This window comes from Metasolibacillus sp. FSL K6-0083, from assembly GCF_038630865.1.
Classification (GTDB): Bacteria; Bacillota; Bacilli; order Bacillales_A; family Planococcaceae; genus Metasolibacillus; species Metasolibacillus fluoroglycofenilyticus.
Genome location: NZ_CP152046.1, coordinates 2,600,686 through 2,658,356, shown reverse-complemented (window position 1 = coordinate 2,658,356; position 57,671 = coordinate 2,600,686). Strand labels below are relative to the sequence as shown.

The following is a 57,671-nucleotide window of genomic DNA, read 5'->3' as shown; positions in this document are numbered from 1 at the left end:
TTAAGAAGGACAAAATTAGCACAAAAAAAGCAAAACCTCTACATTCGAAGTTTTGCCATTTTTTATACTTTTAAAACTTATACCCAGCGTCCGACAATTGGATACTCCCATGTTGTTTCGTTGACCGCTTTGATAATACCGATAATCGGCACCACAAATAGCATTATAGAGAAGATAATTAAGAATGGAATACCAATTAATATCCAAGATAAAAATGCAGAAATTGTAATAAGCACCCACATCACACCTTGGAATAATAATGCCTGTATCGATAAACGCTTCACTTCACTATCTGTACTAATTAAGAAAAATAAAATAGGTACTAACACAGGTGCAAAAAATGCACTTGCATGAATAATTACTTTTGACCATTTGTCTTCCATAATGTATCAACCTCTCATTTTAAAAAGTTTGTACTTTATATACGGTAGAACATCATTGAAAGTTTCATTTTTTTAAGTTCCTAATTAATAAGGTCCTGTATCATCTGGATTATCTCCAGCCTGCGGGAAAAGGAAATAGGAAATAACAGCCGCGAAAAAGACAGCTCCTACAATAATCAAAAATTTGTGCAATGAAGGCACATCTTCAAATCTATTAAATAGCATCATTGTGGATGAAACTCCGACAACAGCTGTAAGTGGAACGACATACTTTAAACGTCCCTTATGAAATTTCATTGTTCGTTACTCCTTCATTAGTTGATACATTTAATTTTACCTTGTAGCTTCTAAAAAAACAAATCGAATCACGTATATACTTCCGATAAGAGATTGCAAAACTCGTATTTAAAATAGTACAATAGGAACGTTATGTTTTTTATTTTTTAAGATAGAGGAACTACATAAATTATGGGATGGAGAAAATAATGGCGAATTGGTTTACAAAAAAGACTACGGAACAATCAACTTTTTTCGAAACAGCAAAGTATATACAACAAGTTCAACTAGATGTTAATAATTACCCTGATTTAGCGAAACAACTACAATTGCTTAAATTGACAACAGAGGACTTAGCTATTTTGAAGCAGCTTCAACCATTTGCCAAAGATTTAGTCCCTATAATGGTCGAGCAATTTTATGGAGCAATTAGCTTACAATCCAATTTAGTAGCAATCATTCAAGAAAATTCGCATATCGACCGCCTAAAAGGCACATTAACTAAGCATTTAAACGATATTTTCGATAGTAAAATTAACACAGCCTATATAGAAGAGCGCAAAGTTATTGCACATGTACATGTGCGAATTGGCTTGAAATCGAAATGGTATATAGCATCCTTCCAATCATTAATGTCAACATTTATCGAATTTATTAATGATTTAGGCTTATCAAAAAGGGAGTGTATTAGAGCTATTAATGCCTTCTCTAAAGTAATTAACTTTGAGCAGCAGCTTGTTATTGAAGCTTATGAAAACGAAGAGGAGCGCATCCGTCTAGAGCTCGAGGCATCTAAGCACGCATTGATTAATACACTGCAAGACACTTCGCGTGAACTAAGTTATACGAGTGAGGAAACATCTGCGTCACTCCAAACAATTTCTCATCAAGCAGGTGGCATTAGCTCTGCTACTGAGCAAGGCCTAGCTTTTGTTGCAGAAACAGAAGAGAAATCAAATTTAGGAAGAAGTCACCTAGAAACGCAAACACGTTTAATGGATACTATTTTAACAGGGGTAGAAACTTTAGAAGCCTCCATGGCTGCCCTACGTACATCTTCACAAAAGATTTCAGAAATTGTCGGTCTTGTGACAGGTATAGCAGACCAAACAAACCTGCTGGCATTAAACGCTTCCATTGAGGCTGCACGTGCAGGTGAACACGGGAAAGGCTTTGCGGTTGTGGCAGACGAGGTCAGAAAGCTGGCGGAAGAAACAAAAACAGCTGTCCAAAATGTAGCACACTTAATTAAAGAAACAGAAAACAACATTTTAAGCATGGCTAATTCTGTACAAGATGTAGACTCACAAGTGCAGCAAACTGTCGAAACACAGCAAAACCTTGCCGCATCATTTACTTCAATTACTGAGGCCGTATCTGGTATTAAACAGCAGTATATGAATACTACAGATGATATTCGCACAATTTCAAACTTAATTGCAGAGTTAACACAAGCGTCTACAATCGTTGCTACATCCTCCGATGAATTATTGCAAATCGTGACGCAAATTAATAAGTTAGAAGATTGATTGGGAGCGTCCAAAAATCCGTGCGGTTGCCGGCGTTTTGGACGCTTTCGTTGTTGTTTTAGCAAAACATTTGTTCATCAATATAGAGAGAGAGCTTTCTTTGGAAATAAAAAAACACTAAGTTTAGCGGTACTTCCTCTAAACGAGAAGAAAAAATGGAAATTTCCTTTTCCAACAGCTTGCTTTAATATTGCAGTGCACGTTTTGCTTTGCGGTATTCCCTACGTTTCGGTGCAGTTTCAAACAAGCGTTTTTCCGTTTCTGTCTCCGGATAAACGGCAGGCACCTCCCTCGGTTTCCCTTCAGCATCAATGGCTACCATTGTTACGAAGGATTCCGTCGTTAAACGCTCCTCACGTGTTTTTAAATTACGAGTTACAACGCGCACATAAATTTCCATCGATGTACGTCCTGTCGATGTCACCAAACCTTCTAACTCTAATACATCCCCTACATAGGCAGGCGAAACAAAATCAACCGAATCGATAGAGGCTGTGACAACTTCCCCCTTAGCATGTGTCATCGCTGCAATTGCAGCAATTTCATCAATATAAGCCAATACACGTCCCCCAAAAATTGAGCCATGATGGTTCGTATCTGGTGGAAGCACAAGACGTGCTTGAATTGTACGCGAATAGCTCATTGGTACTGCATTTCCCATGTACAACCTCTCCTTCAAGAGCAATCTTCTTTTTATGTTACATCCCAACACGTGGAAATTCAAATGTTTTGCGATAATAAAGACCGATTCGAAAACTCGAATCGGTCTTTATATTAATGCCCTATATTCAATTGTTGCTGCTCATCCTGTGTAAAAATACGCGACCTTGTCAGGAAGCGCTTACCTTCCACACCTTCCAATGAAAACATGCCGCCCCTCCCATCGACTACATCGATAATGAGCTGTGTATGCTTCCAATAATCATATTGATTTTTATGAATATAAAACGGCGCGCTACCAATCTCGCCAAGTAATATATCTTGGTCCCCCAGTAACAAATCCCCTTGCGGATAGCACATCGGGGAAGAGCCATCACAGCAGCCTCCAGATTGGTGGAACATGACAGGTCCATGGCGGTCGACTAATAAATTGATTAAATCGAGTGCTGCATCTGTCGCGATTACACGCTCAACCATTTTTTAGCACCTCCCCTAAATTAGAAGAAACCTGCACGATTTGGATCATAGCTTACTAATAAATTTTTCGTTTGCTGATAGTGACTCAACATCATTTTATGTGTTTCTCGTCCGATACCAGACATCTTATAACCACCGAATGCCGCATGTGCAGGGTATTGGTGGTAGCAGTTTGTCCAAACACGACCAGCCTGTATACCACGTCCGAAGCGATAAGCTGTATTCATATCACGCGTCCAAATACCTGAGCCTAAACCATATAATGTATCATTCGCAATTTCAAGCGCTTCTTCTTTTGTTTTGAATGTCGTTACGGCGACAACAGGTCCAAAAATCTCTTCTTGGAAAATGCGCATTTTATTATCGCCTTTGAAAACAGTCGGCTTAATATAGTATCCATCTGCAAAATCAGCATCCAATTGGTTACGTTCACCACCAATTAGACACTCTGCACCCTCCTGCTTACCGATATCTAAGTAAGAAAGGATTTTTTCCATTTGCTCTGTAGAAGCTTGTGCTCCCATCATCGTATTTGGATCAAGCGGATTACCAGTTTTAATCGCCTCTACTCTCTTCAGCACCCGCTCCATAAACTGGTCATAAATTGATTCTTGAATAAGTGCGCGCGAAGGACATGTACATACTTCCCCCTGATTTAAGGCAAACATTACAAAGCCTTCTACCGCTTTATCTAAAAACTCATCATCATGCGCCATAACATCCTCAAAGAAAATATTCGGTGATTTACCACCTAGCTCAAGCGTTACAGGAATAATATTTTGTGATGCATACTGCATAATTAAGCGTCCTGTTGTCGTTTCACCTGTAAAGGCGATTTTCCCTATGCGCGGGCTCGATGCTAGTGGTTTACCAGCTTCTAAGCCGAAACCATTTACAATATTAACAACACCTGGTGGTAATAAATCTGCGATTAGCTCCATTAGCACTAAAATCGAGACAGGTGTTTGCTCTGCTGGTTTTAGCACAACGCAGTTTCCTGCCGCTAACGCAGGTGCAAGCTTCCATGTCGCCATTAAAATCGGGAAGTTCCATGGAATAATTTGTCCTACTACCCCAATCGGCTCGTGGAAATGATAAGCTACCGTATTATCATCAATTTGGCTGAGTGAGCCTTCTTGTGAACGGAGGACACCAGCAAAATAACGGAAATGGTCAATTGCCAACGGAATATCCGCATTTAAAGTTTCCCGTACTGCCTTCCCATTCTCCCAAGTTTCAGTTACAGCCAGCATTTCAAGATTGGCTTCCATACGGTCCGCAATTTTCAATAAAATATTGCTACGTTCTGTTGGTGAAGTACTGCCCCACGCATCTTTGGCATCATGTGCTGCATCGAGTGCAAGCTCAATATCCTCCTCTGTAGAGCGCGCCACTTGTGTGAACACTTTCCCTGTCACAGGTGTAGGATTATCAAAATATTGCCCTTTCGTAGGTGGCGTCCATTTCCCTCCAATATAATTGTCATAACGTTCCTTAAAATGAATCAATGCCCCTTCAGTGTTTGGAAATGCATATACCATTCAATTCTCTCCCCTTCGTTATGAATATTAGATCATACCCTATATGCTATGCTGTAACTTGTGCTAGTAGAAAGGTAGTCTTATATATTATATTGTCAGAAAAAGTGGAATATTTCAAATTTTATTACTCTCACTTTTCATCTTTCATTTTCGGTCCATTACATTAAAAGCAAGAAATACAGTCTCTCCTAATATTTTTTGCTATACTTTTAATAAAGGTGACCTATTAGTTAGGCAAAGGAACGTTAACCTTTCTACTTGCAAGCTACCAAAGCAAGTTATCTACTTTTCGACATAGTAATGATAGATTACCTCTACCTTCAAATAAAATGAAAATCTGCTTTTCATTTTAAGCACGGAGGATATAGTGTTTATCCCATTTTCAAAGAAAAGCGTTACTATCGGAACGTCCGAAAAGCAGTGTTGCAACACCGCTTTTCAGACACCCCTACATTATCTAAATTAAAGGATTGAGAATCGATGCGTATTAACAAATTTTTAGCTGAAACAGGTGCGGTATCACGACGTGGTGCAGATAAATGGATTGAAGAAGGACGAATTACGATTAACGGAGAGCTCGCTACAATTGGTAGTAAGGTGCAGGTGGGGGATATTGTCTGTGTAGATGGTCAGCCCGTTACAAGAGAAGAACAGCTCGTTTACATTGCACTAAATAAGCCCGTTGGCATTACGAGCACAACCGAAAAACATATTAAGGGTAATGTAGTGGACTTCATTAATCACCCACTGCGTATTTTTCATATTGGACGTTTAGATAAGGATTCAGAAGGACTACTATTATTAACGAATGATGGAGATATCGTCAATGAAATTTTACGTGCTGAGCACCATCATGAAAAGGAATATATCGTCCAAGTGGATAAGCCAATTACGGAGAACTTTCTACAAAAAATGGCATCTGGTGTCGATATTTTAGATACGACAACATTACCTTGTCGCGTCGAAAAAATATCGAACAATGTTTTCAAAATTATTTTAGAGCAAGGCTTAAATCGCCAAATTCGCCGCATGTGCACGGCGCTTGGCTACTCAGTTAAAAGACTACAGCGCATTCGCATTATGAACATTCATTTAGGCAACTTAAAAGTCGGGCAATGGCGAGACTTAACAGAGCAAGAGCGAAAAGTATTATTCAAGCAACTAAACTATAAACAATCGTAGCACAAGTCTGGGGGAAAGATGATGCTTACAATTCAACCAACACCACTATTAACAGGGGCGCGCATTAGCGGCGATTATTGGGATATCGACCAGCTAGTTAATGCGATTTACTATATTGCAGGTGATGCCAAGCGCTACTATGATTACCAAGGAGCACGCAACCGCATTTTGAATATGTGCTATAAGCTTCGGCAAGCGACAAAGGGCGAAGAACAAATCGAATATGTAGCAAACGGTGTTAATCGTGGTATGCAAATAAAGCAAAAAATGATGATGCCCGAAAAAAACATTTACTTTGCAGCTAATATTTTATGGCCAGAGTTATTATTTACAGCCATTGCATGTAACGATTTTATCCGTTTACATCAAGAGCTAATCGATGATTCTCCTTGGAATCAGCATATCGCAACCGTACGTAACTTCCAAGCGCTCGTTGCAGACAGTTTACTAGAATTGATTGACGAGGAGCATTATGCCGTTTTCCTACATGTACTAAATGAAAAAACACCTGCCTATTTCCGCTATGCAACGCAATATGTCGATGTGCTTAATATCGAGTACCTTGCTTTGTCACAGGAAGAGCGGGCAGCACATCTTTCGGCATTTGCCATTCGTTTAGTTGTAGAGGGCGAGGATTACCAGTTATTATTAGACCAACTTATGCAGGCTGCAAAAGAAACAAAGCATACATTGCATGAACTACAAATCTCTTTGAAATATCCTGATTTTATTGATTGGTAGTAATAGAAGGTGAAGACTCAATGATATAAAGGTTTTCTGGTTTTGATACTAAAGAATTTCAGAATCATAAAAGGAGGAGCTTTTTAAAATTCTTTTGTTTGGATAGTCTAAATAACTGTTAGATGAATTTCTTGTTATAAATCTGAACGTTCTTGTACATTAGTTTGGTACAGAATGGTGTTGATTTTAAGTTGAAATATATTTAAAACTTCTTAAAGAAACGAACATAGCAATTTATACCCACTTGCTATGTTCGCTTTGGAATAAACAGAAATATGCAAGTAGGTTGAAAGAAATGACATCTAAATTATTTGAGAAGTATAACAAACGAGCATTGAAAATTGAAGAATCTTACAATACAGAGTGACTCAAAAGGTTTTTACTGGTAATATTGAGATAAGGAGGTTATTTTATCAAAGATATTTTGTTTTTAGCAGTGTTATCTATTATTATATTTTTTATTATTTATTATGTCATTGGTAGAGATATAGGTATGTCGTTGATGCTTAGCATAGGATTTTTTCTGTTATTTTGTTTATATCCTTTTCTGAAAAGAAAGATAGATGAGATGAGTAAATGAAGTATCTTATTGTCTTGTTCTAACTTAGGAGTTGTCCGAAAAGTCCATTTTGTTTTGACACCTAATTGAAATAAATGTTTTCATCGCTTCCCTTTTACTGAAGGATAACGCTGCTAAAGCCAATGTTCACCCCATTTTTAAAAGAGGCGTTCTCTGCTTATATGATGCGAAACATCATCGCTACTGTCCAAAATGTCGGCTATGCACGGCTTTTTGGACAGCCCCTTTCTTCTACTTCTCGTTTTTTTTATTTGCGCATTTGTAGTGTCGATTCCCATCATACTAAATGGTAAACAAAAATTAATGTTAATACGACTTTTTAAAAATGATGTAGCTTTCATAATACCTCTTTCCACGAACAAGGTTATCATAAGGAATGATGACAATGCTTTTTTCAGACAAAAATAATGTTCATTCGACAAAAGAGATAGGGTTTAAAATAACATGACTTTTCAAAATCATATTGAAGAGTTGGTATTGCCTTTGCTCACATACGCCATCTTGCGAATAACCGCCTCATGCTGTGGATAGTTGGCTAATAGCTCATCCTGTGTGAACAGCTCAAAATCAGCAAAATCAAAACCGGGTGCAACCATGCAACCGACTAAGCTGAATGTAGCTGCCTCATCAACGGACGAGCCAAAAATCGTATGCTTCGGCACTAAAATTTGCGGTGTTTCTCCTTCAGCAATATTTAAACCAAGCTTCTTTGCCTCATACGTCCCATCTGGATAAATCATATGTACCGTTAATGGGCTTCCCGCATGGTAATACCATAATTCATCCGACTGTAAACGATGTAGATGAGAAATATCCTGTGAACGCAATAGAAAATATATGCTCGTATAAATTGGGCGCAAAACATCGCGCGTTGCTATTTCCTCATTAGCACGGAAGCTGGACTTATAATAGCCGCCCTCTGGATGTGCTTCAAGCTGCAACTGCTCAATGTAAAACTGTGCTGACTGTGTCATTTATTATCTCCCCTTTCATTTATCACATTAACGAAAAAAGAGCTGCCTTGCAAATTGTGCAAGACAACTCCCCCCTATTACAGCCCACCAAGATAAGCCGCTTTTACCTCATCGCTCTCCTGTAGCTCTTTTGCTGAACCCGATAAAACTATTTTACCTGTTTCTAAAACATAAGCTCGGTGTGCAACAGATAGTGCCATATTCGCATTTTGTTCAACTAATAGCACCGTCACACCTTCTTTATTGACCATTTCAATAATGTTAAAAATATTTTTTACCATTAAAGGTGCAAGACCCATTGATGGCTCATCCATTAAAATTAGCTTTGGCTTAGCCATTAGAGCACGTCCCATTGCAAGCATTTGCTGCTCGCCACCCGATAGTGTTCCTGCTAGCTGTTTATTACGCTCTAAAAGACGTGGAAACAGCTCATAAACATGGTCCATATCTTTTTTTATGCCTTCTCTATCTTTACGCAAATAGGCACCTAGCTCCAAATTTTCCTCTACCGTCATATTAGCAAAAACGCGACGCCCCTCCGGTACATGGGAAATTCCTGCCTTTACGATGGATTGTGCTGCCTTACCATCAATAGCTGAGCCTAAATATTCAATAGAGCCCTTTTTTGGCTTAAGCAAGCCAGATAACGTCTGAAGGAGCGTGCTTTTCCCAGCGCCATTCGCACCAATTAACGTAACAATCTCACCTTCATTTACTTCCAAGGAGATACCTTTTAATGCTTGGATATTACCATAATACACACTGATATCATTCACTTTCAGCATCTTCTGTTACCTCCTCTCCTAAATACGCCTCAATCACTTTTGGATTTGAACGAATTTCTGCTGGCGACCCTTCGGCAATTAGCTGACCATGGTCGAGCACATAAATCCGCTCACAAATCCCCATAACTAAACTCATATCATGCTCAATCAATAAAATAGTTAAATTAAATTCTTTTCGAATAAATGCAATAAGATCCATTAATTCTTTCGTTTCCTGCGGATTCATCCCCGCTGCTGGCTCATCTAATAACAAAAGTTGTGGTCCTGCCGCAAGTGCACGTGCAATTTCTAAGCGGCGTTGCATCCCGTATGGTAAATTTTTCGATAACTCGTCTCGATACACATCTAAGCCAAAAATCTTTAAAAATGCGAGAGATTCCTCCTCCATTTTTTCCTCACCAGAAAAATGCTTTGGCAGTCGGAAAATAGAAGTCAAAATATTATGATTCGCCAAAGAGTGATTTGCTACCTTTACATTATCTAGCACAGACAGCTCTTTAAATAAACGAATATTTTGGAACGTACGGCTAATGCCCCCACGTGTTACTTTATATGGGTCTAATCCTTGAATTTGCTTACCATCAAAATTGATTGTTCCTTCCGTTGGTGCATACACACCTGTCAACATATTAAATGTCGTTGTTTTACCAGCACCATTTGGTCCAATTAATCCAATAAGCTCTCCTTTATTCATATACATATTCACATTTTGTACAGCCTTTAAACCGCCAAATTGAATACCTAAGCCATCGACTTTAAGAAGTGTACTCATATTTTCGTACCTCCCTTTTTACCGAACTTAAATATATCTGTAATTTCCTTTGTCCCCATTAAGCCTTTCGGACGGTATAGCATCACTAAAATTAATACAAGTGAATAAATAATCATACGTGTCTCAGGGAATCCTTGTAAATATGTCGAAACGAATGTTAAGAAAATTGCCGCAAGAACTGAACCAGATAAACTACCTAATCCTCCAAGTACAACTAAAATTAAAATATCAAAGGATTTTAAGAAGCCAAAAGCAGTTGGCTGAATAATGTAGAAATTATGCGCATAAATGGCGCCTGCTACCCCAGCGAAAAACGAGCCGAGTGCAAATGCTGCTACCTTATAATAAGTCGTGTTAATCCCCATCGCATCCGCCGCTATCTCATCTTCGCGGATTGAAATACATGCTCGACCGTGACGTGAATTTGTAAAGTTAGAAATAATTAAAATCGTAACAACTACACCGATAAAGGCATAAGTCCAGTTTGATTGATGTGTTACTTGCATCCCTGCTGCCCCACCAACATAATCAATATTTAAAAAGACAATACGAATAATCTCTGCAAAGCCGAGTGTAGCAATGGCTAAATAGTCCCCTCTTAAACGTAAAGTTGGAATACCTACTAATAGACCTGCTAACATTGCAACAACTGCACCAGCTAGAATGGCAACTACAAATGGCATGCCAAGCTTCATCGTAAAGATTGCTGATATGTAAGCACCTACTGCTAAAAATCCTGCGTGTCCAATCGAAAACTGCCCTGTTACACCAATAACAAGATGTAAGCTAACTGCTAACATTATGTTAATACACATTGTAATAAGCATATTTTGATAATGCATATTGACCATACCGAAAGAAATAAGAGTTTGTACAATTGCATAAAGCGCAATTGCCCCTACTGCATAGCCCCAAAAAACTTTAGACGTTTTCATCCCAGCTCACCTACACTTTCTCACGAGCATTTTTACCGAAAATACCCGCTGGTCGTAAAATTAAAATTAAGATTAAAATAACGAATGCTGCTGCATCTCGCCATAAAGAAAACCCGAGTGCACTAACAACTGTTTCTACTACCCCTAGCACAAGACCACCAGCCATTGCACCCGGAATAATGCCAATACCACCTAAAACGGCTGCAACGAATGCCTTTAAGCCCGGTAATACGCCCATTAATGGGTCTATTCTCGTATAATATATACCGAAAATAACCCCTGCTGCTCCAGCTAACGCCGAGCCAATTGCAAATGTCGCTGAAATTGTATTGTCTACATTAATACCCATTAAACGTGCTGCATCAGCATCATGCGAAACGGCACGCATCGCCTTACCGATTTTCGTACGGTGTACAATAAACTGTAATAATAGCATTAAAACAATTGATACCGTCAAAATAAAAATAGATTTTGTATCAATTTGTACACCCAAAATTTCTATAGATGTACTTGCAAAAACTGCTGGATATGCCTCCGGTGATGCACCACGGAAGAAAATAACTGTGTATTCAATTAACAGAGATACCCCGATAGCTGTAATTAATGCGGCAATGCGCGTTGCATTGCGTAGACGCTTATAAGCTACCCTTTCAATAATAACCCCTATTACTGCACATAAAATCATCGCCATTAATAAAGCTGGAATAAAATGCATATCCCATCTAGCAATTGCAAAGAAGCCGATAAAGGCACCAAGCATGAAAACGTCACCATGTGCAAAGTTAATTAATTTGATAATTCCATAAACCATCGTATATCCAAGGGCAATTAACGCATATATACTTCCGAGTGAAATCCCATTTACGAGTTGCTGTATCCATTCCATTATTCTCACTCCTTTAATTTAACGGTAAAAAAGGGAGGCCAACGCTCGCCCCCCTTTCATGTCACTTAACGATTAAGGATTCACTTTAGAGTTGAACACTTGATTGCCGTCTTTGAATTCAAGAACTGTTGCCGATTTAACTGGGTTGTGTTTTTCATCTACTGTAAATGTACCTGTCACTAAGCCTAAATCTTTTGTTTCAGCTAACATATTTTTAATCGTTTCGCCTGTCACATCATCACCCGCACGCTCAATTGCATCCTTCAAGTAGTATACAGTGTCATATCCTAAAGCGTGGAAAGCATTTGGAGCTTGGTTGTATTTCCCTTTGAATGCTTCTACAAACTTCTGAATTGTCGCATCAGGATCTTCGGATGAATAGTGATTTGTAATGAATGTATTGTTTAATGCATCTTTTCCAGCTAAGTCAACTAAAGTCGGTGAATCCCAACCATCAGCCCCCATTAATGGCGCTGTGATGCCTAGCTCACGTGCTTGCTTAACAATTAAACCTACTTCCTCATAGTAACCTGGAATGAAAATGAAATCTGGGTTTGCCCCTTTAATATTCGTTAATGTCGATTTGAAATCTACATCTTTTGCTACATAAGCTTGTTCAATGACAACTTTTCCACCGTTCGCTTCAATTGTTTCCTTAAACGATGCAGCTAAGCCTTTTGCGTAGTCAGAAGCATTATCAGCAAAAATTGCTACATTTTTTGCACCTAGTTCATTCGTTGCAAAGTTTGCCGCTACAGTTCCTTGGAATGGGTCGATAAAGCATGTACGGAATGCAAATTCATTAATTGAACCGTCCGCATTTTCTGTTACGTTTGGTGCAGTTCCAGATGCTGTTACAACAGGAACTTTATATTGATTGGCAATTTGTACAGTTGCTACTGTATTCCCAGATGTTGCTGGACCAATCATTGCAACAACCTTCTCCTGCTCTGCTAAACGAATCGCAGCAGATGTTGCCTCAGAGTTTTCAGATTTATTATCCACTTTGATTAACTCAATTTTTTTACCGTTAATGCCGCCATTTGCATTAATTTCCTCTACCGCTAATGTTGCGCCATCACCAATTGATGAGCCGTATGATGCTACTGCACCAGATAATTCAAGGTTAGCCCCAATTTTGATTGTATCGCCAGAAGCAGAGTTACCACTGCCTGATGATCCACCGTTTGATGACGAACTTCCGCCAGAATCAGCGCCACAACCTGCTAATGCACCAGCCAAAACTGAAGTTGCTAAGAATATAGAAGCAAATTTCTTTAGTTTATAATTTTTCATAATTATAAAACACCCTCTCATCAATTTTCTAATGTTTAGTATTTTCAGATAATTATACATAAAACATTCGTCCTGTACAATATAATTTTAAATATTCCGAAATATCTAGTTAAATTAAGTATTCAGATATTTCAGGCTCCTGTATTGTACTTGATTTTTATTATTACGTCCATACCTTTTTAATATTTTTTGCTCTTGATTTTCTCCAAATTTACCCCATATTAACAGGCTGTAAAACCCCCCTTGCAAAATTTAAAATGAAGTCAAAGTAGTTTAAGTAGAGGTTGTTTCACCCTATAGGTACGAACTCCTACGATAGCTTCAACTAACATAGAAGTTCAACATTTAAAATAATAGCGTATAAACACATATACGTTCATTAGCATTTGACTCCCCTTTTAAACGCACTTCTTTCCGTAGTGTAAAAGGCGTTTCTTGTTCAAGGTAAAACAAGTAATCAATTGCAGGATAGTATAGAATAATATGAATATTTCTTGGGTTATATTCAAATGAGTATAGTATGTTCGCTACTACTTTACGGAAAATATCAATAGAAAATGGATTGAAAAAGAAAAATACATTATCCTCTTTTTTCACAATATATCGCTCTGCTATCATACGAAAAAATGTAATAGGTACATGCTTTTTCTGCGCCTTTTCTAAATATGCTTCTCTATTTTGTTGTGCTTCAATAAAAAATTTCTCATCCATCTCAATACCAACAACAGGAATATGGAAGCGGTAATGAATATAAATGGGAACACGTCCCTTGCCACAGCCAATATCAACAAAAGTAGCATTGTCGGGCAATGTATAATTCTCAAAAAGCTGCTCAAGTCCTGTATATGGCGTAGGCTCATATCGATGGTAATGCGCCAGCTTTGGAAAACCATATTGAAAGCCAGCAGTATTTATTCGTAATAACTTTTCAAAATCATGCTCTTTCATCGCATTTGCCTCCTTTCATCAAACATGCATCATAATTGCTAATGAAAAATTTATAAATTTTTTTCAAATTTTGATGAAAGTCTCACTGCACAGCTTTCCAACTAGCCCTCACTGTGTACATAGCAAATTAATTACTTACCTTACTCACTTCTCGTGTCATTGATTGTACGAGTGTTTCCACCGTCTTTGGTACAAAGCCTTCTAATACAGGATTAATCATCGCGGCCAAAAAGCCACCAGCAGTCATCGTTAGGCTCCCAGTTAATGAATAATTACCGTCAGCAGCTGGAGCTATTTCAAAATAGCCACTACCATTAATATTGTCAGATAAGCCGACTAAGTTAAAAGCTAATTTCTCCCCAGCTACGCTTGCTGTTTCGTCTAATTGTAATTTTACAGCCTTCTGTATAATGCCAAAATCCCCTTGAAATACCCAAATCATTTGCTGTGCAGTAGGAAATTCATGATGTAGATAACCCGGAATTAATACTGCCCAGCTCTCTTTATCTTGAATAAATTTCCATAATGCCTCTTTCGTAATTTGAATTGTTTCTTGATGAACACTTGTTGCCATTTCTAAATCCCCCCTAAACAATTAATTACACCCCTGCTACTTGTTTTTCCATATTGAAGACATTAGCTATACACTTCATTCAGAATTGACACAAGTAACCAAATATTTGCTGAAGTCAATTACGCCTTCGCATAATTGCGTCCAAATTTTTTCAAGCTCGTTTAAAAACTCCCCTTCAAAATCTGTGACATCCACCAGAGGCTTAACTTGAATCAGCAGGGAACTTGAGTCTCCCTCTGATTTAAAATATTTTTTTGCATTCATCCCTCCACTTATAGAAGTGGGGGATTTCTACTGAATCAAGTTAAAACAAATATACTTCATATAGTAGCAAATAGCGTGTTTTTTAACAATAAAAGGTGAAATTAGCCCCATAATTTTATCTTTTCATTACGTTTCCTTTGACATTTGTTCTAAAATCGGGTAAATTACCAAATGGCGAACATTTTCGCTCATAATAAAAAAAATATTCGTTTTTAGAGGTGTTTATATGATGGATAACGTATTTGATTATGAAGACATTCAATTAATTCCTAATAAATGTATTGTAGACAGCCGTTCACAATGTGATACGTCTGTTACACTTGGCGGACATAAATTTCGATTACCAGTAGTACCTGCTAATATGCAAACAATCATTGATGAAAAAATTGCTTTAATGTTAGCTGAACAGGGCTATTTTTACATTATGCATCGCTTCAATCCTGAAACACGCGTTAATTTTATTAAAGATATGCACGCTCGTGGCTTGATTGCTTCAATTAGTGTTGGTGTAAAAGAAGAAGAATACGCTTTTGTTGAGCAATTAGCGGCTGACAGCTTAGTGCCTGAATTTATTACAATTGATATCGCACACGGTCATTCTAATGCTGTTATTCGCATGATTCAGCATCTGAAAAAGCACTTACCAAACAGCTTCGTTATCGCAGGAAACGTAGGAACTCCTGAAGCTGTACGAGAGCTTGAAAATGCTGGTGCTGATGCGACAAAAGTAGGGATTGGACCGGGTAAAGTTTGTATTACAAAAATTAAAACAGGCTTCGGTACAGGCGGCTGGCAATTAGCAGCTTTACGCTGGTGTGCAAAGGCTGCAACAAAACCAATTATTGCAGATGGCGGCATTCGCACACACGGCGATATCGCAAAATCTGTACGTTTTGGTGCTACGATGGTTATGATTGGTTCATTATTCGCAGGTCATGAGGAATCACCAGGTGAAACAATTGAAATCGATGGCAAACTAGTCAAAGAATATTTTGGTTCAGCCTCTGAATTCCAAAAAGGTGAAAAGAAAAATGTCGAAGGGAAAAAAATGTACGTCGACCACAAGGGACCATTAAAGGAGACATTAATTGAAATGGAGCAAGATTTACAATCATCCATTTCATATGCTGGCGGCACAAAGCTTGATGCCATTCGAACTGTTGACTATGTCATCGTGAAAAACTCTATCTTTAATGGGGATAAAGTATATTAAAATAAACAAAATGGACGTCCCCAAAGCAGCGCTGTGGCACTACTTTGGGGACGTTTCCTTACTCCTATACATCCTTAGGTCTAAATGTATTACAGCACGTTTCAAAGGAATAGCGAGCCTTTTCTGGGTTAGCATGCAAATCAAAATCGCGCGCAAACTCCATATTGCTTTTTTTGCTTATACGCTCATCCATATCCACTTGAATCCGCTCTGCGCCGCAAAGATCACCTTTGGCATGAAAAATACAATTCACCACTGTACAGTTCACTTCTACTTGTGGCATTGTTCTCCTCCTCCGTCATATTTAGCAGAAAATAGAGCAAACTATCTCTATTTCTTATAAAGTATTATGCCCATTGGGAGGAGCTTTCATAATCTAAAAAAGAAAGTACATACTATATCCAAAGTTGTTTGGAAAGACTAAAACAAGTTTTTCAAACCGCTCTAGTTACACTAAAATTTCAATGGAATCTCCACATACGCAACTGTTTCTGAATCATTTTTAGAATAAAGTGAAATTTGTCCATCATATTTTTCAACAATACTTTTAACGATAAATAACCCTTGTCCATGCACTTTATCTTTTTCTTCTCGTTTTGTAGAGTATCCTTGCTCAAAAATTGGCGTATTTGGCGAAATTTTAGGCCCTGTATTTGTTATTTGGAAAATGTACTTTTTAAAATCGACTGTGCAATCTACAACAATTTTTCGCTGTTCTTCTGGTAATACAATCGTTGCATCAATCGCATTATCAATAAGATTTGATAAAATCTTAATTAAATCTATCGTTTTTATATAATCAAAGGAGCTTTGCGCAACTGTAAAACTCATATCAATTTGATTATTTTGTGCAGCTAGCTTCTTCGTTTGTAACAAGATAGCAAGACCTGGGTGATTAATATCTAATTTAATCGATTCCAGTGTTTGCACTTCCTTGCTTAAAGCCTCAACATACTGCCTTGCTTGCTCTGCTTCTCTTAATTGTAAAAAGCCATATAACACTTGAATATGGTTCGTAAAATCATGTCTTAAAGAAGAAACAGATGTAATTAATGATTTAATCTCTGTTTGATATGTATCTTCTGTTTCATCAACTTCCTTCGCTAGCTCCTTTTGATACCAGCGTTGAATTAAAAAGAATGAAGTGATAGTAATAATAATTAAAGCACCATTAAAAATAAACAGTAAAATGTTATTTTCTAAAATATCCTTTTTAATGTTATCTAAGGAACTTGCACTTAAATCAATTCCTAAATAACCGATTACTTGCTCAGCCTCATCTTTAATTGGGACACCTACAGTTAAATACGTGCCGTATTTTGAGTCTTCCACAAAATCCGTTACAAACGGTGTTCCTTGGAAAAATGCCTCCCTTACGAATTTTTTAGGTATTAAGCAAATTTCCCCTATTGGATAATCATCAGATTGCTCTTCGTTAACAGGCTGACCAACAACCATTGCTCTTGCGACACTTGGATTATTAATTTCCATTGTATACATATATAACGCACCCGTTTTATCTTTAGCATCGCTTAAATAACTTCTAATGGCCCAATAGTAATTATTTTTTTCTGGATTTCCTAAAAATCTTTTATATGTTTTCATATCAATCGACCGAGCAATTGATTCACCAATTGAAAGGCTTTGACTAATAATGGACTCTTCTACAGTATTCTTCATCTTCATATAGGAAATCACCACATTTGCTGTAGTGAAAAGAAGGAGTAGCATTATCGAAAGAGCCATTATAACTTTTATATTTTTATTTTTCATACAACATTATAAGTCCTCTATAATTATTTTCTTTATGATTCTATTTATTCAATATTAACTGGCTGTAAGGATATAACTTTCGATTCATACAGTTTTGGTTATGTAAATATTTCCCCAGAATATAAAATCAACAATCTGTAAGGATGAAGGCTTACTTTATACATACTACTACAATTGTACCATAAATTCCTTGCACAAATTCCCATTAGACAACTGTTTTTTCTCTGATTTATTCTATGTTTAGACCTCACAGATTTTTACCTTAATCTTATCTGTCAATTAGTAGGTTGATTTTACCCATGAAAAACGGAGCCATCCAAAAAACTAACTCATCATTGATACAACGAATATGGAATTTTTACTTATTTATTTTAATAGAACACAAAAGAAACGCCTGAAAAGAAGTGCTTTGCACGCTTTTCAGACGTCCCCGTTTTTGATTATTTATTGAATTGCAATACTTCCGCTGTTGAAGCGTGAATTTCTTCTAAAAGTGCTGGGTTGTCCATTAATTTTTGACCGAATGATGGAATCATTTCTTTAATTTTTGGCTCCCATTTTTTCAGCTCTTGTGGGAAGCAGCGCTTGATTACTTCAAGCATAACTGGAACGGCTGTTGAAGCACCTGGTGAAGCACCTAATAATGCTGCAATTGAACCGTCAGCCGCGCTAACAACTTCCGTACCAAATTGTAGCGTGCCTTTTCCGCCTGCCTCTGTATCTTTAATTACTTGTACACGTTGACCTGCGACAATTACTTCCCAATCCTCTGATTTTGCATTAGGAACAAAATCACGTAGCTCGTCCATGCGTTGTTCTTTTGATAATAATAGCTGTTGAATTAAATATTTTGTTAAAGACATTTCTTTCGCGCCACAAGCAAGCAATGTTAAAATATTATGCGGCTTAATCGATGCTACTAAATCCATATTTGAGCCTGTTTTTAAGAACTTCGGTGAGAAGCCTGCGAACGGTCCAAATAATAGGGATTTTTTTCCATCAATATAGCGTGTATCTAAATGTGGAACTGACATTGGTGGTGCGCCAACCGCTGCCTTCCCATATACTTTTGCATGATGTTGGTTAATAATTTCTTCATTTTTACATTGTAAAAATAATCCACTGATTGGGAAACCACCGATATGCTTCCCTTCAGGAATACCTGTTTTTTGCAATAGCTCTAAGCTTCCACCACCTGCGCCGAGGAAGACGAATTTCGCCTTATGGTATTCCATTCTGCAGCCGTCTTTATCATGGACTTTTACTTCCCATAATCCATTTTTCATACGGTTTATGCTGTGTACACTATGTTTAAAGTTTACTTCTACACCTTGGTTTTCTAAGTTTTTAACGAGCATACGTGTTAAAGCACCAAAGTTCACATCCGTACCTGTATCAATTTTAGTAGCGGCAATTGGCTCATTAGACTTGCGGTCGTTCATAATAAGTGGAATCCACTGTTTTAGCGTTTCTGGATTATCTGAAAACTCCATACCTTTAAATAGTGGATTTTGAATCATTGTTTCAAAACGTTTTTTCAAAAACACTACATTATCTGCACCTTGCACCATACTCATATGAGGTAGCGGCATAATAAAATCTTGCGGGTTGTCGATTAGTTTATTTTGCACTAAGTATGACCAAAACTGCATTGAAACTTGGAATTGCTCGTTTACATTAATTGCTTTGCTGATGTCAATTGAGCCGTCAGATTTTTCAGAAGTATAGTTCAGCTCACATAATGCAGCATGTCCTGTCCCTGCATTATTTAATTCGTGAGAGCTTTCCTCACCCGCTTTATCAAGCTGCTCAAACACTGTAATTTTCCAATCTGGCGCTAATTCTTTAAGGATTGCCCCCAAAGTAGCACTCATTATTCCGGCACCAATTAAGATAACATCTGATTGTGTATGTCTGTTACTCATTTTTACCTTCCTCATTATATATTAAGATTTGTAGAAAAATAGACGCCCTATTTTCCTATATCATTTATTACCTTATAGCAGTGTATCACAATTCCGCCATTATTAAAATATATACTAGCAATACGAGAGTTATCATTACTTTTCGAGCCTAGTCCTTCATTATTAAAGCAAATAATGAAACCGCTTATTTCCTGTCAGGCCCCCCATATATACAGTTTCGTCCATTGTGCTTGGCTCTATATAATGCTTTATCTGCCGCATTCAATAATTGATATAAAGTTTCTTCTATTTCCTTTGCTGCTTCAGCTAAACCGCCGCTAATTGTTGTAGCTACTACGATGTCATCTTTAACTAATGGTGTATTCTCTATAGCTTGGCGTATTTGATTTCCTAATTGCTCCGCCTCTACTACTGAATAATTTGGCAATGCAAGGACAAATTCTTCCCCGCCATAACGTGCAAACAATTCCTTGTCCTTTAACTGCGATTTACAAACTTGTGCAACATGTGCCAACACTTGGTCACCAATTGCATGACCATATGTATCATTTACCTTTTTAAAGTAATCCACATCCATTAACATCACTGTGAAAGGGGCATTTTGCTCCTTTGCCACCGTATATAGTTGCATACACTTCTCAAAAAAAGCTCGACGATTATAGATTTGCGTCAATTCATCATAATAAGCTAATTGCTCTAGCTTGAGCTGTAAATCCTTTAACTCTGTAATATCATTGAAAATGATAACTAAGCCATTTTGATAATTCGGCTGCTGTAAGGCAGATAAACGCACTTGATAGGTACGTCCTGTTTCTGGCAGCGAAACTTCCTGCATTGTTGCTAACGAGTCAAGTGTATAAGGCATAGGTTTTTCTAATAATGAGTCCCATACATCCTGAAAGCTCATTCCGAGCATGGATCTTTTTAACTGCGGAAACATTTGACTACATGCTTGATTAAACTCAATCAAACGATGATGGTCGTCTAATACAACAACACCGTCATTAATGCTGTTAAAAATCCTATCTTTAGCTACCGGCATATTACGAAACAGACTTGATGAACGGATTGCCCACAAAAATAATAAAGATGAGATTACTAGTACTGCTGGCACAGGATCGAAACCGTCAGGCGTTAAACCTAGGGAGTAGATAAAAGCCATTGTCATAGGGAGAAACTGACTTCCCATTAATGCGATTAATTGTGGACGATAAACTTTATCTGTTTCTTTCCAATGGAAAAGCAATAGAAAAAAAGCAACTAGCATGCTAGCAAAAATAAATGCCCCATGAATTGAATACCATAGCCCGATTTCTTGATAAATATAAGGCTTGCCTAAAGCAGCATCAAATTCAAATATTTTGTAATGCAGATGATGATAGTCATTTGTCGCTACCATGAGCAATGTAATGATGGGGATAATGAGCAAGCCAATAAAAACCTTTTTCGTTACGCGAAACCCCAAATATTGCATGATAAGAAGCAATCCTAATGGTGGTGTTACTGCTATACCTAAATATTGAAAAACAGTCCAAACCTTCACTTCTTCTATAGATGTAGCTAATAAACCAAATCCTGCCGCAAAGCAATAAACAGCTATTAATGCGGTATAAGCCATAAATAGATAAATAATTTTAGTATAATGATGGCGCTTAATTAATACATGCAAGCTCAAATAAAGATTTAGCACACCTGCTGTAATGAATATTGTGACAATTGTTGTTATTTGTGAATGCACTATGACCTACCTCGTTTTATGTTTTGATTTTCTTATATGTACTAATATTTATAGCTGCTTCACAAGCGCAGTTAAATAGCTTGAGGCTTCTACCATTTTTGCGCCATACCAAAACATTTCGCCATCCACAAGTACAATTTTCGTATGAGGTAAAAATTCCTGAAATTCAGCAATATGCTTCTCACTATAAGGAAATGGCTCTGATGCAAGAAATAATACATCTAACTGTGTTGCTTTAAATTGCTCTTGCGACACAATTGGATAACGTCCGTCTAGCTGCGCAAACGGATTTTCAAAACCAAGGCGCGCTAAAACATCATGAATATACGTCGTATCGCCAACTACCATGTACGGTTTGCGCCAAATAACATAGCCCGCTAGCCCTCGATTTTGCTGAGGTAAAGAGGCAAAGCCCGCTTTGCTTGCCTGTACAAGCTTCGTCGCCTTATTATTTTTATTTGTTAACATACCGAGCGTTTCTATAAGACGATAACCATCCTCAATCGCTTGCACCTCCGCTACAAACACTGGGGCAATTTGCTCAAGCTGTGTCACAATTTCCGCTGTATTTTCCTCTTTCTCTGCAAGTATTAAATCCGGCTTTAGCTGCTTTATCAAGTTGATATCAACCTGCTTCGTACCACCGACAGGCGTTAATTTCTCTACCTGTCCTTTCGGAAAAATGCAATACTTCGTACGCCCGATTAGTAGCTCTTCTGCGCCTATAGCAAATAATGTTTCGGTAATGGCAGGGCAAATGGAAATAATGCGCTGTGGTTGAGTAGAACATGTCACCTGTCGCCCAATATGGTCTATTATTGTTCGCATATTTTATCTCCTCTCATTATTAAATAGCCAAACTTCCTTTTCTTTATGAATGGTCATCTTCTTTTGCATTTCGCCATAATGCGTATAACCAATAATATCCGACAGTACAAAAATAAATGCTTTCTCTAGCTTCGTGCCGTACACCGCCTGTGCTAATTGTTGACCTGTTCGTTCCCCTTGCTGCATTGCCTGCTCGATACGTTGCCATTTCAGCTCCATTCGCCGCAAGCTCTGCTCGATTACTTGTTTTGCATTTGTAAAGCTCGGCTGATGACCTGCAAACACATGCGCTAGCTCAAAGCTTTGCAAAGCATAAAAGGATTCTCGCTGTTGCTGCACAGTTGGGAGCATTGCCCCTTCTTCATCAAAATCTACTAGCGCATTCGGTATACTGTTAGCAAACATAATATCCCCAGCAAATAGCCATTTTGTACTCTCATCATAAAAAGCAATTGAATCAGGCGAATGTCCCGGGAAATAATGAATGCGAAAATCACCTAGCATTTGCGATTGATGCAACGGGAGTATCTCTGCCTGCACTTTCAATTGCTCGCGCTGCTCATAAGTTGCCTTTAACTTCGCCATACGTTGCATGGCCGCTGGCATATGTAACACATCGTACGCTCTATATAACCGCTCGAAAAAAACAATTTTATAATGCAAAAAATCGGGCTCGAAACGCAATCGCGGAACCGCTTTATCGCTTGCATAAACAGGAATTTCTTTACATGCGACAATATCATTAACCATCCCGGTATGGTCATTATGATGGTGTGTTAATAAAATTTGTGAAATATCCTGTAGTTGAAAGCCATATGCCGCAAGCTGCTCCTTGAAAAACTGCTTATAAACAGGATGTTCTATCCCCGCATCAATTAACGTCAAACTATAGGCATCCTCTACTAAAAAGCAGTTGATACTATCACGCGAATTTTGGGATGGCTTATAAATAATCGGATACACTTTTTTATTGCCAGCTTGAATAATTGGTTCCATATGAATACCCCTTACCTATTGAAAAGACATGTTAGAATGATTCTAACATGTCTAAGCCATTTTATCCTATATTAACAGGCTATCTAATGAGCGATGCGTTCGCACATTTTTCTAATATATAGGTTGTAAAATAAATTCATAGTCTGCAAGTGTAATCGCTCTCGGATATCCCTCAGATGGGGCATTTAGTGTGATAAAAATTTGATTCCCATCTATCCCACTGATTGCACCACCAATTGTTGTAGTATCAAACGTAACTTCTACCATTTTGTCTACTAGCTCTACTGGAACACTTTCTGCACAAGTAAGGACTAGCTCCAAATCATCTTTCCCAGCCCCTATTGCATTAATTATGATAGATGTTGGTGAGTTTACCTCTTGTTTAATTGTTAACTGCGCAATTATTGCTGGTACAAGCTCTGTTGTTTGCTGTGTTACAGGGTCGGTATAAGAAATCGCTTCATTTAATATAAATGTTACTGTATCACCAGTTATTTGAATAGCATTTCGCATTTCCTCTAGTAACCCGAATATAGTTGCCAATTGCTCTTCCTCAAACTTATCATATAGAATGGACCAAATAGCTTCGTACACTATGCCAACACTTGGTTCTTCTCCATCCAAATAAATCATTAACTCTTCCCCGTCTAATGCTTGCTGGATTGCCACAAGCTCCTGCAAACCACTAGCAATGTGCTGAATATTTCCTAGTTTTTCAAGCTTTTCTACCATATTATTAATGTCTGTTTGAGTCACAGCTACTAAAAGATTCATATTAGTTAAGGATGCAACCCGTTGATTAGCAATTGGTGAGCGCTTGGCATCTGTCACCATAGTTTGTGCCTCTGTAATCGCCATTTCTAGTGTATTTACTGCCCTTTGAGGTATCCATGCCTGGTCGTAAGAAATATCATAACCATTTTCCGATATAGGTATCGTGCCATTTTTCACCTCAGCTAGCTGTTCAAGCGCATTGCCAATCATTGCTTCAAGGCTCGTTATTACAAGTGGCGGATTTGTATTTCCGCTGCCAGAGCTGCCTCCACCAGTATTGCTACCGCTCGAGCTATTATCTACGACTGCTGGAGTGAACGGTAATTGTTGGCCATTGGCCTGTGTAATTGTGCGGATTTGCCCTCGGTTTTCGATTCGTTGGCGCAATTGATCTAATGGAAGGTCTGTTGTAATATTTCCTACCTCTACTCCCTCTCCAAGTACAAGTCCAGCATTTGCTGCCTCAGGTAGAAGAACATTGTCTATTTTTAATTTACCTTGTAATCTAGCACGCAATTCTTCTGCCCTCCTGCGGTTCTCCTCTTCTAGTTGTTTCTTTTTATTTTCTAGCTCCTGCAGTCTCGCCTCTTGCTGCTTTTTCAATTCTTCTAGCCTTAACTTTTGCAACTCATCTCTAACATAGGAATCAGCTACTCCTTGCATTTTTTCTTTATCTTGTTGTGATAAGTTAGGGGCAAGCTGTTCGACAATTTCTCTTATTCGTTCTTCAGGTAATTGTTGCTGTGCAGTTCTCATAATCGAAGCTATTAGCGCATCTAGCTGGTTGGACATGTCAATATTCGCTCCTAGCTCGTTGAGCATGTCGCTATTCTCCATTGAAGACCTTAGGTTTTCTAAAAATTGCTCATTCTCTGCTCGAATTTTATTCAAATTATCCAGAATCGCCCCCATTAAATCTGGATTCATTGACAATAAATCAATTACAGCTGAACCATCCAAAACCTGATTTGGATACATGTTAGGATTCATATCAACCATACCAACATGAGGGACATTTATTTCTAATGATGGGCTAATGAAATTGATATATGGTAGTGAATCATTAGAATTAATCACCGCCCCTGATCCCACAAAAATAGCGTTGATGAAGCTGCCGTTAATTTCCGTTACCGTTACAAAAAAATTAGTGGCTACCTTAGTTAGCGATGCTACTTTAGGTGTCTCATTCTCCTGTAAAAACATTTCTCCATAGACATTTACTCCGTCTAACGCGATATAGGAAGTTTGCCCCGCAACACGAAGGTCTGCCTCGATTGTTATGTTTTTTAATTCAATAAAATCAGCATTGACTACAATATAACCAACAGAGGCATTGCCACCATCCAATACTACATGGGCGTTGGACTCTCCCGATGCATTTAGGTCGATTGCCAACACTTCAGTAATTTCTCCGTTTACAATAATGACATCTAGCTTTGCCCCAGCTAAAGCAGCCGCATTTTTAACGTTTAAAATGGGCTGTGCATTTGTGCCAATGGACCATTTCTGCGCATCTGTTACCAGCTCTCCATTTTCAATATTTTGTACGGTAATAGTAGCCCCCGTAACCTGATTAACAGAGCGTGCATGCTCGCTTGCACGCTCTGCTCTAACGATAAATGTTGCTAATTGACCACGTGTCACAAATTGATTACCGCTAAAAGTAGTAGTAGATGTCCCCTTTGTAATATGATTGGCAAATAACGCAGCTACTGCTTGTTGATGAGCTACCTCCACATCTATAAATGGCATGGCTACACTCTCTGAAGTAGGTAACTGCAATGTTTGTGCAATAATCGCAGCCATCTTATAACGTGTGATAGGTTGATTAATATGGGCTGGATTGTCCAAAATACCCGATAATTGTAGAAGCTCCTCGCCTGTTCCTTCCATGCCAATAACGCCTGCAATCATTTTCGCAGCCTGTGCATATGTCACCGCTTCATTCGGTTTAAATGTGCCATCGGGATAGCCATGAATAATGCCGCGCTCGGCCAAATTTATAATCGCTTCGTAATGACTGTTTTTCTCCTGCACATCTGAAAATGGGACTTCAGCGGCTTGTGCTGCTAGCCCACCCCCTGCAACAGCGCTCGCTGTGACAACCCCCGCTGTCGCTAAAATAAATAATTGATTTTTCTCCATCTCTGCCCCTCCTGTTCGCTTCATTAGCGCATATTGTTAATAATCGACGAGCGACTATCCTGCATTTTCTTCACAAAATCTGTCATCACATCAAATGCCTCATTACGCTTATTATTTAAACTTTGCAGACGTAGCATATCCATTTGCTGTGAATTGCCTAGTGTAGAAATTTGAGCTTTTAATTCATTAATTTGTTGCGCTAATTCTGCTTGTCTAGTTGAATTCGCCGTAGCCGCCTCTTGATTTAATAGCGCTATTTGTTCATTCAATACAGCAATATCCTCATTCCTTTGCTGCACATTCTCGATTTGACTTTTTAATTGTTCATCTAATAAGCTCGTTCGCTGAGATTGAACCATCATTAAAGCCGTTTCAATATCCATCCCTTGAATATTTAATGGCGGAATTGTTCCATTAGCTGAGACCCCTCCGCTACCTATCAATAAACCAAAAGCCAACGCACTACCAATTAACGTTTTCTTCACTTTTCTTACCTCCTCATTTAATTTGTCTAACTCCTTTGCTTCAAACCATAACATGTAAAGGTTAAATCTAGGTTAAAAAATTAAAATTTTTTCTGTATATTAATATAAAAAATCAAGTTACTTAATTAATAACTCAATAAAAACCTCTGTTGCTTTTGTGTGGAATTCTGCAATTGTCGTTGCAAGTGAAAAATTCCTCGTAATTGGAAACCCTTTTATATTCATTAGCTGCAATTTATTTAATTCTAATTCTTTTTTTATAGTTGAATGAGAAAGTAAAGAAATGCCTAAACCTGCTTCAATCGATTCCTTTATAACCTGTGTACTACTAAAAGTCATCAGTCTTTCAGGATAAAAGCCTAGCTGCTTAAACCCCTTTTCTTGCATATCCCGTGTTCCTGACCCCTCCTCGCGAACAAGCCAAGTCTCATGGCTCAAATCGAAAGGAGTTATGTTATATAAATCCAATAAAGGATGGTCAGATGCTGCAATTATTGATAAATAATCAGATGCAAAGGGGGTTATTTTAATTTTTTCATTATTTATTTCCCCTTCTATAATTCCCACATCAATTTGGTTTTGTAGGAGTAATTCAATAATTTCATGGGAATTTTTTATCATAATATTTGGATTTATTTGTGGATACATCTCCAATAAAGTAGCAATCTTATAAGGTAGAATATATTCCCCATAAGTATAGCTAGAGCCAATAGATAAAGTGCCTCTTGCAGTATGCTTCAAATCATCTAATAAATTTTCCATCCGCATGTAAAGACCTAAAATATCCTTCGCATGATGGTAAACAATTTCTCCAGCTTTATTAAGCCTAACAAACTTATTAGTTCTTTCTAATAATTTTGTTCCCATTATGCGCTCTAAGTTTTGGATATAACTGCTAACTGCTGGCTGTGTCATATGAAGTATTTCAGCAGCACGAGTAAAATTTCGTTGCTCTACAACTGTAATAAAAACACGTAATGCTTGGTCCAACTTTCTCACTCCTATCAAATACGCCTCGGCTAACTTTCTTCTAGATTTTTTTGAGCGAACTAGTTGAAAGCTAACCTAAGAGCGTCACATTCTGTGACATTCGCCGCAAGTCTGACATAGTCACTCAGTCACTATCTTAGCATGCGATGTTCTTAGACTGAGTTCCTCTTTCTCAATCATTTATAGTAAGCCTTAAGCGGTTTAACAATCCACTAATGATAACCTATTACTTATCATTATCATTATTATAATTGATTTTACTTATTATTTTTAGAGGCATATGATTAAAACAAAATGTTAACTAAAGGAGATTTTTATATGACAGATTCACATAAATCATTTGCATCGAGAAATTGGCTTGCGGGAATTGGTTTTACTTTTATTATTGCATTGGTTAGCTTCGGACTTTCAAAATTACCTGTTCTGAATCATGTAGGACAGCTTGCATGTGCCATTATCATTGCTATTATTTTTCGTCAAATATGGGGATATCCTGAAAAACTACGTGAAGGAATTCAATTTTCCTCTAAAAAGCTATTAAGGCTTGCAATTATTCTTTTTGGATTAAAGCTTAATATGGATATTGTTTTTCATCAGGGATTAGGTCTGCTTGTTAAAGATGTCGGTACTATAGTTTTTTCAATAGTTCTTACCATGTTTTTGGCTAAATTATTAAAAGCAGATACCTCATTATCTTTACTCCTTGGAATAGGAACTGGGGTATGTGGTGCAGCCGCTATTGCTGCTGTTTCACCTATTTTGAAAGCGAAGGATGAAGATACCGCAATTGGTGCTGGTATCATTGCACTTGTAGGAACGATTTTTGCCGTTACTTATACTATTATAAGACCTTTAATACCTTTAACGGATATACAATATGGTATTTGGTCGGGGATTAGCTTACATGAAATTGCACATGTTGCCCTAGCTGGTACACCTGCGGGCTCGGATGCTCTTGCAATAGCTTTACTAGCCAAACTAGGCCGTGTCTTCCTACTTGTTCCATTAAGCTTTATACTTATCTATTGGATGAAGCACAAAAGAAAAACAGAAGCTGATTCTGATACAAAAATTGAATTTCCATGGTTTCTTATAGGATTTATTATAATGAGCTTATTCGGAAGCTATATACTTAATCGTGTCATTATAGTCCCTGCAAGTGTCATGGATGGAATATCATTTTTCACTTCTTTTATTTTGACCATGGCTATGATTGGACTAGGCTTAAATATTAATTTGAAAGACCTTCGAACAAAGGCTTTGCGACCGCTTTTAGCTATGCTGATTACCTCACTTTTTCTATCTATCATTACGTATTTCATTGTGTAATTAGCTATAAATTAGGGGAACCAGATTAGTTAAGGGGACTTTTGACACTTATGCTGAGAGTAACCGCAGGAGCAAATATTATACTGCGACGAGTAACCGCAGGAGCAAATGTTTTGTGTGCTGAAAGCGAAGCGATAGGTACAAGCAGTTTTAGCAAATATTTAATGTAGAAGCAAGGGAGTTGTCCGAAAAGTCCATTTTGTTTTGACATCGCATTGAAATAAATGTTTTCATCGCCTCCCTTTTACTTGAGGGATAACACTGATAAAACCAATGTTCATCCCATTTTTAAAAGAAGCGTTTTCTGTTTAAATGAATCAACATTTTGCGAAACATCATCGCTACTGTCCAAAATGCCGGCTATGCACGGCTTTTTGGACAGCCCCTCGTTGTAAATATTTAATTTGTAACAACTGCTTGAATACGCTTTTCAATTAATGCAGTTAAAGCCAATATTGTATCGAAGCTATCACCTAAAAACTCTGAAGTAGCAAAGCTGACATCTAGCTCCTTAGCTAACTCTCTACATTCAGAATTGATTTCACTAAATGATTCTACATCGGCACTAACGCTTAATAACTCACATGTAACAAAGCCTTGTGCCCCGGCAGCGTGTAAATTTTTCATCGCATCCTTCACATTTGGGGACAGCCAGCCTTCAGATTTACCAGAACGATAAACAGACTGGAATCGCTCAATATTAGCCTTTTTAGCAATCGCGGCTGAAAGCTCCTCGAATTGTTTAGCGTAAGGCTCACTGCGCTCAGGAACTAATGGTTGACTATGCGCAGTAAAAAGTACATAAGCTGATTTCTGTGCTTCAATAGGTAGCCAATCAAAGGCACGTCGAACACGCTCTGCATAAACGTTAACAATCCCTTCATCTAAGTGCCAATTATCAATCGCTATATGACGAATATCGCTTCCTTTTACAAGCTCTGCCACTTCCGTATGCACTGCCCCTCCACCACTAACAGATAAAATTGGATTAACTGACAGTGTAACGATTGTCTCTGCACCAGCTTGTACCGCCTCATTATATACATCTTCCACAAACGGAGCCGTATGCTTATAAGCATTGTATAAACGTACCTCTTCCTCTGACCTATTATTTAAAGTCGTTTGCAGCGCTTTTGCGATACGTTCTGTTGAGGAACGAATAAAATCTGGCAACCCTGATTTTTTAAAAGCCTCTTCAATACCACCAAGCATCTGTGCTGGTATGGGCTTCCCCTTTAAAATATTACTGAAATATGTTTGAACATCATCAATTGATTTCGGTGCACCATACGCATAATAAATTACAGCAATCATGAAAACAGCTCCTTATAGCAGTAGTTTTAGCTTGTCTAGAAAATAGGCTAGCACACCAATTTCCAGACTAAAATAAAGTTTTTTAGAATTCATATAGACTTTATAGCTTTACGACTATCATTCTATATTTATTGATAATCATTGTCAATTAGAATTTCGAACCCAATATTTTATAGAAGTATTCCTCTAAATACTTAGAAGCTGAGGACATAAGAGAAAAATCGAGATTGTATTATTACTATAAATATGCTTTACTATTAATTGATTATCATTCTCAAATAAGTTGGGAGGCTATATGATGTATACTGTATCAAATCGCTTTTTAGTTAAAAAAGGAATGGGGCATAAAATTGCTCCTGCATTTACCTCCGAGAAGGAGTTATTAGATTTTGAAGGCTTTCATAAAGTTGAAGTAAGCGTTTGTACACAAAACCGCGAGCATGATGAAATGAACGTCATGATGTATTGGCAAGCCTTAGAAAATTTCCAAACTTGGAGAGCCTCCGATTCCTTTAAAAAACTGCATGCGAGGGATGCTCAAAGCAATGGGGAATCACCAATAATTTCAAACCAAATCGTAATTGCTGAAATCGTCGCTACATTATCTATTTAATTTCATCGCATATAAAGCATAAGAGCTGAAGCTGTCGGGAAAATCTACTTCCCCGCAGCCTCAGCTCTTCATGCTTGTCTATTGAATTACTTGTGGTGCTGGATACTGAAAACCTTTTGTATCAACTTCTACCTTTTTCATTTGTTGATCCTCTAGCGGCTTATCTGCGCTATTACGCTCTACATTAACAATAGCATCCGCTACTTCAATGCCTTCAATTACTTTTCCAAAAGCAGCATATTGTCCATCAAGATGCGGCGAATCCTCTACCATAATGAAAAATTGTGAACCCGCTGAATTAGGGTCGCCTGCACGCGCCATTGAAATAACGCCACGCTCATGCTTCAAATCATTTTCAAATCCGTTTGCTAAAAACTCACCTTCGATTCCATAGTCAGGACCACCCGTTCCATTGCCTAGCGGATCACCCCCCTGAACCATAAAGCCCGGAATCACTCGATGGAAAATCAGCCCATCATAAAAGCCCTGTTCTACTAAAGAAATAAAATTTGCCACTGTATTTGGTGCTACAGAAGGCTCTAATTCGATAACGATTTTTTCATCATTGCTCATCGTAATCGTTACAATCGGATTTTCCTTAACCTCCGCTGCATAATCGCCTGTTTCCTCTGTCACTGTATCATCCTCCACTTTCTTTGCACCACAGCCTACTAACACTAAAGTTAGAGCAAAAAGTGCAGCGACAATATACAACCCTTTATAACGTGTCAATTTGTTTCAACTCCTATGAATTACTCTTTTACTATTATATTAAAATATTTTTAATAAGTCTGCTGGTTCTTCAATAATATAGTCATATCTCTCTGGCTCTCCAAAGCCATATGATGCAAAAGCAAACGGTATTTCTGCAAGCTTTGCAGCGAGCATATCTCCCTGTGTGTCCCCTACATACACTGCATTTTTTATATTATTTCTCTCCATAATTAATTGAATGTTTTCTCCCTTTGATAAACCTGTTCGCCCAGGGTTTTCGAAATCTATAAAATACTTCTCCATTTTATGATATTCATAAAATGCTTCAATATAGCCTTCTTGACAATTGCTCACAATAAACAGACGGTATTTTTGCGCAAGACTCTTCAAAGTTTCCTCAAGTCGTGGATATAAATTCCCCCCATAGTGCAATAAATCTGCTTCCTCCTGCCGACCACACGCAGACATAAGCGCCGATTGCTGTTCTTCATTCAAATAATCAAATAAAACTTTAGCTATTTCCTCCATTTGCAGCCCCATCACCCGCGACAAATCCTCTTCGGTCACTTCTCCTTTTCCGAAAGGAGATGCCTGAATGACCTTTGTCCATGATTGCGCCACTGTCCTTCTTGAATCCCATAACGTCCCATCTAAATCGAAAATAATGCTTTCTATATACATGTGTAACCTCCTCTATCCATCATACTTTATTATACCTTCACTAGCCCTTTCTCGCTCTTACAATTAAAAATGACGGACGGCGTAGCTCCTTTTGTATACTAGGTAATTTGTCGATGGCATCATCAGTCGGCTTTGGCTCCACTATTTTTTCAATTTGTAAACCATAATCAATTAGCGTATTCAAAACCGTTGACATTGTACGATGGTAGGTCATGACATTATCAACGAACCAATGCTGTGTACGCAAACTCTCATCTTGATAGTTATCTAAAGCAAAATGGAATATATCCCCCGCTTGATTGGTAATCCAACTATCATTCCCCTTATTCGCTGTAACAATCGGGTGCTCGATAGAAAATAGCAATATTCCACCACTTTTTAATGCTAGACTAATCTCTTTTATAAGTTGCTGGAAATCCGCCATATAGTGGAATACTAATGAGCTACTAATAAAATCAATTGATGCAGCAGGCACTGTTAAATCCTCAAATGCTGTTTGCTTAAAAATTAAGTTTTCATAAGTATAATTACTTTTAGCAGTAGCAATCATATTAGCCGAAATATCAATACCTGTGACATGCTTTGCACCTTGTTGAACACAAGTTGCTGCAAAGTCCCCCATCCCACAACCAATATCTAGTACAACCTTACCTCTTACCTCCGGTACAAGTGAGATAAAATAGGGCTGCTCCAACAAATTATTATAGTTATTTTCCCTAGCTCTTAATGCTTTATACTGCTGAAAAAATTTATTGTTATCATATATATTTTGCTTCATCCTTGCCTCTCAATTCATCATAACGTTATAAGGTATTTGCGCAAAATTATTATCACATGCCACCGAAATTATTAATAGACTTATAATTTCATTTTTGGTAGGATGTAGATAGAGGCATGTCTTCTTTAAGTAAATATTTTGTTCATCTTACAGCAATTGGTGTGCTTTAAATTTGGCAATCAGTTCATCAAAAAACATGTCTTGTTGTTCTTGCGACGGGATATGTTGAAATATATCTTGATTCTCCAGCGGTATCCCCCCTTTTATAACTAGATGAATATCCATTGTATTTTGAATATCCATAAGTGGATTGGCATTCAAAATAACTATATCTGCAATTGTCTTTTCTTGAATGCTCCCTAAATCATTGCGTCCCAAAGCTCTAGCCGCATTTACCGTTGCCGCTCGAATAGCCTCTACTTCAGTGAAACCACTTTCTACAAATAGCATCAACTCCCTATGTAATGCTAGTCCTGGGAATGTGAAAATTCCTGCTGGCGTATCTGTTCCTGCTACAACTAACCCACCTAATTTATGGTAAATATAAGCAATTTGCTTTATGTACTGATTCTGGATGCCAATTGATTTTAATGAAGATGGATAATCCAATAGACGATTCCACTGATTCATTAGCTCCTCATTTTCTTCAGTTCTATCAATAATAGGATGATTTATTGTCCAATAATGATCTAACAAATTTGCTTGGTCAAAAATAATCATCGTTGGACACAAAATAATATTTTTACTTACTAATTTTCTACAGATCTCCGTAACCCGTTCCTCTTCAGGATATTCCCAGTCAATTGTATCCCAAATATTTTGGGGAGCCTTCATTGTCCACTCTGGAAATAGCGCCTGTAAAATACCTGAACAATGCTCATTCCACTTGATACCAATATTTGCTGCATCAGTAGCCGTTACAGAATTAGAATGAATTAAATCACAACTAACTTCTTTATTATACTTTTTCGCCTCGTCAACAACGGCTTCCATGGTTTGTTTATTTAGCCATCCATACACTTTAATAAAATCTGCCCCAAGTTCAACCTGTCTCCTTACCTCTTGACGAGCCTCCTCTTCAATATCTGTATTTAAATTGTAAGGGCTTGTTTCACCCCAGAGACCTGGAGGACCATCAATCATTCGATCTGCCGAAATAACGCGCGGATTAATACGTTGCGGATTTTCAATCATTAAATCCTCTAGTTCGATAACACTTCCCGCTGTATTACGAACAGTTGTTATACCTGCTGCCGTGAATAAAGGGGCGAAGGGATACTTAATATGTACATGCATATCAATCAGACCAGGAATTATCCATTTACCCTTACAATTAATTTCTTTATATGAATCCTTCGATTCTATATCGTCTTCTATTTGGATAATACGTGAATCCTCTATTAGAATATCTTGCTTTGTGAAGATTCCTGTTTCTACATTTAATACATTTCCGTTCCTTAATACCAAATACATTTTAATCACCTTTTATTTTTATTTAATATTTTAATACAATTAAAATATTTTGTCTATTTTAAATATGATGCTATAATTTGAGAGAGGTGAAATAGATGATCTCATTAGGAGAAAAAGTTAAAAAAAGAAGGAAGCAGCTTAAACTCACCTTGAAGGAATTAGCGGGGGAGGATTTTTCATACAGCTTGCTCAGTCAAATTGAAAACGATAAAGCAAAGCCGTCAATGGCTACTTTACAGAAAATTGCAGAAAAACTATCCTTACCAGTAAATGAATTAATCAATCCTATTGAAATAGATCGATATCGCAATTTACTAGTTGAATTTGAAAAGTTAATAGTTATGCCTTTCGAGCGAAATCCAGCAATAGATAAAAAAATAACCGATGCAATTGAGCCACTATTAGAAAACATACAATTTAATAGCTTTGAAGAGGCAAGAGTTGTGGAGCTATATGTTATTTCTTATTTTTATCTTCATGACGAATTAAAGATAGAATTACTCAATCAAAGTATTGCCTATTATGAACATACCGGGCTCAACAATAAAATAATACAGGCTCAATTATTCATTTGTAAAAGTCTTATTAATCACAAAAAATATAATGAATGTGAAGCAATCATTCAAGTAATTTTGCAACAAACTGAGGTTGATGAATATTTATTTGAGCCGACAGTGTTAATTGATAGCTTTTATTACAAATCCATCATTGAAGCTGCATCAGGAAACTATATGTTAGCTTCTACATATACAACCAAATGTCTCGAAACAATGAATCGAACAAATTTATACTACAAAATTGATGCTATCTATCGATTACAGCTGTTACTTTATATTCAATTAGATAAGAAATCCGAAGGGGAAATAAACTTACAAAAACTTCATGAATATGCTCAATTCACAGGTAATCTTTATCACTCAGTTTATTATGCATATAGCAAGTTCCACTTTGAAAACCGTTTAGAGTTAAATGATCATTTATCAAATGAAATACAGCAGTTTATTACTCAATTTTCAAAGCAGGAGGATTTGTCGCTTAGCATCTTATATAATCAAGAACTAGCATATTCATTATGGAAACAGCAGCTTTATACAGAAGCATTACAACAAGTGGAAGCATACGAGATTCCTTCATATGTTATTCATCCTCTTGAACAAGCTGCCTGCTATGAAATCTTAGCTATACGGGCAGATTGTTATTATCATTTAGGTAATAAAGAACAGGCTTTTGAGGATATCGTCCATAGTAAAAAGCAAATTAAACATATGCCAAATTCAACTTATAAAAGTTTAATTAACCATATTTATTATTCTATATTTAAGAAAGCATAGAAATAGCCTATTCAAGACTTGATAATCTTGAATAGGCTTTAATGAGTAGAATAAACCCTAACTTTTAACTATTTTATCCGCTTAATAGTTTATCTATCCCTGCCCTTCCCCCGAAACAACCTTAACTTCCCCAAGAGACATCGTGTGTAAAAATGCTAATCTTTCTGCCATTTCTTTAGGGGTACTTTTGAAGCCCTGCTTAATCCAATAAATGAATAAACCTAAAAATGCATATGTTTCATACGAATTGATTGCCTCTATATCAAACCACACTTTTTCTGGCAAGCTCAAATCTTTGCGGCTAATGCTTCCAATTGTTTCGCAAAAGATGTTTTGAGAGCCTGGAATAACTTCCCCCATCAGCATAAGTGAAAAGATAAATTGATTGTTATAGACAAATTCAAAAATGGGAATGGTTGGTGTAGGGTCAGCTAATGTAAACGATTTTTTCCCTTTGTAGCTATCACGATAATATTGTGCCAGCTCGTCTAAATAGTCCTTAAAAATATCTGCTAGTAGCTGCATGCTATCTTCATAATGTGAATAAAATGTGACGCGATTACATCCTGCTACTTTTGCAATTTCCGTAATAGAAATATCTTTAAAATCTTTTTCCTTTAATAAAAATAACATAGCATCCTTTAATTTTTTACGTGTCCTTACTATTCGTCGGTCTTCTATTGTCATTGCTAAAATCACCTAATTTCATACAAGCTTTGTACAAATTATAACATGATTCAATTGCATTTCGATTGACAACAAAGATAGCGAATATTAAGAAATGATTGTCTTTTTAAAACGAGGGACTTTAAATTGACATTCCCCACTCAATTCTGTTAATTTACAATTGTAGTTTATTTATACTTACCATTTGCAAGAATGATTTTAATTTTATTATTACACTTAGGAGGAGTTTTACTATGGCTCGTTTAGAAGGTAAAGTTGCAATTATTACTGGTGCTGCACAAGGTATGGGCGCTTCACATGCAAAATTATTTGTTGAAGAAGGTGCAAAGGTTGTTATCACTGACTTAAACGAAGAAAAGGGACAAGCATTAGCTGCTGAATTAGGTGAAAATGCAGTTTTTGTTAAACAAAACGTAGCAAGTGAAGAGGACTGGGCAGCAGTTGTTGCGAAAGCAGAGGACGCTTTTGGTCCGGTAAATGTTTTAGTAAACAATGCGGGTATTACAATGGCAAAGTCAATACTGGAAACTACTGCTGAAGAATACCGTCGCATCGTAGAAATTAACCAAGTATCTGTATTTTTAGGTACAAAGGCAGTCATCCCTTCAATGCAAAAATCTGGTAGCGGCTCAATTGTTAATATTTCTTCCTTAAATGGCTTAGTTGCTGGTGCAATTGGCTACACAGATACAAAATTTGCTGTGCGTGGCATGACAAAAGCAGCAGCAATCGAAGGCGCTCATTACAATATACGTGTAAATTCTGTACACCCAGGTGTAATTGCTACACCAATGGTTGTGCAAGAGGATACGAAGGCAGCCGTAGAAGAATTTGCAAAGCATATCCCACTACAACGTGTTGCACAGCCTGAGGAGGTTTCAAAAATGGTACTATTTTTAGCCTCTGATGAATCAAGCTACTCTACAGGCTCTGAGTTCATCATTGATGGTGGTATTTCTGCACGCTAGTAGCTAACTATCAATTACATCTCGGCGAAATTGCATCGGGATTTTGATTCAGTGTATTTGGGACACCGACTGAATTAAGATAAATGGAATATAGGGCTATCATGTCGATTCGAAAAAGCATATGTTTTTTCGAATCGACTTTTTAGATTTGCTACATAAAAAAATAAGCCCTCTGTAATAGCTTTTGTCAATTACTTCTTAGCTAACTTTAGTCCAGATTTTTTGGGGCTTGCTCGAAATTTCATCTTCAAAAACTGTAACACCCACTGAAAGAAGTTAAAAGTTATTACTTCCTAAATTAAGAAAAAGGAGTTCATAAAAGTAATATTCAAAAAACATGGAGAGTATAAAATATTTTGTGTAAATGAAAAATTCCATGTAAAAAGGAAGACCTTTTCTTGGTAGAATTAAGTCACCACAACCAATCCTAGAAAAGAGGTCTTCCCTATGAATCAGTTTACAACAGAAATTATCGATGCACTAGTAAAAAAACAAGATATTACCGAGGTTTTTCGTTCGCACTTGGAAATGGCGATCAACTCGCTACTTGTGACAGAGTTAACGGAATTTCTAGATTATGAAAAATATGACCGTATGGGCTTTAATTCAGGCAACTCACGCAATGGGTCTTATTCGCGTACGCTTCACACAGAGTACGGCGATTTAGCCATTCAAATTCCACGTGATCGCAATGGTGAGTTCAAACAACAGACCGTGGCTCCGTATAAGCGTTCGAATGATACGCTTGAAGATACGGTGATTCACCTGTTTAAAAAAGGCATTACGATGGCTGAAATTGCCCAGTTAATCGAAAAAATGTATGGCCATCACTATACGCCTCAAACGATTTCGAATATGACAAAAGCGGTTTCAGAAACAGTCGATGCATTTAACAACCGTTCGTTGCATAATCGTTACGTATGCGTGTATTTAGATGCGACGTATATTGCCGTACGTCGTGATACGGTGTCTAAAGAAGCCGTCTATATCGCTGTTGGTATTCGCGAAGACGGCTCTAAAGAGGTACTCGCTTACACGATTGCCCCAACCGAGTCTGCTTACAACTGGCAAGAGCTACTAGAAGAGCTGAAAGACCGTGGTGTAGAAGACGTCTTATTATTCGTATCAGACGGCTTAAAAGGCATGGCTGACGCTGTTTTCAATGTGTTTCCAAAGGCAAAATATCAAGTCTGTTTAGTTCATGTCGGTCGCAATATCATGCATAAAGTACGCGTAGAGGATCGCAAGGAAGTCTGCGAAGATTTTAAAACGATTCACCAGGCCAAGGACGCCGAAGCAGCTGCGCTAGCACTTGGGCAGTTCTGCGAGAAATGGAGCAAATCGTATAAAAAAGTTACACAGAGCTTACTTGATAATCCGTATTTACTCACGTTTTATCAGTTTCCAAAAGCAATTTGGCGAAGCATCTACTCGACCAATTTAATTGAGTCGTTCAATAAGCAAATCAAAAAATATACAAAGCGCAAGGAACAGTTCCCGAATGAAGAATCACTGGAACGCTTTTTAGTGACGCAGTTCGAGGACTACAATCAACGTTTCGCCACACGCTGCCACATCGGCTTTAATCAGGCCCGTGCCAAGCTAGAAGAAATGTTTGAACAGCTGCATGAACCGACAAACTAACCGGGACGTGCCAGCGCGAAATTTGGGTGTCTAGGAAAGGGCTAGCCCTTTCCTAGACACCCAAATCCAAACTTCGAACAAATCTATTTGAATACGAAGGTGATCATCTACCTTGAGAAGTTGAAAAGTCATTTACACAATAATATTGACAGTACCAAAACATGGTCAACCATACAAAAAAAGCCTATGAGCAATTTGCGAAGGAAGGCTATTTAGAAAGTAATTTATTATTTGAATTACAGCCAGAAGGAACACACGATGTTTGTTTCTTTAGCACATACTTTATTAATGCACTTCGTTGGTTATATAGCACGGTCAATTAAAGGTAATTGAAAGATTCAAGTCAATTAACTGTGCAGAAAGAAAATAAGTATGGTATCTTTTTGCAAGATAGAGTTTTAAAAGAGAGGATTTTATCAATGAAGCAAAGTAATTTTTGGCTTGATTTACCGCGACCATTTTTTATATTAGCACCAATGGAGGAAGTAACGGACGTTGTATTTCGACATGTTATTGCGGAGGCAGGTCGCCCAGATGTATTTTTTACGGAATTCACTAATACAGCGAGCTACTGTCATCCAAATGGCGTCGACAGTTTACAAAGTCGTTTAGCTTTTACAGATGATGAGCAGCCGATTGTAGCTCATATTTGGGGTGACACTCCAGAACATTTCAGGCAGATGAGCATTGGTATGAAGGAGCTCGGCTTTAAAGGCGTCGACATTAATATGGGCTGTCCCGTTGATAATGTAGCAGAAAAAGGAAAAGGAGCAGGCTTAATTCTTCGCCCTGAGCTTGCTGCCGAAATTATTCAAGCTGCCAAAGCGGGTGGATTGCCTGTTAGCGTCAAAACAAGACTAGGCTTTACGGAAATAGAAGAATGGCGCGAATGGCTTACGCACCTTTTCAAACAAAATATCGCCAACCTTTCTATTCATCTTCGTACGCGAAAAGAGATGAGCAAAGTGGCCGCGCATTGGGAGCTAATTGCAGACATTAAAAAATTGCGTGATGAAATAGCACCTGACACATTGCTAACGATTAATGGTGACATTCCTAATCGCGCTAAAGGACTTGAACTAGCTCAGCAATACGGTATTGATGGCGTTATGATTGGACGTGGTGTCTTTACAAACCCTTTTGCCTTTGAAAAGGAACTAAAGGAGCATAACACGTCAGAATATCTTCGTTTACTGCACTTACATCTCGACTTATACGAGCATTACTCAAAGCAATTTGAGACACGCTCATTTAAAGCATTGCAACGCTTCTTTAAAATATATGTACGCGACTTCAAAGGAGCAAGCCAACTAAGAAATCAACTAATGAACGCTAATTCCCTTGAGGAAGTACGTGAGTTACTAAAAGCATTTGCAAGTGAAGAGAAATAGAAAATTTATCGTAAATGGAAAGGGGTATTCAGAAAATTGCATTGCTGATTTCTGAATACCCTTATCTCTGTCTTTTAGTCACTTCATTTGATATGTCTTTAATCTAAATGTAATGCACAAAGGCTAAATTTTTAAAAATACATTTATATAAATTACGCCCCGATTTTTCTAGCTAATCAGTAGAAGTTAACCGCTGTGACATCCACCATAAGCTTTATCCCAACACGATGTTGGTCACTCAGTCGTTACCTCAGTATGCGATGTTTTTAGACTAAGTTCCTCCTTATCAGTGAGTGTTAGGACACTAGTTAAAATAATGCTTGTATTCATCTCGCCATCTATAGAGGTAGGAGAGCTCCGTACCTGTCGACTTGCTATCGGTACAGAAAACATTCCTGAAAGAAATTAAAACAAAAAGGAACAAGCCTTTTAAGACTCGTCCCTTTTCATAGATTGTTCATGCTGAAGCAGCCATTCCTTCCTCCACAAACCGCCCGCATAGCCTGTTAGCTTTCCATTAGAGCCGATAATCCGGTGACAGGGCACAACAATGCTAAGCTTATTTTTGCCATTTGCACTCCCTACAGCTCTAATAGCTTTTTCATTTTCAATAGCAACCGCAATATCCTTATAAGATGCCGTTTCAGCATACGGTATTGCTGTTAAAGCACACCACACTCTTTTTTGAAACTCAGTTCCTTCAAATTGATATGGGAATGTAAAGTCTTGGCGTAGCCCCTTAAAATACTCATCAAGCTGATTGTAGCATGCTGTTAAAATCGGCGATGCCTCAGTTTGTTCTGCATCATCCTTTTCGGAAAAGAGTATAGAAATAATCGCTGCATCTGTTCCCATTATTTCAATTGTGCCAAGAGGTGATTCATAGTATAATTTATATTTTTTCTCCATATAATGACCTCCACAAATAAAAGGTTGCATATCCCTGCCAGCCTTGCCAATTAGCCGCATACGCCTCTATTTGATTTATTGTTGGTTTTTCTTCAAGATGTAAAAGAGCTTTTAATGCATTATGAAGACCCACATCTGTAATTTGAAAAGCAGCGCTTTGATGTAGGCATCGCATCATCACATAATTTGCCGACCATGCGCCAATACCTCTTATTGATGTTAAAGATTTTTCTATATCCTTCATTTCTAATAATTTTTCTTTCGAAAGATTGCCATTCACTATTTCCCGCGCAACGTTAATAATATATTCAGCCTTTCTTGTAGTGAATTGAAGTTGCTTCAAGTCCTCTACAGTCAAGTCTGCTATTTTTCCAGCTGTAGGAAATTTCCAAAACTGTTTCCCCTCAAAAATCACATACTCTCCAAATTTTTCAATCAATCGTTTCTTTAATGTGTAAGCAAATGTTAAATTAATTTGTTGACCTGTAATTGCCCAAACAAATGCCTCAAATAAATCTGGAATACACACAATCCTTAAACCGTAATATTTTTCAACAAGTGGCTTGAGTATTTTATCTTGGCTAGCCAATTGATAAAAACCCTCTAAATTTTGTTCCAAATCAAACCACTCCCAAATATACTGTGCTACTTTTTTACGTTCGGCTGCGGGTGGAACCCCCATCGGAAATTCAATCTTTATGCGATGATTTACTGATGTCACTTTACATAAAGTTTCACTTATTACTTTATATATGGAACTATCTGTTATTTGATGGAGCACCTCTAAATTTGATCTATCTAAATAAACTAAACACGCATCAAAATTAAATTGTTTAGGAGGCAAGACTTCGAAATAAGATTCGGAATCAATCCATTGCATTTTGGAATTCCTTTCTATATTCGCTCGGCGAACAGCTTTTTAAGCTTCGGAACACTTTATAAAAATTAGAAGGGCTTTGAAAGCCAACCTCATAGCAAATCTCCAAATTCGTTAATTTGCTACTTTTAAGAAGATAGGCAGCTTTATCAATGCGTATTTTCTCCAAATATGTGCGTGGTGTCTCAGAAGTTTCTTGTTTAAATAAACGCTCTAAATAATAAGGGCTTAAGCCAATCTGCCTTGCTATATCCTTCAAGCTTAAATTTTGCTTATAATGATTAACTAGAAATGTGATAATATTTTTTACAACCTCAATATGCGGTGAATGCTCGATTTCAGGCTGACATCGTTTACATGGACGATAGCCCGCTTCTTCAACAGCCCTTTTATCATCATAAAACTCCACATTTATCTTTTTAGGCTTCCTTGACCTGCAGGAAGGGCGACAGTATATTTTCGTCGTTTTTACTGCAGTGAAAAATAAACCATCATATTTTCGGTCACAAGCCATAATTTTTTCCCACATTTCTTCAAATGTTAGGTCAATATTGGTCACCATATAATCTACCGCTCCTTCCGCATCAAGTTAATTGCATTCATTTTATCAGGAAATCGCTCTTCATTTCATCCTTATTCTTGCTATTATGGTCGCCAAAAAGGAATTCCTTTTCAAACGATGAGGTTGTCTGAAAAGCCTATTTTATTTTGATACCGCAGGTTTTCATTGCTCCATTTTTATCGAGGATAGGCACTGCTAAAGCGAATGTTCATCACGTTTTTAAAGATGTCTTCTCTATATAGTTGAGTCAATATTTTGTCAAATATCATCGCCACTGTCCAAAATGCTGGCTATGCACGGCTTTTTGGACAGCCCCGGTGAAATGTCTCTCGTAAACTAGTTAAAACTGCTTGTGGCACTTCTTTTATCGTTATATCTTTCCCCAAAAAAAGGAGCCAATTTGTTAGCTCTTCTAATTCATCTGTATTGTTTATATCGATGTAGGTTTCCAGCATCGCTGTCGTTTGGAAGGGATTCGTATAGGTAAGGGAAAATTTTAGAGGATGGTATTTTTTAAATTGAGCAATTGCCCTTGGACCTAGCTCTAAAATAAGATTAATTTCTTCCTCCTGCTTACTTAACTTTTCTAAAATTTTTTTCTTATTTAACTGTTTTTTCATAGAGGCTGGCTCTACATCTATCAGCTTATCCACCGAAAAAATTCTTCTCTTTTCCTCCTTTAAATCAAAGCCTTCGATAAACCATAACCCCTTTTCATGATAAAGATGCAAAAGATAAATGGTATATTGCCCCTCTTTGACAGTGAGCTGTAAACAGCTATCTAAAAGAATGATTTGAATCAGCTTTTCTAATATTGGATGTGGCAAATCAGATAGCTCTAGTAAATCGGGATTGTTTGGATTCGTTCCTTCAAAAAGCAAAATTTGATTTAATAGTACAAGGTCATCTTGCTGTGTTTCCGATAGAAGCCCTAGTAATTTTTCAGCTAAGGATTGTCGGCTTTTTAAATAAGGGAGCTGTTGATTTCTCGTTGCCATAAAAGCAATAAAAAGTGCTTTAATTTCGTTATCAGTAAAGCGAACATTGGGTAAAATAGAATTATTCATTACAAAATAGCCGCCCGCTCTTCCCACCTCAGCATCAAGTGGCATACCCATTGCCTCAATTTCTCGAATATCGCGAATAGCTGTCGCACGAGAAATATTAAATTCCCGCATAATTTCAGAAATTGTAAAATGGGAGCGATTGTTGATATACCGCATAATGACATTAATCCGTTCTACTTTTTTCATTATGCCCTCCTAAACAGTATCATTTTTTGATATGATTAAACGCTATTATAAGTATATCAAATGAAAGCTCAAGTCATTTGATAAAATTCAAAAAAGGCAGGTTATAAACATGGGAAACTATACGCTTGAAGAAAAAGATGGCTTCACTGTTTTAGGCATAGGAGTTGAGCTGAAAAGCGATTACACAGATTATATTGGCATTAACAAGGAAAAGTCAGATTTTTGGCAGGCAATCCAAGAAGATGGCAGGCTTAATACTTTAAAAAACCTAGCAACAAATGATTATATCTTTGCTGTAAATGAGGCTGTAAATAACAAGATGATGCACTACGCTGGCGTTTTGACAAAGGAAACATTACCAGAAGCAACAAGAATTATCCAATTCCCAAAAGGCGAATATTTGGTCGTGAAGGGAGAAGCAAACACATCAGAGGAATTAAGCAATCAGCTTACCGGCATTGCCTTCGGTCAAGCTTTACCAGCAGCAGAGGATGTTGCCTATGTTGGTGGACCAAATACAACGGTTGAAATGGGAGAAAAAGACGGCTTAGTATACGGTGAAATGTGGATTCCTGTTGTGAGAAAGTGAAATACTGTACAAAATGCCTGAAAGCAGGACAGCACGCCGCTTTCAGGTAATTTTTTATTGAAATATTGAGCATTTTGAAAATACCAATATTTCAAGTTAATAATCATGCTTTATTTACTGGGGGTATCTATTAAGCTTTCGCCTTTTGTTCTTCAGAGAATGACGCTCATTCATTTATCTACAAATTCCACTAATTTTACTAATTAACTCTTTCCTACTATTTATACCTACTTTCATGAAAATTGATTTTAGGTGGTCCTGCACAGTGTATGTCGATATTGAAAGTTCTTCCGCTATACATTTTGTTGATTTCCCCTCTAATAATAGCTCTACCAACTCACATTCTCGAATCGTTAAATGATAAAGAAATGAAAGTATTTTTTTAGCTTCATTAGGCGAAATTCTCTCAACTAATACAGCCTTTTGAGAGGATGAAGTAAAGAGCGAACTAACGGTTAATGTCATAAAAGAATGATTAAAAGCATGCAACATTATTTTAGGAGCTTTAGATGAAGAGCCCTCCTTAGCTTGTAAACAAATTGCTCGAATGGGTCTTGGTAAACAATTCTCTTCTATTTGTTCTTCCTGTCTTATCCACTTTAAAAAGTAGGAGCCTGCTTGATTAGTGGAAATAATATTTAATGTTTGGTCTAGAATTATAATACCTGTTTCAATAACAGCTTCATCTCGTAATTTAACTTTTGGGTAGCAATAGAAAATGGATTCCTTTAACATTTTGGCAATGAATGTCAATGATTGCTTTAAGTAATTTATTTCGGCTTGGGAAAATACCCCCTGTTCTTCCGTCCGATAAAGCGTCAAAAAACCATAACAATGATTTTTATAAACTAACACCGCGCGTAACTCATCAATAAATCCATGAGGAGATAAAATTTCCCGGAATCTTTTACTATTTGATACATCACCCTTTGCGGCTTTAAAAATTGTATTACAGTAAATTTTTTTCTCAAATAATTCCGTATAACGGTTTAAATCCTCCTCCTTATATTCGTTTTCAAATAATTGCGGATGCAATAATTCAATACGTTCGTCTGTAATGGCACCTGTAGATAACAATGTCTCCGAATCAACTGTTGTAAAGCAATAGGCTTCATAAGGAATTTTCCGCTTTAATTGTTGTAAAATCTTTTTTCGAAAGGAATAGGAATCTTTAGATGGATGGATTTGCTGTAAAAACATATGCCATTCTCCTCTCTATATCCCATGTTTATGGGATAGGTTTATATGCTTAATTTTATTATTATAAATGAAAACAATTCTCATTTAATTATAAGGGGGATTGCTAGAAAGGAAAATAAATAAATCTCTTCAAACTTGGTTTTACTCAATTTCGACCGTAAGCGTAAAGTTGATTAGATATTATTTTAAAAGAGGAGCTGTCTATTACAAAATGAAATTAAATTGGCATGACAATCAAGTAAAAATGTACGACCAACAAATTGCTAAAAAAATTGCAGGATATGAGTTGCTATATAATTTAACAAGCCACTTACTATCCACACACACCTATCCTATCCAGCAAATGCTTATTATTGGCGCTGGTGGTGGACAAGAGTTAGTGTCTTTCTCCCCTGTCCTATCTAATTGCCACTTCCTAGCATTAGATTCCTCAAAGCCTATGCTGGAACGTGCGAAAGAACGTGCAAAGTCTTTAAATAACTCTGTCGATTTTATTTTGGCGAATTGGACTGACTATGAGCCTACCACTTCATTTGATGCATCAAGCTGTTTATTAGTATTAAATTTTATTGATGGAATGGAGCAAAAAATAAATTTTATAAATCAAATCTATCACTCCTTAAAGCCCGGTGCAGTACTGTTTATTGCAACTATGATGAAGGATTCTAAGCGGTGTATGGAAACGCAACTTACAGCATGGAAAAATTACATGCTACAACAAGGGTTATCCATCGAACACGCAACAATATTTGCGGAAGCATATGAGGTCAAATATCAATTGTTACAGGAAGATGAGCTAATGGCGCTCCTAACCTCCTGCGGCTTTACATCTATTAGCCGCTATTTCCAATCATTTTTACTAGCAGGTTATATGTGTATAAAGGGAGAATAGAAGGAGGTTTTTCATGGAACGTAATCAAATACTCGTCGTTGGTGGATACGGTCAAGTCGGTAGTAGCATTTGTCGGCAGCTAGAACGCATCTACCCCGGGAAAGTATGGATTGCCAGCCGAGATATTCAAAAGGCTCAGCACCTAATCAAAGAAAGCCAAGGTTCTATTAAAGCTATCTCGCTCGATATTAATAAACCATTCGATGTTTCTGTTTTACAGCATGTTAAGCAAGTGATTGTTTGTGAGGTAAAAAGCTTTATTAATGGTATAAAAGTTTATTTTGGTAAGAAAATAGGTTGGCATATTGCTTATGATTTTAACTTTGCTAATCAACATGTGCTTCGACTCGAATTTTATTACGAGAAGCATACATCTATTAAAAAAATCAAAGCTGATTCATTGCATCCCTGTTCAATTATTAAACAGCCTATTTTCTCGGTTTCACATAGGTAAACCGAAGTTTATCGTAAAAGTTATTGGCCAGAATAAAGATGGAGATATAGATGAAATACAGGTACAGGGCAGGAAGGAGGCAGATGCAACAGCAATGATGGCCTGCTTTATTTCTCAAAAAATGTATGATTCAAAATATCCTACGGGTGTCCATCATATTGAACAATTTTTTTCTTGGGAAGAAATTTATCCATTTTTAGCATCAGAAATCACTATTAGCTAACAACAGTAGATTTGTTTACCCCAAAGATAAAAAAGAGGGTATGAAGGCAGTCAAAATTTGCTCTCACTCAACCAATTACGCCTCGGCGTAATTGCGGTGGGCGTTTTCTACTGAATAGTAGCTATACCGAATCAAGTGTTATAAAACAGCTAGTCTTGCCCGAAAAATGGTATATTAGACCACTTTTCGGACAATCCCAACAGCCTTTACTCATTATTGATTTTCGGTTTCTCGCTCGCTTAACATATCAACAATATCATACACCTGTCCTTGGAGAGAAATAGGGTCAGAGAACCAGAAGCGGTAGCCGTCAATTTCAAATAATTTATTCTCTTTAACAGCTTGGAGTGTACCCCAAATTGAATCACTAGCATAATCATAGGATTCTGATTTAAGGTCCACAGCTACGAAAATATACTCTCCTGCATAATCCCGCAACACCTCATTAGATATGTCCATCCATGGTTGCTCAGGGTTAATTTCTTTTAATACATTTTCTTGCATAGGTAATTTAAGTTCATTATATATAGACTTACCTGTGTAACCTTCTCCATAGACTGTTATTGTTTTTTGGATTCCTCCCGCAAATACCGTGACAGTATCCCCTTCTGGTATTAGCGCCTGTGCTTGTGTTCTTGCACTAGCAATCTGCTCATTAAATTCTTTTTCCCAAGCAGCTGCTACATCTTCTTTCCCAAGTGCATAGCCTATTTGACGAACCTCTTCCCTCACATCGGAATCAAGTGTAATTAGCACTGTAGGCGCAATTTTAGCGTAACTTTCTACGTTTTTATTATTGAACGTAAAAATTAAATCTGGTTTTAGCGAAACAATTGTTTCTAGATTATCCCCTATATCCTCAATTCCATCTGTTTTTCCCTCAAGATAAGGACTTTGCAAATATAGCCCCTGAGCACCAATAGGCTTTACCCCAAGAGCTAGTAAATGGCCTACATAGTAATCTGTAACAATTCGTTCGGGGTTTGATGGAACTTCTACATCCCCATTGGCAGTAGATATAATACGTGTTTTCGTACTAGCGCTTGCTGTATTAACTTGCTGCTTTTCTGTCGATTCTTTAGAGCTATCTGTATTTCCACTTGTAGAGAAAGTATTATTCGTGCTGCTACAAGCCCCTAACAATAGCCCAAACGCTAGCAGTAAACTTGCTGGAATAGCGAAATGCTTGTTAAACATAATTGTCGATTCTCCTTCTTCAACACCATATTGATAACGATTATCATTTTCAATATAGCATCTCGGTTCCGTATCAACAATGTCATATATTTTTTGATTAGATGTAATATCTTCATTTATACGCTTACGAAATACGGATGGAGAAATGCCTGTGTGCTTTTTGAATGCTTTGCTGAAATAATATACATCTTGATAGCCAGTAGCAGTAGCAATTGACCGTAAGGACATAGGTGTCTCAGCCATAAGTCTAGAAGCCTTTTTCATACGTAAATGAATGAGGCAATCAATAGGTCCCCTATCCAAAACTTGCTTAAACCTATTAGAAAGATGACCGGAGCTACAATTCATAGCTGTAGCTAATGAATCGAGGCTGATTGGCTCAGCATAGTGCTCTAGCATGTACTCCATAGCTCTCGTTACAAGTGGAATAGGGCTTGAAACATTTATTTGCTCAGTAGATATTTGTTTTTGCTCGAGCACCTGTGAAACCCACTGATAAAATAAAGACTTTATTTGAAATTTCGCTATCGATTTCTTTTCCTTTATAAGCTCAAGCATTTTTCCCAAAATATCATGCAAAATTGCTGGGTTAGAAGGGAAAATACGATATATTACATCAAAAGGAGAACCTATTTCAGAAGGAAGATTACTATTTATATGTGCCTCATAGGTCAAAATAATATATTCTACAGGCTCCTTTCCAGTATGCCATTCAATCCAACTATTAGGTCCAGCATGGAATAATTGTACAGCATGTACCGAAAAAACCTGTTCATCTAACAATAGCTGGGCGTTGCCTCGTCTTATAAAAATGAAGCTGCTAGTAGGTAGTAAGGTAGCTGGAATTTTCCTATGAGGCGACAAATAGCAATTATTAATATCGATAACCTGAATTTCGGCATATTGCCAAATGCTTATAAAATCCAAAAGAATTTACCCCCTAATACAGTATAAACCGTCTCTTCACTACCGATATTTTCAATTAACCTTACTATTATTATAATTGATAATAATTCTCATTGCTAATTGATTTTTTTAAAATATTATATAGTTTTAAATCAAAATTACAGACTCATTATCCTCCAACAGAAAAGAGGGGCTGTTCAAAAAGCCGTGCATTGCCGGCATTTTGGACAGCCCCGTTTAGTTCATTAATAATCTCGTGCTTATCCTTGTTAATTGGATTGGCTATTTACCTTGTTCCGTTGATATGTAGACAATACTACTCCTCCAACTATAAACAACGACCCTAAAACTTCAGCTCCTGTTATTGGTTTATATAACAAAATCAATCCCATTATCATTGCTACAAAAGGTTCTAAATTAGATAATATGGAAGCTTTTGAAGCATCGACATGTCTAATATTATTATTCCAAATCAATGTTGCTAAACCATGCACAACTACAGCCGTTCCAATCAGAAATAACCAATCCGCCAACTCCGTACTTACGTGTAAAGACTTATCTAGTGTAAAAGCAAAAGGTACCGATACAATTAAGCCAACAATATTTGAATATAACGTAATAGTAAGGGGGTCTATCCTGTGAGAAAGAAGCCTCGTTATGATAATCATAATGGCAAATGTTATCATCGTTATAACAATCCAAAATAGACCTTTATCGACATGCAAAGAAGATACATCCCCTTTTGCTACAACAAAATAAATACCTACTATTGCTACAATTGATCCCATCAACATACGAATTGTTAATTTTTCTTTTAAAAATATGGCAGCTAAAACAGCCGTTAAAATAGGAGTCGTAGCTAAAATTAATGCAGACGTTGTCGGATCAGCCGTTTGTAATCCAATAAAAAAAGACCATTGATTAATAAAAACGCCAATAACCCCTAAAAGAAAAATGATGAGTAAATCCGATTTACTCACTCGTTTAAAATGTTTTTTATATAATGATATGCCCATTAAAAAAAGCACAATAAACAGAAGTCTAAGCATCGTTAACAGCGTTGGAGAAAAATCTTGAACTAACATCTTTCCAAATACAAAATTACTTCCCCACACCATTACGCAAGCAGTTAGCCAAGCATATGCTTTGAACATATTAATCACCCTTCCTATAGCAAATGCTAACTGTCCTATTTTATACTTACTTATATTTTTAGTATACTTTTTTGTTTGGATTTCTAACTTGGTTGAACCATATTTAAGGGAGAATGTTTCATTTACTTATCGTAAGGTTCTTCGTCATAGTACTAACCGAGGTTTATAACTACTTTTATTGGTTCTCATCAAAACCACTTACAAGAACCATATTTTTCGAAATTCATATTATACAAGAAAGCATATTTGTACTCGTTTAACTACTCTCGAGCAACGGCTTTTATACTTCTTATCTTTCGAAAACAAAAAAAGAAGGTGTTTATAATTCAGAATTCCAAGTATCTAGATATTTTATCTAAACTAGGTATTGAGGGTGCACACCCCGGTGGTATTAATCTGACAAAGGAAATATTCAAAAGGGAGAATATTAACAAAAACTCTTACATTTTAGATGTAGGGTGTGGCACCGGTCAAACTGCAGCCTATTTAGCTTACAAATATGGAGCAAAAGTAACTGGTATAGATATTAATCCAACAATGGTTGCAAAGGCCAGGAGGAGAATGAAAAAAAATCATTTACCTATAAAAATAATTCAAGGCTCCGCTGAGAAAATTCCATTACCAGATAATCTTTTTGATTTTATTATTTCTGAATCTGTCCTTTCTTTTGTAAATAAACCAAAAGCTCTTAAAGAAATCTTTCGGTTATTAAAAATTGGCGGTCGTTTCATTGCAATTGAACATACGATTAACGAGCGACTAAAGAAAGAAGAGGAAAACGAAATCAAACAATTTTATGGATTTGATGCCCTTACTATGAAAAAAGATTGGGTGGCATTGATGAAATTGGCAGGTTTCGAACATATTCGTATACAAAAAAACACATCCATCGATTCAATGCTTAATATCCATTATTTCAATGATATTGAACCTGAATTTTATGACATTATGCGAAAACATTTTAATATCCTTTCCAAATATGAAGGAAAATTGAGCTATAGAATTTATTCATGTACAAAATAAGTCGGAATTTTCCTGAAAGCAATTTAACCATTTCACTTTGTTCTTAGCCTTATGAAAGGCTTATCCGAAAAGAAATCAAAATAGCTTTTTTACAAACCTTGATTGTGGTGAGGTTCACCGTATTATGAATGGCATTTTTTAATGGAATTATAAAACCACCACTGAGATTTGCTCTAGTGGTGGTTTTCATAAACCTCACTTACTTATGATAAGGCTCTCCGTGATGTGGGTAAGTGCGGTATTACAACATCAATTTTTATATGTGGTATTACAATATAAATGAGTTAATTGCCCATTTTGGATGTCTCCTGTTCCACCATCTCTCTTTCTTTGAATATGATCAACAGAGGATGACACTGTAGATAGATATCCATCACAGATTGGGCATCTAGGTATATTTTGAACTAACGTATTAACTTTAATTATTTGCTTCTTACCTCTAGAAAAATTTTCTTTCATTCCTTGTTCTTCATTATCAACTATATCAATTTGAAGATATTTAAATTCAGGTTTCTTCTTTATTTCTGATACAATTAAATTAGGCTTTAAAATATTATTTTCTACAATTAAATCTATAATAAGCTTATAAAAATTAGCAACTTCTTTAAAGCCTCGTTTACTTTGACGATTTTTTCTTATTATCTGTTGAACTAAAAAACTGTATTCTTTGATAGTATCCTCAAAAATCCCTCTAACTGAAATAAAGCGATCATAGTTATTTTTTAACTCGAATTCTTTAAATAACTCTAAAATTCCATAATATGAACCAATCTTATGCTTACCTATATCAGAATAAAAATAAATAAATGGGTGTAAGCCTAAAGAGCTTGGCTTTTTCGAAAAAATCCTCTCTAAAATTTTTAATGTGTTTTTCAAGATTTTAACTACTTCTTTGCCATCATTTTTTTCCGATCCATTTTTGTTCACATCATTACAGATTTTCACCGTTTGTGTAACAACATCCAATGTAAAGTTTGAAGAAAATGACCCTCCTATAGGTAAATCATTCAAATTATCTAAATTCATTGTCCTATTACCAAACAAAATCGTATGTATGGCTTTTGAAAGCTCTTGTATTTTATTTTGTTCTTCTTCAGAAAAATTAGACCAATATTTATGTCCTTTCCCTGCTCTCACAATTGCCCTTGCAGCTATAGCATGTGCTTGGTTCCTAGATTTGATTAATTCCAATTCTGCATTACTGATTTTAGTGGCAGATTGATTAATTTTTAAAAAAGATTCTTCAGCAGAACTTGAATCTCCTTCAACCCATTGGACTTGCAATGCCAATGAACCTAGGCTATTTGCTATTCTAATCTTCTCTGCACTTACCTCATTAGACTGTCTTCTAATATTAAATATTTCTTTAAAACTACCGATTTTTCCGTTAATTAAATTTCGAGTTCGTTCTGCAATTTTTTTTTGATCATCTGGAATAAATGTATCATAATATTTTCGAGAAATTTCCCCATCTCCATAATCATCGTTTATCCAAGCACTCAAACTACTTAATCTATGTGCTCCATCAATTACAAATATAAATCCACTTTGGTTTCTCCATAAAATTATTGCAGGTACAAGTTCACTATTTAAAAAACTTTCTATTAAAGAACAGACTTTCTCTGGGTCCCATTCATTGGTTTCACGCTGAAAATCTGGTTTTCTTAAGGCACTAAAAAAGAAAGAATCATATCTCAAATCTTCTATTGATAATGTCATTTTATTTCTACTAGTACCTAAAAATTGCTCTTCATTCACTTCAAAATCTTCCCTTGGTATCAGCGCATCTAGTGTAACACTTTGCATCTAGAATCCTCCCCTTCAAAAAGCTATTTCCTTTAACATACATTAAAGAAAAGAGTTTTTATATAGTAATATTATAATTTTTGATAAACCATCTTTACTTATGATACGATGCTCCTCAGCATAGCTAAGTAAAGTTATATAAAATACACATCTACCCTTTTTGTAAGCTATCGTGCCTTTTTAAATATCCATCCATCATTTATTATCCTTAATCTATTCTTGTTTATTGGTTGCCTTTACTTTCTTCATCATATTATCTTTTATCTGTCTGTACGTAGGTTGAAATTTAATCATATCACTTAACTTTAATTTTTTCTTCCTTACACTCCTCCATTTCCTATGAAAAAACCTTGAATAACAAACATTATCCAAGGCTCTCCTTTATTTAATATCATTTTAATACTTTTCCTTGCCGATACCATCTTGAATGGCTCTTTACATACTTCATAGCACCAAAACTCAAACTTACCTTTTCAAAGAAAATATATTACTTCTCCCTATCAATACATAGATGATTATTGATTAATCCATACCTTCCATTTCTTTTCAATTTCTTTAATATCGCCATAGGTTGCTAAAAATGCCTCTTTCTTTGAAAATGTATCACTTTCAAACAAAACAAATTTAAAGTAGGTATCTTCACCGTAAGTTTCAATTAAAAACGCATTGAACAGCGTTGCCACATTCGTACTATATTTAAAGTCAAAATCTCCATTGTTGAATACTAGCAATTTATTATTCTTTTTCATTTCATTCTTCCAATACTTAGCATAATCTTTGTAGGTATTAGAGGCTAAACGAGACTTATAATTAACAAAACCTGTGGCAAATTCACCTGCACCAGATGAACTATACCAACTTGGTTTAGAATTCATACTTTCATTAAATAAGACACTTCCAAGATTTAATCCTGAAGCAATATACAAATTTTTAACATAAGCTATATCATATTTAAACTTCCCATCATAAGAACAACATTGTCCTTTATATAAAGAAGCTACCAAAATATTAATTTCTGTCTCCAATGCCCCTGTTTTCTTATTGTGGCTCGCACCTCCATTTACATAAGTAAATTCGTAAGGGTCATCTGATTTATTCTTTAAATAAATATTAGTAGGGAAATCTGTTTGATTTGATAATGCTGCTTCTAAATCAGAAATTTTGCTAGAATAAATTTCAAATGCAAGTTCTATCCCCTTATTAAAATTAGTGATAGCAAAATTAATATCATCTTTCTTTGTATCCTTTGGAGCATGAAGAGTATAATACTTACTCTTATAAACATACTCATTACCTACTAACTGCGCTTTTGAGGCATAATCTGTTTGATTCTTGGTAGTACTTTGCTTATTATCTTTCTGAACAGCTACAGTATCAGCAAACGCCCCTGTTGAGAATAAGCTCATCACCATAACTAACATTAAAACCTTCTTCCACATACGTCTTCCTCCTATTAAAAGAGCTTTTATACATTATTTATTACAATGCTCTCGTTTCAATATTTTCATCACCCAACTATATGAGTAGCCATATTTCCTCGCTAAAGCTTTTGCATTTGTTCCATCATATTCATTAACAATGGCTTCGTATAAATATTGTTCTGATAAGAATTTTTTAGGAAATGTTACATATTGACCAGCAAAATGATTATACACTAGCAAAGTATTTTTGTATCCAATTAATTCAATAAATTCCTTATATGATCCATTAAAACAGGAACTATCTAACTTGCTATAATCCATCTTTATCTCCTTCCGCCTTTATTGTTTTAAATATGCCATTTTCCTATGTGAAAAACACTTCGCTTAAATAATGGATTATCCTAACAAAAATCCATTTTGAAATTTGTAATTGCAGCTATCAAAACTGAAAAAGAAGTAGGGAAATCATGCAAGATGATTCTCCTACTCCTAATTAACATATCATTCATTTCGTTAGGAAAATATATGATTCACCTATTCTAAATTGGGTAAAGTAATCATTTCTACTTCATCGAAATTAGAATATCTCTTAATTGTTTCCACATCCATTTCCATTGTATGACCTTCAACTTCAAAGCTAAATCTCAGATGGATGTATGTTGATAATAAATTTTTATTCTCCTTATCAATTGTCATTTGAAGTTCATCCTCAAAGATAATTAAATTTTCCATTTTAAAAGATGGTGCTTCTTTACCCATATCTCCAAAAAAGATTTGATTCCCCATATTTAATACATACGCTTCAGGCATATCTCCTTCTATTAAATAATAGTCCTTTTCATCTGCTTTTTTAGATTCATAAGCTCCTACAGAAATATCGCCTTGAGCAATTAAATCATCTATTTTTGGCTCATTAGCAAATTCAGCACTTGCCAATACCCCTGTTTTTTCACCTGCTAGTATGGTAGATCCATCTAAACTAACATAATTAAATTCCCCACCATCTATAGATTGGTAAATATCTGAATTCACCTTTATTTCCGCAATAGTAGTTGTCTCATCATTTTTAACCAAATTCCCTGTTATTTTATATGAATCATTCAATGTATGATAATCTACATTAAATATTTCCTTTGTTTGTACAGATTCGCTAGCAATAAACTTAGAAATATCCCCCTTTGTGTTAGATTCAGAATACATATGATAACTCTCAGAAGCTCTCAAATTACTAAAAGCTTCTGCTACCAACTCCTTGGCATCCAGTTCTTCAACATGACTAAAAGTTTCATTTCCCTTTTCCTCAAAGTAGACAAATATCATTGCAATAACTGATATAATCAACATAAACCAAAAACAGATTTTCATAGCTTTCCAAATACACCCCATACGCTTCTCCCCTCAATAGATTATTTCTTAGGAAATGTTACATATTAACCTACACGATATTTTTTATACCTGATTAAATATGCCATTTTCCTATATGAAAAACACTTCGCTTTGATAATGGATTATCCTAATAAAAAGCCACTTTTGATACTTATAATTAGATAGCTATTAAAACAGAAAAAGGAGCAGAAGATTCATCCGAAGATGATTCCCCTGCTCCTAGTTGTAATGCCTCTAGCACTTCATTATTTAATTTAAGTTGAATGCTCTCGATTTTCCGTTCTTCATCAATTGTAATTTGATGAATGAGCAAATGTAACAAGCGTTTTCTCTGCTCCCTTGTAAGTGATTGATGAAAAGCCTTTTGAAAGTTTTGTAGGACATTTTTAATCTGTTCAAAGGTCACTTCACTAGAAACATTTGAACTTAATTGTTCCTTTAATGGTGTCAGTAATTCATTTAATGAGGAAATTTGTTCTTCAATACCTCTAACCTTCATTTGATAGATGCTTTTGGAAATCGTTTCTTCCATATAAGCATCTAACAGATTCGATTGCTTTTTTTCTAGGATAGCTAAGTCATGAACATATTGCTGGTATTCTCGTTGAATCGGAGCAATCAAGGATTCTTGCTTATAATTGATACTATTGACTAACTGCTGGATCAATCTATCACTTGTCATCAGCTCTTCAATTTTATTTAATACATAAGGGTCAGCATAATCAGTACGTACAGCATAAGAATTGCAAGCAACTGTCCCTTTATTCTTCCATGCGCCACATACATAATACTCTAATACCTTTTTTGTACCATCTTTTAGCTTGTTTGTCGTACGTCCAATTACCATACCTGCTTTACACTTAGGGCAACGCATAATGCCCGTTAAAGGAAACTCACCATCATGCACACGGTTTGGCTTACAGGTGCGTGTTTTGTAAACCTCCTGTGCAATGCGCCAAACTTCTTCTGAAATAATTGACTGGTGTTCTCCCTTCACAATAATCGGCTTTGGGTTGATATGATTACGCCGTTTCTCATTCCAATCCCTACGAACATTGTAGCGTATATACCCCGCATACACAGGATTCGTGACAATGGTTTTAATCGCATTCAAGGAAAATGTTTTACCTAATTTTGTACGATAACCTGCTTTATTGATTTGATTAGCAATCGACTTATAACCATTCCCTGTTGTGTAAAGATGGAAGATTTTTCGTATAATACTT

General features: G+C 36.6%; 58 protein-coding genes (1 of these 58 running past the window's edge). 17 read left to right on the top strand and 41 right to left on the bottom strand.

All coding sequences use genetic code 11. The features are described from left to right. Positions 1 to 77: 77 nt before the first annotated feature. Positions 78 to 383, bottom strand: a complete 306-nt coding sequence (locus MHB51_RS12415) for a DUF4870 domain-containing protein (RefSeq protein WP_066168748.1) — start codon at positions 381 to 383, stop codon at positions 78 to 80. Between the two features lie 84 nt (positions 384 to 467). Further along, positions 468 to 680, bottom strand: a complete 213-nt coding sequence (locus MHB51_RS12410) for an acyltransferase (RefSeq protein WP_066168745.1) — start codon at positions 678 to 680, stop codon at positions 468 to 470. A gap of 188 nt (positions 681 to 868) precedes the next feature. Here MHB51_RS12410 and MHB51_RS12405 point away from each other — a divergent pair, with 188 nt between their 5' ends. Next, positions 869 to 2,188, top strand: coding sequence for a globin-coupled sensor protein (locus tag MHB51_RS12405; RefSeq protein WP_342558280.1), 1,320 nt, complete (start codon positions 869 to 871; stop codon positions 2,186 to 2,188). Between the two features lie 184 nt (positions 2,189 to 2,372). On the opposite strand, the gene MHB51_RS12400 is transcribed toward MHB51_RS12405, so the two are convergent. The 3 genes from MHB51_RS12400 to adh all read right to left on the bottom strand — a co-directional run bounded on the left by MHB51_RS12400 (position 2,373) and on the right by adh (position 4,866). Further along, positions 2,373 to 2,849, bottom strand: a complete 477-nt coding sequence (locus tag MHB51_RS12400) for an acyl-CoA thioesterase (RefSeq protein ID WP_066168739.1) — start codon at positions 2,847 to 2,849, stop codon at positions 2,373 to 2,375. 113 nt (positions 2,850 to 2,962) lie between these two features. Then, positions 2,963 to 3,325, bottom strand: coding sequence for a DUF779 domain-containing protein (locus MHB51_RS12395; RefSeq protein WP_066168736.1), 363 nt, complete (start codon positions 3,323 to 3,325; stop codon positions 2,963 to 2,965). Positions 3,326 to 3,345: 20 nt separating this feature from the next. Next, a complete protein-coding gene (adh, locus tag MHB51_RS12390; RefSeq protein ID WP_066168732.1) occupies positions 3,346 to 4,866 on the bottom strand; it encodes an aldehyde dehydrogenase in 1,521 nt (506 codons plus the stop codon). 480 nt (positions 4,867 to 5,346) lie between these two features. On the opposite strand from adh, the gene rluF reads away from it, so the two are divergent. The 3 genes from rluF to MHB51_RS12375 all read left to right on the top strand — a co-directional run bounded on the left by rluF (position 5,347) and on the right by MHB51_RS12375 (position 7,662). After that, positions 5,347 to 6,048 (top strand): 23S rRNA pseudouridine(2604) synthase RluF, encoded by a 702-nt coding sequence (gene rluF, locus MHB51_RS12385; protein WP_342558279.1) that lies wholly within the window; start codon positions 5,347 to 5,349, stop codon positions 6,046 to 6,048. A gap of 18 nt (positions 6,049 to 6,066) precedes the next feature. After that, positions 6,067 to 6,789, top strand: coding sequence for a hypothetical protein (locus MHB51_RS12380; RefSeq protein WP_235616082.1), 723 nt, complete (start codon positions 6,067 to 6,069; stop codon positions 6,787 to 6,789). A 702-nt stretch (positions 6,790 to 7,491) separates the two neighbouring features. Further along, positions 7,492 to 7,662: a hypothetical protein gene (locus MHB51_RS12375; RefSeq protein ID WP_342558278.1), complete on the top strand. Its 171-nt coding sequence runs from the start codon at positions 7,492 to 7,494 to the stop codon at positions 7,660 to 7,662. A 165-nt stretch (positions 7,663 to 7,827) separates the two neighbouring features. On the opposite strand, the gene MHB51_RS12370 is transcribed toward MHB51_RS12375, so the two are convergent. From MHB51_RS12370 to MHB51_RS12330, 9 genes are all read right to left on the bottom strand, one after another. Next, positions 7,828 to 8,343 (bottom strand): cupin domain-containing protein, encoded by a 516-nt coding sequence (locus tag MHB51_RS12370; protein ID WP_066168720.1) that lies wholly within the window; start codon positions 8,341 to 8,343, stop codon positions 7,828 to 7,830. A gap of 77 nt (positions 8,344 to 8,420) precedes the next feature. Beyond that, the gene (locus MHB51_RS12365; RefSeq protein WP_107943507.1) at positions 8,421 to 9,128 is read right to left on the bottom strand and encodes an ABC transporter ATP-binding protein; all 708 of its coding nucleotides are present in this window, start codon (positions 9,126 to 9,128) and stop codon (positions 8,421 to 8,423) included. Next, positions 9,112 to 9,900, bottom strand: a complete 789-nt coding sequence (locus tag MHB51_RS12360) for an ABC transporter ATP-binding protein (protein ID WP_066168714.1) — start codon at positions 9,898 to 9,900, stop codon at positions 9,112 to 9,114. Before MHB51_RS12360 ends, MHB51_RS12365 begins: the two co-directional genes overlap by 17 nt. Further along, a complete protein-coding gene (locus MHB51_RS12355; protein ID WP_066168711.1) occupies positions 9,897 to 10,835 on the bottom strand; it encodes a branched-chain amino acid ABC transporter permease in 939 nt (312 codons plus the stop codon). The genes MHB51_RS12360 and MHB51_RS12355 overlap by 4 nt, the downstream gene beginning before the upstream one ends. Before the next feature lie 10 nt (positions 10,836 to 10,845). Beyond that, positions 10,846 to 11,721: a branched-chain amino acid ABC transporter permease gene (locus MHB51_RS12350; protein ID WP_066168708.1), complete on the bottom strand. Its 876-nt coding sequence runs from the start codon at positions 11,719 to 11,721 to the stop codon at positions 10,846 to 10,848. A gap of 72 nt (positions 11,722 to 11,793) precedes the next feature. Further along, positions 11,794 to 13,020 carry an ABC transporter substrate-binding protein gene (locus MHB51_RS12345; protein ID WP_066169082.1) on the bottom strand — a complete coding sequence of 409 codons (1,227 nt, stop codon included), beginning with the start codon at positions 13,018 to 13,020 and terminating at the stop codon, positions 11,794 to 11,796. 342 nt (positions 13,021 to 13,362) lie between these two features. Beyond that, a complete protein-coding gene (locus MHB51_RS12340; protein ID WP_342558277.1) occupies positions 13,363 to 13,965 on the bottom strand; it encodes a class I SAM-dependent methyltransferase in 603 nt (200 codons plus the stop codon). Positions 13,966 to 14,092: 127 nt separating this feature from the next. Beyond that, positions 14,093 to 14,539, bottom strand: coding sequence for an SRPBCC family protein (locus tag MHB51_RS12335; RefSeq protein WP_342558276.1), 447 nt, complete (start codon positions 14,537 to 14,539; stop codon positions 14,093 to 14,095). 75 nt (positions 14,540 to 14,614) lie between these two features. Then, positions 14,615 to 14,803 (bottom strand): hypothetical protein, encoded by a 189-nt coding sequence (locus MHB51_RS12330; protein WP_342558275.1) that lies wholly within the window; start codon positions 14,801 to 14,803, stop codon positions 14,615 to 14,617. 229 nt (positions 14,804 to 15,032) lie between these two features. Between MHB51_RS12330 and guaC the strand changes: the two genes are divergently transcribed. Beyond that, positions 15,033 to 16,016: a GMP reductase gene (gene guaC / locus MHB51_RS12325; RefSeq protein WP_066169079.1), complete on the top strand. Its 984-nt coding sequence runs from the start codon at positions 15,033 to 15,035 to the stop codon at positions 16,014 to 16,016. Positions 16,017 to 16,080: 64 nt separating this feature from the next. Here the strand turns inward: guaC and MHB51_RS12320 are convergent, their stop codons facing one another. From MHB51_RS12320 to MHB51_RS12280, 9 genes are all read right to left on the bottom strand, one after another. Then, positions 16,081 to 16,299 (bottom strand): DUF1540 domain-containing protein, encoded by a 219-nt coding sequence (locus MHB51_RS12320; protein WP_066168697.1) that lies wholly within the window; start codon positions 16,297 to 16,299, stop codon positions 16,081 to 16,083. Positions 16,300 to 16,469: 170 nt separating this feature from the next. Then, positions 16,470 to 17,702: a GHKL domain-containing protein gene (locus MHB51_RS12315; protein ID WP_342558274.1), complete on the bottom strand. Its 1,233-nt coding sequence runs from the start codon at positions 17,700 to 17,702 to the stop codon at positions 16,470 to 16,472. Positions 17,703 to 18,229: 527 nt separating this feature from the next. Continuing rightward, positions 18,230 to 19,714, bottom strand: a complete 1,485-nt coding sequence (locus tag MHB51_RS12310; protein ID WP_342471584.1) for a malate:quinone oxidoreductase — start codon at positions 19,712 to 19,714, stop codon at positions 18,230 to 18,232. A 184-nt stretch (positions 19,715 to 19,898) separates the two neighbouring features. Then, complete coding sequence (locus MHB51_RS12305; RefSeq protein WP_066168689.1) at positions 19,899 to 21,452, bottom strand: diguanylate cyclase; 1,554 nt, start codon at positions 21,450 to 21,452, stop codon at positions 19,899 to 19,901. Positions 21,453 to 21,500: 48 nt separating this feature from the next. Then, positions 21,501 to 22,280 carry a helical backbone metal receptor gene (locus tag MHB51_RS12300; RefSeq protein WP_342558273.1) on the bottom strand — a complete coding sequence of 260 codons (780 nt, stop codon included), beginning with the start codon at positions 22,278 to 22,280 and terminating at the stop codon, positions 21,501 to 21,503. Positions 22,281 to 22,283: 3 nt separating this feature from the next. After that, positions 22,284 to 23,276, bottom strand: a complete 993-nt coding sequence (locus MHB51_RS12295; RefSeq protein ID WP_342558272.1) for an MBL fold metallo-hydrolase — start codon at positions 23,274 to 23,276, stop codon at positions 22,284 to 22,286. Between the two features lie 111 nt (positions 23,277 to 23,387). Continuing rightward, entirely contained in the window at positions 23,388 to 26,195 is a 2,808-nt protein-coding gene (locus MHB51_RS12290) for an S-layer homology domain-containing protein (protein ID WP_342558271.1), read from the bottom strand. Between the two features lie 23 nt (positions 26,196 to 26,218). Next, positions 26,219 to 26,680 (bottom strand): hypothetical protein, encoded by a 462-nt coding sequence (locus tag MHB51_RS12285; RefSeq protein WP_342471579.1) that lies wholly within the window; start codon positions 26,678 to 26,680, stop codon positions 26,219 to 26,221. 117 nt (positions 26,681 to 26,797) lie between these two features. Next, positions 26,798 to 27,670, bottom strand: a complete 873-nt coding sequence (locus MHB51_RS12280) for a LysR family transcriptional regulator (RefSeq protein ID WP_342558270.1) — start codon at positions 27,668 to 27,670, stop codon at positions 26,798 to 26,800. A 318-nt stretch (positions 27,671 to 27,988) separates the two neighbouring features. On the opposite strand from MHB51_RS12280, the gene MHB51_RS12275 reads away from it, so the two are divergent. Next, complete coding sequence (locus tag MHB51_RS12275; RefSeq protein WP_342558269.1) at positions 27,989 to 28,999, top strand: putative sulfate exporter family transporter; 1,011 nt, start codon at positions 27,989 to 27,991, stop codon at positions 28,997 to 28,999. Between the two features lie 399 nt (positions 29,000 to 29,398). Here the strand turns inward: MHB51_RS12275 and MHB51_RS12270 are convergent, their stop codons facing one another. Beyond that, a complete protein-coding gene (locus MHB51_RS12270) occupies positions 29,399 to 30,313 on the bottom strand; it encodes a ferrochelatase (protein WP_342471577.1) in 915 nt (304 codons plus the stop codon). A 295-nt stretch (positions 30,314 to 30,608) separates the two neighbouring features. On the opposite strand from MHB51_RS12270, the gene MHB51_RS12265 reads away from it, so the two are divergent. Then, positions 30,609 to 30,926, top strand: a complete 318-nt coding sequence (locus MHB51_RS12265; RefSeq protein ID WP_342471576.1) for an antibiotic biosynthesis monooxygenase — start codon at positions 30,609 to 30,611, stop codon at positions 30,924 to 30,926. A 78-nt stretch (positions 30,927 to 31,004) separates the two neighbouring features. Here the strand turns inward: MHB51_RS12265 and MHB51_RS12260 are convergent, their stop codons facing one another. The 4 genes from MHB51_RS12260 to MHB51_RS12245 all read right to left on the bottom strand — a co-directional run bounded on the left by MHB51_RS12260 (position 31,005) and on the right by MHB51_RS12245 (position 34,572). Then, a complete protein-coding gene (locus tag MHB51_RS12260) occupies positions 31,005 to 31,658 on the bottom strand; it encodes a peptidylprolyl isomerase (protein ID WP_082799074.1) in 654 nt (217 codons plus the stop codon). A 39-nt stretch (positions 31,659 to 31,697) separates the two neighbouring features. Continuing rightward, complete coding sequence (locus MHB51_RS12255; RefSeq protein ID WP_342558268.1) at positions 31,698 to 32,321, bottom strand: HAD family hydrolase; 624 nt, start codon at positions 32,319 to 32,321, stop codon at positions 31,698 to 31,700. 40 nt (positions 32,322 to 32,361) lie between these two features. Then, positions 32,362 to 33,099: a class I SAM-dependent methyltransferase gene (locus MHB51_RS12250; RefSeq protein WP_342558267.1), complete on the bottom strand. Its 738-nt coding sequence runs from the start codon at positions 33,097 to 33,099 to the stop codon at positions 32,362 to 32,364. 147 nt (positions 33,100 to 33,246) lie between these two features. Beyond that, positions 33,247 to 34,572, bottom strand: coding sequence for an amidohydrolase family protein (locus tag MHB51_RS12245; protein ID WP_342558266.1), 1,326 nt, complete (start codon positions 34,570 to 34,572; stop codon positions 33,247 to 33,249). A gap of 95 nt (positions 34,573 to 34,667) precedes the next feature. On the opposite strand from MHB51_RS12245, the gene MHB51_RS12240 reads away from it, so the two are divergent. Continuing rightward, entirely contained in the window at positions 34,668 to 35,903 is a 1,236-nt protein-coding gene (locus tag MHB51_RS12240; RefSeq protein ID WP_342558265.1) for a helix-turn-helix transcriptional regulator, read from the top strand. Positions 35,904 to 35,996: 93 nt separating this feature from the next. On the opposite strand, the gene MHB51_RS12235 is transcribed toward MHB51_RS12240, so the two are convergent. Beyond that, on the bottom strand, positions 35,997 to 36,590 hold the full coding sequence (locus MHB51_RS12235; RefSeq protein ID WP_342558264.1) for a TetR/AcrR family transcriptional regulator: 594 nt from the start codon (positions 36,588 to 36,590) through the stop codon (positions 35,997 to 35,999). 233 nt (positions 36,591 to 36,823) lie between these two features. Between MHB51_RS12235 and MHB51_RS12230 the strand changes: the two genes are divergently transcribed. The 4 genes from MHB51_RS12230 (at position 36,824) to MHB51_RS12215 (ending at position 40,593) form a co-directional block, all read left to right on the top strand. Then, positions 36,824 to 37,558 carry a glucose 1-dehydrogenase gene (locus MHB51_RS12230; protein ID WP_066168627.1) on the top strand — a complete coding sequence of 245 codons (735 nt, stop codon included), beginning with the start codon at positions 36,824 to 36,826 and terminating at the stop codon, positions 37,556 to 37,558. Positions 37,559 to 38,005: 447 nt separating this feature from the next. After that, positions 38,006 to 39,202 carry an IS256 family transposase gene (locus MHB51_RS12225; RefSeq protein ID WP_342558243.1) on the top strand — a complete coding sequence of 399 codons (1,197 nt, stop codon included), beginning with the start codon at positions 38,006 to 38,008 and terminating at the stop codon, positions 39,200 to 39,202. Positions 39,203 to 39,363: 161 nt separating this feature from the next. Next, positions 39,364 to 39,525, top strand: a complete 162-nt coding sequence (locus tag MHB51_RS12220) for a hypothetical protein (protein ID WP_161956433.1) — start codon at positions 39,364 to 39,366, stop codon at positions 39,523 to 39,525. Between the two features lie 96 nt (positions 39,526 to 39,621). Then, positions 39,622 to 40,593 carry a tRNA-dihydrouridine synthase gene (locus MHB51_RS12215; RefSeq protein WP_066168625.1) on the top strand — a complete coding sequence of 324 codons (972 nt, stop codon included), beginning with the start codon at positions 39,622 to 39,624 and terminating at the stop codon, positions 40,591 to 40,593. Between the two features lie 429 nt (positions 40,594 to 41,022). Here MHB51_RS12215 and MHB51_RS12210 read toward each other — a convergent pair whose 3' ends face one another. From MHB51_RS12210 to MHB51_RS12195, 4 genes are all read right to left on the bottom strand, one after another. Then, positions 41,023 to 41,502 (bottom strand): methylated-DNA--[protein]-cysteine S-methyltransferase, encoded by a 480-nt coding sequence (locus MHB51_RS12210; protein WP_066168622.1) that lies wholly within the window; start codon positions 41,500 to 41,502, stop codon positions 41,023 to 41,025. Then, the gene (locus tag MHB51_RS12205; RefSeq protein ID WP_342558263.1) at positions 41,486 to 42,382 is read right to left on the bottom strand and encodes a DNA-3-methyladenine glycosylase; all 897 of its coding nucleotides are present in this window, start codon (positions 42,380 to 42,382) and stop codon (positions 41,486 to 41,488) included. The genes MHB51_RS12210 and MHB51_RS12205 overlap by 17 nt, the downstream gene beginning before the upstream one ends. Then, positions 42,369 to 42,941 carry an Ada metal-binding domain-containing protein gene (locus MHB51_RS12200; protein ID WP_066168615.1) on the bottom strand — a complete coding sequence of 191 codons (573 nt, stop codon included), beginning with the start codon at positions 42,939 to 42,941 and terminating at the stop codon, positions 42,369 to 42,371. Before MHB51_RS12200 ends, MHB51_RS12205 begins: the two co-directional genes overlap by 14 nt. A 290-nt stretch (positions 42,942 to 43,231) precedes the next feature. Then, entirely contained in the window at positions 43,232 to 44,194 is a 963-nt protein-coding gene (locus MHB51_RS12195; protein WP_342558262.1) for an HTH domain-containing protein, read from the bottom strand. A gap of 109 nt (positions 44,195 to 44,303) precedes the next feature. Here MHB51_RS12195 and MHB51_RS12190 point away from each other — a divergent pair, with 109 nt between their 5' ends. Beyond that, positions 44,304 to 44,783: a GyrI-like domain-containing protein gene (locus MHB51_RS12190; protein WP_066168609.1), complete on the top strand. Its 480-nt coding sequence runs from the start codon at positions 44,304 to 44,306 to the stop codon at positions 44,781 to 44,783. Between the two features lie 174 nt (positions 44,784 to 44,957). On the opposite strand, the gene MHB51_RS12185 is transcribed toward MHB51_RS12190, so the two are convergent. Beyond that, a complete protein-coding gene (locus MHB51_RS12185; protein ID WP_066168605.1) occupies positions 44,958 to 45,983 on the bottom strand; it encodes a helix-turn-helix transcriptional regulator in 1,026 nt (341 codons plus the stop codon). Positions 45,984 to 46,194: 211 nt separating this feature from the next. On the opposite strand from MHB51_RS12185, the gene MHB51_RS12180 reads away from it, so the two are divergent. From MHB51_RS12180 to MHB51_RS12170, 3 genes are all read left to right on the top strand, one after another. Continuing rightward, on the top strand, positions 46,195 to 46,875 hold the full coding sequence (locus MHB51_RS12180) for a methyltransferase (RefSeq protein ID WP_342558261.1): 681 nt from the start codon (positions 46,195 to 46,197) through the stop codon (positions 46,873 to 46,875). A gap of 13 nt (positions 46,876 to 46,888) precedes the next feature. Then, the gene (locus tag MHB51_RS12175; RefSeq protein WP_342558260.1) at positions 46,889 to 47,329 is read left to right on the top strand and encodes a hypothetical protein; all 441 of its coding nucleotides are present in this window, start codon (positions 46,889 to 46,891) and stop codon (positions 47,327 to 47,329) included. 94 nt (positions 47,330 to 47,423) lie between these two features. Next, positions 47,424 to 47,552 carry a hypothetical protein gene (locus MHB51_RS12170; RefSeq protein WP_342558259.1) on the top strand — a complete coding sequence of 43 codons (129 nt, stop codon included), beginning with the start codon at positions 47,424 to 47,426 and terminating at the stop codon, positions 47,550 to 47,552. A gap of 213 nt (positions 47,553 to 47,765) precedes the next feature. On the opposite strand, the gene MHB51_RS12165 is transcribed toward MHB51_RS12170, so the two are convergent. Beyond that, the gene (locus MHB51_RS12165; protein ID WP_342558258.1) at positions 47,766 to 49,676 is read right to left on the bottom strand and encodes an AraC family transcriptional regulator; all 1,911 of its coding nucleotides are present in this window, start codon (positions 49,674 to 49,676) and stop codon (positions 47,766 to 47,768) included. 248 nt (positions 49,677 to 49,924) lie between these two features. Continuing rightward, the gene (locus MHB51_RS12160) at positions 49,925 to 50,809 is read right to left on the bottom strand and encodes a DMT family transporter (RefSeq protein ID WP_342558257.1); all 885 of its coding nucleotides are present in this window, start codon (positions 50,807 to 50,809) and stop codon (positions 49,925 to 49,927) included. Positions 50,810 to 51,124: 315 nt separating this feature from the next. Between MHB51_RS12160 and MHB51_RS12155 the strand changes: the two genes are divergently transcribed. Then, entirely contained in the window at positions 51,125 to 51,832 is a 708-nt protein-coding gene (locus MHB51_RS12155; RefSeq protein WP_342558256.1) for a class I SAM-dependent methyltransferase, read from the top strand. Between the two features lie 249 nt (positions 51,833 to 52,081). On the opposite strand, the gene MHB51_RS12150 is transcribed toward MHB51_RS12155, so the two are convergent. The 5 genes from MHB51_RS12150 to MHB51_RS12130 all read right to left on the bottom strand — a co-directional run. Beyond that, the gene (locus MHB51_RS12150; protein ID WP_342558255.1) at positions 52,082 to 53,638 is read right to left on the bottom strand and encodes a DUF262 domain-containing protein; all 1,557 of its coding nucleotides are present in this window, start codon (positions 53,636 to 53,638) and stop codon (positions 52,082 to 52,084) included. A 515-nt stretch (positions 53,639 to 54,153) separates the two neighbouring features. Further along, the gene (locus MHB51_RS12145) at positions 54,154 to 55,077 is read right to left on the bottom strand and encodes a hypothetical protein (RefSeq protein WP_342558254.1); all 924 of its coding nucleotides are present in this window, start codon (positions 55,075 to 55,077) and stop codon (positions 54,154 to 54,156) included. A 33-nt stretch (positions 55,078 to 55,110) separates the two neighbouring features. Then, the gene (locus MHB51_RS12140; RefSeq protein WP_342558253.1) at positions 55,111 to 55,380 is read right to left on the bottom strand and encodes a Mor transcription activator family protein; all 270 of its coding nucleotides are present in this window, start codon (positions 55,378 to 55,380) and stop codon (positions 55,111 to 55,113) included. Between the two features lie 213 nt (positions 55,381 to 55,593). Then, positions 55,594 to 56,445 (bottom strand): DUF6612 family protein, encoded by an 852-nt coding sequence (locus MHB51_RS12135; protein ID WP_342558252.1) that lies wholly within the window; start codon positions 56,443 to 56,445, stop codon positions 55,594 to 55,596. Between the two features lie 157 nt (positions 56,446 to 56,602). Further along, positions 56,603 to 57,671 carry the 3' portion of a recombinase family protein gene (locus MHB51_RS12130; RefSeq protein WP_342558251.1) on the bottom strand. 563 nt of this gene lie beyond the right edge of the window, so only the last 1,069 of its 1,632 coding nucleotides appear in the window; the start codon falls outside the window, past its right edge — the gene reads right to left on this strand; the stop codon is at positions 56,603 to 56,605.

Excerpts from the sequence above, each read along its gene's own strand:
- MHB51_RS12415 (WP_066168748.1), bottom strand. The coding sequence starts at position 383 with ATGGAAGACAAATGGTCAAAAGTAATTATTCATGCAAGTGCATTTTTT.
- MHB51_RS12410 (WP_066168745.1), bottom strand. The coding sequence starts at position 680 with ATGAAATTTCATAAGGGACGTTTAAAGTATGTCGTTCCACTTACAGCT.
- MHB51_RS12405 (WP_342558280.1), top strand. The coding sequence starts at position 869 with ATGGCGAATTGGTTTACAAAAAAGACTACGGAACAATCAACTTTTTTC.
- MHB51_RS12400 (WP_066168739.1), bottom strand. The coding sequence starts at position 2,849 with ATGGGAAATGCAGTACCAATGAGCTATTCGCGTACAATTCAAGCACGT.
- MHB51_RS12395 (WP_066168736.1), bottom strand. The coding sequence starts at position 3,325 with ATGGTTGAGCGTGTAATCGCGACAGATGCAGCACTCGATTTAATCAAT.
- adh (WP_066168732.1), bottom strand. The coding sequence starts at position 4,866 with ATGGTATATGCATTTCCAAACACTGAAGGGGCATTGATTCATTTTAAG.
- rluF (WP_342558279.1), top strand. The coding sequence starts at position 5,347 with ATGCGTATTAACAAATTTTTAGCTGAAACAGGTGCGGTATCACGACGT.
- MHB51_RS12380 (WP_235616082.1), top strand. The coding sequence starts at position 6,067 with ATGATGCTTACAATTCAACCAACACCACTATTAACAGGGGCGCGCATT.
- MHB51_RS12375 (WP_342558278.1), top strand. The coding sequence starts at position 7,492 with ATGTTCACCCCATTTTTAAAAGAGGCGTTCTCTGCTTATATGATGCGA.
- MHB51_RS12370 (WP_066168720.1), bottom strand. The coding sequence starts at position 8,343 with ATGACACAGTCAGCACAGTTTTACATTGAGCAGTTGCAGCTTGAAGCA.
- MHB51_RS12365 (WP_107943507.1), bottom strand. The coding sequence starts at position 9,128 with ATGCTGAAAGTGAATGATATCAGTGTGTATTATGGTAATATCCAAGCA.
- MHB51_RS12360 (WP_066168714.1), bottom strand. The coding sequence starts at position 9,900 with ATGAGTACACTTCTTAAAGTCGATGGCTTAGGTATTCAATTTGGCGGT.
- MHB51_RS12355 (WP_066168711.1), bottom strand. The coding sequence starts at position 10,835 with ATGAAAACGTCTAAAGTTTTTTGGGGCTATGCAGTAGGGGCAATTGCG.
- MHB51_RS12350 (WP_066168708.1), bottom strand. The coding sequence starts at position 11,721 with ATGGAATGGATACAGCAACTCGTAAATGGGATTTCACTCGGAAGTATA.
- MHB51_RS12340 (WP_342558277.1), bottom strand. The coding sequence starts at position 13,965 with ATGAAAGAGCATGATTTTGAAAAGTTATTACGAATAAATACTGCTGGC.
- MHB51_RS12335 (WP_342558276.1), bottom strand. The coding sequence starts at position 14,539 with ATGGCAACAAGTGTTCATCAAGAAACAATTCAAATTACGAAAGAGGCA.
- MHB51_RS12330 (WP_342558275.1), bottom strand. The coding sequence starts at position 14,803 with ATGAATGCAAAAAAATATTTTAAATCAGAGGGAGACTCAAGTTCCCTG.
- guaC (WP_066169079.1), top strand. The coding sequence starts at position 15,033 with ATGGATAACGTATTTGATTATGAAGACATTCAATTAATTCCTAATAAA.
- MHB51_RS12320 (WP_066168697.1), bottom strand. The coding sequence starts at position 16,299 with ATGCCACAAGTAGAAGTGAACTGTACAGTGGTGAATTGTATTTTTCAT.
- MHB51_RS12315 (WP_342558274.1), bottom strand. The coding sequence starts at position 17,702 with ATGAAGATGAAGAATACTGTAGAAGAGTCCATTATTAGTCAAAGCCTT.
- MHB51_RS12310 (WP_342471584.1), bottom strand. The coding sequence starts at position 19,714 with ATGAGTAACAGACATACACAATCAGATGTTATCTTAATTGGTGCCGGA.
- MHB51_RS12300 (WP_342558273.1), bottom strand. The coding sequence starts at position 22,280 with ATGCGAACAATAATAGACCATATTGGGCGACAGGTGACATGTTCTACT.
- MHB51_RS12295 (WP_342558272.1), bottom strand. The coding sequence starts at position 23,276 with ATGGAACCAATTATTCAAGCTGGCAATAAAAAAGTGTATCCGATTATT.
- MHB51_RS12290 (WP_342558271.1), bottom strand. The coding sequence starts at position 26,195 with ATGGAGAAAAATCAATTATTTATTTTAGCGACAGCGGGGGTTGTCACA.
- MHB51_RS12275 (WP_342558269.1), top strand. The coding sequence starts at position 27,989 with ATGACAGATTCACATAAATCATTTGCATCGAGAAATTGGCTTGCGGGA.
- MHB51_RS12270 (WP_342471577.1), bottom strand. The coding sequence starts at position 30,313 with ATGATTGCTGTAATTTATTATGCGTATGGTGCACCGAAATCAATTGAT.
- MHB51_RS12265 (WP_342471576.1), top strand. The coding sequence starts at position 30,609 with ATGATGTATACTGTATCAAATCGCTTTTTAGTTAAAAAAGGAATGGGG.
- MHB51_RS12255 (WP_342558268.1), bottom strand. The coding sequence starts at position 32,321 with ATGTATATAGAAAGCATTATTTTCGATTTAGATGGGACGTTATGGGAT.
- MHB51_RS12250 (WP_342558267.1), bottom strand. The coding sequence starts at position 33,099 with ATGAAGCAAAATATATATGATAACAATAAATTTTTTCAGCAGTATAAA.
- MHB51_RS12245 (WP_342558266.1), bottom strand. The coding sequence starts at position 34,572 with ATGTATTTGGTATTAAGGAACGGAAATGTATTAAATGTAGAAACAGGA.
- MHB51_RS12240 (WP_342558265.1), top strand. The coding sequence starts at position 34,668 with ATGATCTCATTAGGAGAAAAAGTTAAAAAAAGAAGGAAGCAGCTTAAA.
- MHB51_RS12235 (WP_342558264.1), bottom strand. The coding sequence starts at position 36,590 with ATGACAATAGAAGACCGACGAATAGTAAGGACACGTAAAAAATTAAAG.
- MHB51_RS12230 (WP_066168627.1), top strand. The coding sequence starts at position 36,824 with ATGGCTCGTTTAGAAGGTAAAGTTGCAATTATTACTGGTGCTGCACAA.
- MHB51_RS12225 (WP_342558243.1), top strand. The coding sequence starts at position 38,006 with ATGAATCAGTTTACAACAGAAATTATCGATGCACTAGTAAAAAAACAA.
- MHB51_RS12220 (WP_161956433.1), top strand. The coding sequence starts at position 39,364 with ATGGTCAACCATACAAAAAAAGCCTATGAGCAATTTGCGAAGGAAGGC.
- MHB51_RS12215 (WP_066168625.1), top strand. The coding sequence starts at position 39,622 with ATGAAGCAAAGTAATTTTTGGCTTGATTTACCGCGACCATTTTTTATA.
- MHB51_RS12210 (WP_066168622.1), bottom strand. The coding sequence starts at position 41,502 with ATGGAGAAAAAATATAAATTATACTATGAATCACCTCTTGGCACAATT.
- MHB51_RS12205 (WP_342558263.1), bottom strand. The coding sequence starts at position 42,382 with ATGCAATGGATTGATTCCGAATCTTATTTCGAAGTCTTGCCTCCTAAA.
- MHB51_RS12200 (WP_066168615.1), bottom strand. The coding sequence starts at position 42,941 with ATGGTGACCAATATTGACCTAACATTTGAAGAAATGTGGGAAAAAATT.
- MHB51_RS12195 (WP_342558262.1), bottom strand. The coding sequence starts at position 44,194 with ATGAAAAAAGTAGAACGGATTAATGTCATTATGCGGTATATCAACAAT.
- MHB51_RS12190 (WP_066168609.1), top strand. The coding sequence starts at position 44,304 with ATGGGAAACTATACGCTTGAAGAAAAAGATGGCTTCACTGTTTTAGGC.
- MHB51_RS12185 (WP_066168605.1), bottom strand. The coding sequence starts at position 45,983 with ATGTTTTTACAGCAAATCCATCCATCTAAAGATTCCTATTCCTTTCGA.
- MHB51_RS12180 (WP_342558261.1), top strand. The coding sequence starts at position 46,195 with ATGAAATTAAATTGGCATGACAATCAAGTAAAAATGTACGACCAACAA.
- MHB51_RS12175 (WP_342558260.1), top strand. The coding sequence starts at position 46,889 with ATGGAACGTAATCAAATACTCGTCGTTGGTGGATACGGTCAAGTCGGT.
- MHB51_RS12170 (WP_342558259.1), top strand. The coding sequence starts at position 47,424 with ATGATGGCCTGCTTTATTTCTCAAAAAATGTATGATTCAAAATATCCT.
- MHB51_RS12160 (WP_342558257.1), bottom strand. The coding sequence starts at position 50,809 with ATGTTCAAAGCATATGCTTGGCTAACTGCTTGCGTAATGGTGTGGGGA.
- MHB51_RS12150 (WP_342558255.1), bottom strand. The coding sequence starts at position 53,638 with ATGCAAAGTGTTACACTAGATGCGCTGATACCAAGGGAAGATTTTGAA.
- MHB51_RS12145 (WP_342558254.1), bottom strand. The coding sequence starts at position 55,077 with ATGTGGAAGAAGGTTTTAATGTTAGTTATGGTGATGAGCTTATTCTCA.
- MHB51_RS12140 (WP_342558253.1), bottom strand. The coding sequence starts at position 55,380 with ATGGATTATAGCAAGTTAGATAGTTCCTGTTTTAATGGATCATATAAG.
- MHB51_RS12135 (WP_342558252.1), bottom strand. The coding sequence starts at position 56,445 with ATGGGGTGTATTTGGAAAGCTATGAAAATCTGTTTTTGGTTTATGTTG.